Origin of the sequence: Streptomyces sp. NPDC021562 (assembly GCF_040640875.1) — a bacterium.
Taxonomy (GTDB): domain Bacteria; phylum Actinomycetota; class Actinomycetes; order Streptomycetales; family Streptomycetaceae; genus Streptomyces.
The window spans coordinates 1-46,804 of the sequence record NZ_JBFACN010000044.1 but is presented as its reverse complement, the minus strand read 5'-3'; the positions used below and the strand labels follow the sequence as shown (position 1 = coordinate 46,804).

Annotated in this window: 39 protein-coding genes and 3 pseudogenes; 30 read left to right on the top strand and 12 right to left on the bottom strand. The window is 71.3% G+C overall.

Annotation, left to right across the window (positions count from 1 at the left end):
• Positions 1-42: 42 nt before the first annotated feature.
• A complete protein-coding gene (locus AB0G52_RS38865) occupies positions 43-957 on the bottom strand; it encodes an SDR family oxidoreductase (protein ID WP_361343669.1) in 915 nt (304 codons plus the stop codon).
• 85 nt (positions 958-1,042) lie between these two features.
• Between AB0G52_RS38865 and AB0G52_RS38860 the strand changes: the two genes are divergently transcribed.
• Positions 1,043-1,606: a helix-turn-helix domain-containing protein gene (locus AB0G52_RS38860; RefSeq protein ID WP_132892678.1), complete on the top strand. Its 564-nt coding sequence runs from the start codon at positions 1,043-1,045 to the stop codon at positions 1,604-1,606.
• Positions 1,607-1,734: 128 nt separating this feature from the next.
• On the opposite strand, the gene AB0G52_RS38855 is transcribed toward AB0G52_RS38860, so the two are convergent.
• Positions 1,735-2,931, bottom strand: a complete 1,197-nt coding sequence (locus AB0G52_RS38855; protein WP_361343666.1) for an MFS transporter — start codon at positions 2,929-2,931, stop codon at positions 1,735-1,737.
• Between the two features lie 104 nt (positions 2,932-3,035).
• Between AB0G52_RS38855 and AB0G52_RS38850 the strand changes: the two genes are divergently transcribed.
• A complete protein-coding gene (locus tag AB0G52_RS38850; protein ID WP_132892674.1) occupies positions 3,036-3,623 on the top strand; it encodes a TetR family transcriptional regulator in 588 nt (195 codons plus the stop codon).
• A gap of 111 nt (positions 3,624-3,734) precedes the next feature.
• Positions 3,735-5,765, top strand: a complete 2,031-nt coding sequence (locus tag AB0G52_RS38845; protein WP_361343662.1) for an NAD-binding lipoprotein — start codon at positions 3,735-3,737, stop codon at positions 5,763-5,765.
• 228 nt (positions 5,766-5,993) lie between these two features.
• Here the strand turns inward: AB0G52_RS38845 and AB0G52_RS38840 are convergent, their stop codons facing one another.
• Entirely contained in the window at positions 5,994-8,999 is a 3,006-nt protein-coding gene (locus AB0G52_RS38840; RefSeq protein WP_361343659.1) for a glycosyl hydrolase, read from the bottom strand.
• Positions 9,000-9,240: 241 nt separating this feature from the next.
• Here AB0G52_RS38840 and AB0G52_RS38835 point away from each other — a divergent pair.
• From AB0G52_RS38835 to AB0G52_RS38820, 4 genes and pseudogenes are all read left to right on the top strand, one after another.
• Positions 9,241-9,576: pseudogene (locus AB0G52_RS38835) on the top strand (amidohydrolase); the annotation flags it as partial.
• Positions 9,577-9,829: 253 nt separating this feature from the next.
• Positions 9,830-10,858, top strand: coding sequence for a tyrosine-type recombinase/integrase (locus AB0G52_RS38830; RefSeq protein ID WP_361343672.1), 1,029 nt, complete (start codon positions 9,830-9,832; stop codon positions 10,856-10,858).
• Positions 10,855-11,190, top strand: a complete 336-nt coding sequence (locus AB0G52_RS38825) for a helix-turn-helix transcriptional regulator (RefSeq protein ID WP_132893330.1) — start codon at positions 10,855-10,857, stop codon at positions 11,188-11,190. The genes AB0G52_RS38830 and AB0G52_RS38825 overlap by 4 nt, the downstream gene beginning before the upstream one ends.
• A gap of 1,148 nt (positions 11,191-12,338) precedes the next feature.
• Positions 12,339-13,499, top strand: coding sequence for a hypothetical protein (locus AB0G52_RS38820; RefSeq protein WP_132893331.1), 1,161 nt, complete (start codon positions 12,339-12,341; stop codon positions 13,497-13,499).
• Between the two features lie 565 nt (positions 13,500-14,064).
• Here AB0G52_RS38820 and AB0G52_RS38815 read toward each other — a convergent pair.
• From AB0G52_RS38815 to AB0G52_RS38805, 3 genes are all read right to left on the bottom strand, one after another.
• Positions 14,065-14,586, bottom strand: a complete 522-nt coding sequence (locus AB0G52_RS38815; protein ID WP_014668673.1) for a MarR family winged helix-turn-helix transcriptional regulator — start codon at positions 14,584-14,586, stop codon at positions 14,065-14,067.
• Between the two features lie 168 nt (positions 14,587-14,754).
• Positions 14,755-15,840, bottom strand: coding sequence for an alkene reductase (locus tag AB0G52_RS38810; protein WP_207921903.1), 1,086 nt, complete (start codon positions 15,838-15,840; stop codon positions 14,755-14,757).
• Between the two features lie 264 nt (positions 15,841-16,104).
• A complete protein-coding gene (locus AB0G52_RS38805) occupies positions 16,105-16,671 on the bottom strand; it encodes a TetR/AcrR family transcriptional regulator (protein ID WP_132893335.1) in 567 nt (188 codons plus the stop codon).
• Positions 16,672-16,768: 97 nt separating this feature from the next.
• Here AB0G52_RS38805 and AB0G52_RS38800 point away from each other — a divergent pair, with 97 nt between their 5' ends.
• The 13 genes and pseudogenes from AB0G52_RS38800 to AB0G52_RS38740 form a co-directional block, all read left to right on the top strand.
• Positions 16,769-17,665 carry an alpha/beta hydrolase gene (locus AB0G52_RS38800; RefSeq protein WP_132893337.1) on the top strand — a complete coding sequence of 299 codons (897 nt, stop codon included), beginning with the start codon at positions 16,769-16,771 and terminating at the stop codon, positions 17,663-17,665.
• Between the two features lie 312 nt (positions 17,666-17,977).
• Complete coding sequence (locus AB0G52_RS38795; protein WP_132893338.1) at positions 17,978-19,453, top strand: FAD-dependent monooxygenase; 1,476 nt, start codon at positions 17,978-17,980, stop codon at positions 19,451-19,453.
• Between the two features lie 346 nt (positions 19,454-19,799).
• Complete coding sequence (locus AB0G52_RS38790) at positions 19,800-20,678, top strand: helix-turn-helix domain-containing protein (protein ID WP_132893340.1); 879 nt, start codon at positions 19,800-19,802, stop codon at positions 20,676-20,678.
• A gap of 373 nt (positions 20,679-21,051) precedes the next feature.
• Positions 21,052-22,305 (top strand): MFS transporter, encoded by a 1,254-nt coding sequence (locus tag AB0G52_RS38785; RefSeq protein WP_132893342.1) that lies wholly within the window; start codon positions 21,052-21,054, stop codon positions 22,303-22,305.
• A gap of 30 nt (positions 22,306-22,335) precedes the next feature.
• Positions 22,336-22,464, top strand: a pseudogene (locus tag AB0G52_RS38780) (IMP dehydrogenase); the annotation flags it as partial.
• Between the two features lie 32 nt (positions 22,465-22,496).
• Positions 22,497-23,180: an NAD(P)-binding domain-containing protein gene (locus AB0G52_RS38775; RefSeq protein ID WP_132893344.1), complete on the top strand. Its 684-nt coding sequence runs from the start codon at positions 22,497-22,499 to the stop codon at positions 23,178-23,180.
• Positions 23,181-23,357: 177 nt separating this feature from the next.
• Entirely contained in the window at positions 23,358-24,578 is a 1,221-nt protein-coding gene (locus tag AB0G52_RS38770) for an MFS transporter (RefSeq protein ID WP_132893345.1), read from the top strand.
• A 350-nt stretch (positions 24,579-24,928) separates the two neighbouring features.
• Complete coding sequence (locus AB0G52_RS38765; RefSeq protein WP_132893347.1) at positions 24,929-25,897, top strand: aldo/keto reductase; 969 nt, start codon at positions 24,929-24,931, stop codon at positions 25,895-25,897.
• A 36-nt stretch (positions 25,898-25,933) separates the two neighbouring features.
• On the top strand, positions 25,934-26,713 hold the full coding sequence (locus AB0G52_RS38760) for an alpha/beta fold hydrolase (RefSeq protein WP_132893349.1): 780 nt from the start codon (positions 25,934-25,936) through the stop codon (positions 26,711-26,713).
• 119 nt (positions 26,714-26,832) lie between these two features.
• Positions 26,833-27,681, top strand: coding sequence for an aldo/keto reductase (locus tag AB0G52_RS38755; RefSeq protein WP_132893470.1), 849 nt, complete (start codon positions 26,833-26,835; stop codon positions 27,679-27,681).
• 140 nt (positions 27,682-27,821) lie between these two features.
• Positions 27,822-28,817 carry a hypothetical protein gene (locus AB0G52_RS38750; RefSeq protein ID WP_132893351.1) on the top strand — a complete coding sequence of 332 codons (996 nt, stop codon included), beginning with the start codon at positions 27,822-27,824 and terminating at the stop codon, positions 28,815-28,817.
• A gap of 149 nt (positions 28,818-28,966) precedes the next feature.
• A complete protein-coding gene (locus tag AB0G52_RS38745; RefSeq protein ID WP_132893353.1) occupies positions 28,967-30,052 on the top strand; it encodes an aldo/keto reductase in 1,086 nt (361 codons plus the stop codon).
• Between the two features lie 66 nt (positions 30,053-30,118).
• Positions 30,119-30,730 (top strand): annotated as a pseudogene (locus AB0G52_RS38740) (amidohydrolase family protein); the annotation flags it as partial.
• A gap of 65 nt (positions 30,731-30,795) precedes the next feature.
• Here AB0G52_RS38740 and AB0G52_RS38735 read toward each other — a convergent pair.
• Positions 30,796-31,461 (bottom strand): nitroreductase, encoded by a 666-nt coding sequence (locus tag AB0G52_RS38735; protein ID WP_361343648.1) that lies wholly within the window; start codon positions 31,459-31,461, stop codon positions 30,796-30,798.
• 49 nt (positions 31,462-31,510) lie between these two features.
• On the bottom strand, positions 31,511-32,140 hold the full coding sequence (locus AB0G52_RS38730) for a TetR/AcrR family transcriptional regulator (protein ID WP_132892669.1): 630 nt from the start codon (positions 32,138-32,140) through the stop codon (positions 31,511-31,513).
• Between the two features lie 82 nt (positions 32,141-32,222).
• Between AB0G52_RS38730 and AB0G52_RS38725 the strand changes: the two genes are divergently transcribed.
• From AB0G52_RS38725 to AB0G52_RS38710, 4 genes are read left to right on the top strand one after another with little or no spacing between them, the layout of a single operon-like run.
• Positions 32,223-33,020, top strand: a complete 798-nt coding sequence (locus AB0G52_RS38725) for a TIM barrel protein (RefSeq protein ID WP_132892667.1) — start codon at positions 32,223-32,225, stop codon at positions 33,018-33,020.
• Positions 33,020-34,138 (top strand): Gfo/Idh/MocA family oxidoreductase, encoded by a 1,119-nt coding sequence (locus AB0G52_RS38720; protein WP_361343644.1) that lies wholly within the window; start codon positions 33,020-33,022, stop codon positions 34,136-34,138. The genes AB0G52_RS38725 and AB0G52_RS38720 overlap by 1 nt, the downstream gene beginning before the upstream one ends.
• Complete coding sequence (locus AB0G52_RS38715; RefSeq protein ID WP_361343641.1) at positions 34,135-35,310, top strand: Gfo/Idh/MocA family oxidoreductase; 1,176 nt, start codon at positions 34,135-34,137, stop codon at positions 35,308-35,310. The genes AB0G52_RS38720 and AB0G52_RS38715 overlap by 4 nt, the downstream gene beginning before the upstream one ends.
• Complete coding sequence (locus AB0G52_RS38710) at positions 35,307-36,320, top strand: sugar phosphate isomerase/epimerase (protein ID WP_361343638.1); 1,014 nt, start codon at positions 35,307-35,309, stop codon at positions 36,318-36,320. Before AB0G52_RS38715 ends, AB0G52_RS38710 begins: the two co-directional genes overlap by 4 nt.
• Positions 36,321-36,333: 13 nt before the next feature.
• Here AB0G52_RS38710 and AB0G52_RS38705 read toward each other — a convergent pair whose 3' ends face one another.
• Together AB0G52_RS38705 and AB0G52_RS38700 are read right to left on the bottom strand one after the other, a co-directional pair.
• Complete coding sequence (locus tag AB0G52_RS38705) at positions 36,334-37,947, bottom strand: cation acetate symporter (RefSeq protein WP_132892661.1); 1,614 nt, start codon at positions 37,945-37,947, stop codon at positions 36,334-36,336.
• Positions 37,944-38,363, bottom strand: a complete 420-nt coding sequence (locus tag AB0G52_RS38700) for a DUF485 domain-containing protein (RefSeq protein ID WP_132892659.1) — start codon at positions 38,361-38,363, stop codon at positions 37,944-37,946. Before AB0G52_RS38700 ends, AB0G52_RS38705 begins: the two co-directional genes overlap by 4 nt.
• A gap of 497 nt (positions 38,364-38,860) precedes the next feature.
• On the opposite strand from AB0G52_RS38700, the gene AB0G52_RS38695 reads away from it, so the two are divergent.
• A complete protein-coding gene (locus AB0G52_RS38695) occupies positions 38,861-39,799 on the top strand; it encodes a L,D-transpeptidase (protein WP_132892857.1) in 939 nt (312 codons plus the stop codon).
• A 334-nt stretch (positions 39,800-40,133) separates the two neighbouring features.
• The gene (locus tag AB0G52_RS38690) at positions 40,134-41,387 is read left to right on the top strand and encodes a glycoside hydrolase family 3 N-terminal domain-containing protein (RefSeq protein ID WP_361343635.1); all 1,254 of its coding nucleotides are present in this window, start codon (positions 40,134-40,136) and stop codon (positions 41,385-41,387) included.
• Between the two features lie 19 nt (positions 41,388-41,406).
• Here AB0G52_RS38690 and AB0G52_RS38685 read toward each other — a convergent pair whose 3' ends face one another.
• Complete coding sequence (locus AB0G52_RS38685; protein WP_165939525.1) at positions 41,407-41,580, bottom strand: hypothetical protein; 174 nt, start codon at positions 41,578-41,580, stop codon at positions 41,407-41,409.
• 166 nt (positions 41,581-41,746) lie between these two features.
• On the opposite strand from AB0G52_RS38685, the gene AB0G52_RS38680 reads away from it, so the two are divergent.
• Together AB0G52_RS38680 and AB0G52_RS38675 are read left to right on the top strand one after the other, a co-directional pair.
• Entirely contained in the window at positions 41,747-42,568 is an 822-nt protein-coding gene (locus AB0G52_RS38680) for an oxygenase MpaB family protein (RefSeq protein WP_132892855.1), read from the top strand.
• Positions 42,569-42,776: 208 nt separating this feature from the next.
• Entirely contained in the window at positions 42,777-45,416 is a 2,640-nt protein-coding gene (locus AB0G52_RS38675; protein WP_361343632.1) for a glycosyl hydrolase, read from the top strand.
• 39 nt (positions 45,417-45,455) lie between these two features.
• Here AB0G52_RS38675 and AB0G52_RS38670 read toward each other — a convergent pair whose 3' ends face one another.
• Entirely contained in the window at positions 45,456-45,662 is a 207-nt protein-coding gene (locus AB0G52_RS38670) for an acetyl-CoA synthetase (protein ID WP_361343629.1), read from the bottom strand.
• A 518-nt stretch (positions 45,663-46,180) separates the two neighbouring features.
• Between AB0G52_RS38670 and AB0G52_RS38665 the strand changes: the two genes are divergently transcribed.
• Both AB0G52_RS38665 and AB0G52_RS38660 read left to right on the top strand, forming a co-directional pair.
• Entirely contained in the window at positions 46,181-46,387 is a 207-nt protein-coding gene (locus AB0G52_RS38665) for a hypothetical protein (RefSeq protein ID WP_132892652.1), read from the top strand.
• Positions 46,388-46,491: 104 nt separating this feature from the next.
• Positions 46,492-46,707, top strand: a complete 216-nt coding sequence (locus tag AB0G52_RS38660) for a DUF4177 domain-containing protein (RefSeq protein ID WP_132892651.1) — start codon at positions 46,492-46,494, stop codon at positions 46,705-46,707.
• Positions 46,708-46,804 lie beyond the last annotated feature (97 nt).

Genomic DNA, 46,804 nt, shown 5'->3' with positions numbered 1-46,804 from the left:
CGACGGCCGTCGCGCGGTCCGCCGAGGTCCCCGCGCGTCGGATCAGGCGGCCGGGGTGAAGTAGTGGCCCTTGTCCAGGTCCTCCAGCAGCCCCGGGTGCGACGGGCGCCACTCCAGCAGTGTCTGGGTGGCCGTGCTGGAGGCGGGGCTGTCCAGGCCGATGAAGCCGCCGAGCCAGGTGAAGTGCTCGGCCGCGTCGGCGGGCGCCACGGAGGTGACCGGTACTCCGAGATGGCGGCCGATCACCTCGGCGACGTCACGGATCGCGACGCCCTCCTCGCCCGCTCCGTGCAGCACCGAACCCGCCGGCGCCTTCTCCACGGCCAGCCGGAACAACCGCCCGATGTCGAGCCGGTGCGCGGCGGGCCACCGGTTGGCGCCGTCGCCGACGTATCCGGACACACCACGCTGCCGGGCGATGTCGATCAGCGACGCCATGAACCCCTGGTCGCCCTCGCCGTGGCAGGTGGGGGCGAGCCGCACCACCGAGGAACGCACGCCCCGCGAGGCCAGGTCCAGGGCCGCCAGGCCGGTGGCCTGCCGCACCGAGAACCCCGAGTCGTCGACCGCGGGCATGTCCTGTTCGGTGACCGTCCGGCCGGGAGCGATGCCGAGCAGGCCGGAGGCGAGCACGAAGGGCCGGTCGGAGCCGGCCAGTACCTCGCCGAACACGTCCACGGCCCGGCGGTCCGCCTCGGCGGCCCCGCGGAAGTCACCGCTGAAAGCGATGTCGTGCTTGAAGGCGAGGTGGATCACACCGTCCGACGCGGCGGCGGCCTCGCGCAGCACGTCCAGGTCGTCGACGGTGCCGCGCACGACGTCCGCCCCCGCCTCGGTGAGCGCGGCGGCGGAGGCGTCCGAGCGGGCCAGTCCGGCGACCTGGTGGCCCGCGTCTAGAAGTTCGGGCACGACGGCCGAGCCGAGCCAGCCGGACGCACCGGTCACGAAAACACGCATGGGAGAACTCCTGACTGTTGATGGCAGTGACTGACATCGACAGTAGCACTCGATGTCAGTCACTGCCATCACGTAGGATTCGGCCATGGGAAGATGGGAGCCGAACGCGCGCGAGCGCCTGGCGGCAGCGGCGTTGCAGCTCTACAGCGAGCAGGGGTACGAGCAGACGACCGTGGCGCAGATCGCCCGGCAGGCCGGTCTGACCGAACGCACCTTCTTCCGGCACTACGCCGACAAGCGCGAGGTGCTCTTCGCCGGCTCCCCGCTCCAGGAGCTGTTCGTGGCCGCCGTGGCACAGGCCCCGGCGTCCGCGCCGCTGCCCGACGTGCTCGGCGCCGGGCTCGACGCGGCCTCGGACATGTTCAGGGGGCGCCATCAGTTCGCGCTGCAGCGGCAGGCCGTGGTCGCCGCCCACCCGGAGCTCCGGGAGCGCGAGCTGATCAAGCTCGCCTCACTGGCGGCCGCTCTCGCCGACGCCCTGCGGGACCGCGGCGTGCCCGAGCCGACCGCGGCCCTGGCCGCGGAGACCTGCGTCGCCGTCTTCAAGGTCGGCTTCGAGCAATGGATCACAGCCGCCGAGGAGACCGACATGGCCGCACTGATGCGCGACCTGCTGGGCGAGCTCGGCAAGGTGACCGCACGGAACTGACCGCACCCGGCCGGCTGACGCCGAAGCGTGCGAAGGCGGTCCCGGCACCGGCGGCACCGTCATCGCCGCCTTCCGCCGGACTTCGGCCCCGCCCCGGGCGCCCGTCCCGTGGGCCGGCGGCACCGCTCTCAGGTGCGCGCCGGTTCCCGTTCGGCCGCCTTCCGGGGCTGGCGGGCGGCCGGTGTGGCGAACGCGGCCGCCACGACCAGGACGAGCACCAGGATCAGCGCGTTGCGCAGCCCGAAGTGCTCGCCGAGGTAACCGAGGGACGGCGGGCCGACCAGGAAGGCGACGTAGCCGACGGTCGCGGCGAGCGCGACGCGAGCGGCGGGGTCGGCGCCGGAGTCACCCGCCGCGGAGAGCGCGACGGGGAATCCGAGCGAGGCCCCGAGTCCCCACAGGACCGCGGCGGCGGCCGCGACCGCCTGGTCGTCGACGAAGATCACGAGGGCCAGTCCGGCCGCCCCCACGAGCGCGCTCCCGCACAGTGCCGCCGCCCGCCCGAACCGGTCGACGAACCGGCCGCCGACGAAGCGCCCCACGGTCATCGCGGCGGCGAACACCGCGTACACGGCCGAGCCCAGCGCGGCGTCGAAGCCGTGACCGTCCACCATGACCAGCGGCAGCCAGTCGTTGGCGGTGCCCTCGGCCATGGCGAGCGCGAGGATGACACAGCCGATGAGCAGCAGCGCGGGATCCCGCCACACCGCGGCACGCGGCGTGCCCGGTGCCCGGCGTCCGGTGGGGGCCTGCCGGCCCACGTCGGTGGGCACGCGCCGGATGACCAGGGCGAGCGCGACCAGCACCACCGCGGTGACGACGAGCAGGTGGACGAGGACCGGGAAGCCGACCGCGGTCAGGACCATGCCGGCGACCGCGCCGAGCACGGTGCCCAGACTGAAGAAGCCGTGCATGGCGGGCAGCGTCGAGCGGCCGAGCAGCCGCTCGACCTCGGCGCCCTCGACGTTGAGGGCCACTTCACCACCGCCCATGCCGAGGCCGAACAGCCCGAGGCCCACCGCGACGCACGCCCCCGAACCGACGGCTGCCCCCACCCCGACCACCGCGGCACCGGCGGCGACGGCCGAGGTGCCGGCCAGGATGACCAGCCGGGCTCCCCAGCGGGCCACGACCGTGCCCGAGCACAGGATGCCCAGCATCGAGCCGACCGAGAGCCCGAACAGGATCAGGCCCATCTGCGCCGTGGAGGCGCCGAGCAGGTCGCGCACGTCCGGGGTGCGGGTGACCCAGGAGGAGATGGTCAGCCCGGGCGCGAAGAACAGCACGAAGACGGCGGTGCGCCGCCGGGCGAGGTCAGGAGGCATGAGCGGGGGCTCCAGCGGGATCCGTACGAGTCTGTACGAGCGTACACAGTCGTTTGTACGTCTGTACACACTCGGCGGTGGGCAAGCCATGGCACATTGAGGGCGTGAGCGGCACACGACGCGAGATCCCGAACGACCCCGGACGCAAGGAGCGGATCCTCGACGCAGCCCTGGACGTGATCGCCGAGTGCGGCGTGCACAGCACCACCCACCGCAAGATCGCGGCACGGGCGGACGTCCCGCTGGGCTCGCTCACCTACTACTTCGACGGCATGGCGGACCTGCTCGCCCAGGCCTTCGCCCGGCTGTCGGACACCATGTCCCGGCTCTACCGGCAGACCCTGCGGTCGGCCGCCTCCACCGCCGAGGCCGAGGCGGCCGTCGTCGAGCTGATCTGTGGTCCGGCCTACGCCACGGAACGCGACATGACCCTCATCTTCGAGATGTACGCCTACGCCAACCACAGCGAGGCGGTGTCGGCGACGCTGCGCACCTGGCTCGAACGCAGCAGGGACAGCCTCGCCCTGCACTTCACGCCCGGGGTGTCCCGCGCCCTCGACGTCCTCATCGAGGGCTGGCCGATGCACCGTGCCTTCTCCGACGGCCCCCTGGACCGCAGGCTGGTCACCGAGACCGTCCACGCGATCGTCGCCGCCGGACCGCGCCTGTCCACCGACACCGCCGGGCCGTGACCGCCACACGCTGCCCGAAAGGATGAACGTCCCGGTCGGACGGCGTGTCGCGCCCCGGGCGCCCGGCACCCTTCAAGTCGCCGAGGCATATGCGCGAACCAGGGGGCGGACGTGGCACAAGGGCAGGAGCGGACTTCGTTACGGCACCGGGCGCGGTACCTGTTCGACAGGACGCTCGCCCGCAGCACGGGAACACTGCTCGGCTGGCTCGCCCTGTGCTGTCTGGCGGTCGTCCTGCCCGTCAGCACCCTCCTGGTGTGGACGGACCCCGCCGCGCCGCGTTCCGTCACCGGCCGTCTCACCCAGGTGTGGCGCACCAGCGCGGAGACGCTCCGGCTCGGAGCGGTGGCGGGCACCCCGGCGCGGATGCTGCTGTCCGTCCTGCTCGGGCTCATCGCCCTGTTGTGCGTGTCGACGGTCGTCGGAGTGGTCACCACCGGACTCGGCGACCGGCTCACCGAACTCCGGCGCGGCCGCTCGCGCGTGCTGGAGCGCGACCACGACGTGGTGCTCGGCTGGACCGACCAGATCTTCACGGTGGTCTCCGAACTGATCGCCGGCCGGGCCGGAGCCAAGTCCCGGCGTGGGGGCTCCGCCCGCGGACGGCATGTCATCACCGTGCTGGCCGACCGGGACCCCGCCCACATGCACTCCGCGCTCACGGCCGCCCTCGACGTCACCGACCGCGTCCGGCTCGTCTGCCGCACCGGCGTGCCCACCGACCCCGACGCCCTGACCCTGGTCACCCCCGGCGCGGCCCGAGCGGTGGTGGTGCTGCCCGCCGACGACTCCGACGGCGATCTCACGGTCGTACGGACCCTGCTGGCGCTGCGTACCCTGCTCGGCACCGACGACGGAGGGAGTGCTCCGCGGATCGTCGCCGCCGTGCACGACGGGCGCTACGTGCCCGCCGCACGGCTCGCCGCCGGACCGCGCGGAACCGTCCTGGAGACGGACCTCACCGCGGCACGGCTCCTCGTCCAGGCGGCGCGGCGCCCCGGGATGCCCACGGCACTGCGCGATCTGCTCGACTTCTCCGGAGCCGAGTTCCATGTGACCGACGTGCCGGAAGCGGTGGGACTCTCCTTCGAGGAGGTGGCACTGCGCCTGGAGGGAGCCTGTGCCGTCGGGCTGCTGCGCCCGGACGGCCGCCCGCTGCTCACCCCCGCGCCGGGCACCGTCCTGGAACCGGGGGACCGCCTGGTCACCGTCGCCCACGACGACCGGACCACCCCGCTCACGGACCGCTGGGCACGGGTCGACACCACGGCGCTCGCACCGTCCGCACCCGTCCCGGAGCCTCCCGCACGGCTGTTGCTGCTCGGGTGGAACCGCCGCGCCCCGATGGTCGTGGACGCCCTGTGCAGGACCGCACGGCCGGGCTCGGTCCTCGACGTGGTCACCGACCCGGCGTCCGGTGCCGCCGGACCCGGATCCCCGTGCTCACGGAAGCGTCCCGGGGACGAGCCGCTCACCGTCACGCACCACACCCGCGACCTGGCCGCCCCCGACGCCCTGGACGGCTTCGACCTGTCCGCCTACGACAGCGTCATGGCGCTGGGCTCGGACACGGACACGGGCACCGAACGACCCGACGAGCGCACCTTGCTGGCGCTGCTGACCCTGCGCTCCTGGGAGGAGCGGACGGGCCGGGTGCTGCCCGTGGTGGCCGAGCTGCGCGACCACCGCAGCCGGACCGTCGCTCCGCTCGGCCCCGCCTCGCACGCCCTCGTCCACGGCGAACTCACCGCCCTGCTCATGGCGCAGATCGTGCACAACCCCGAACTGGCCGCCGTCTTCGAGGAGATCTTCGCCCGGCGGGGTGGAGCACTCGTGCTGCGCTCCGCCGCCCACTACGTACTGCCCGGCCACGAGGCGGCGTTCGCCACGGTGGTCGCGGCCGCGCTGGACCGCGGCGAGAGCGCGATCGGCTACCACGCGCACGATCCGCACCGGGCCCGTCCTCACGACGGCGTCCTGCTCTGCCCCGGCTCGTCGCGACGCCGCGTGTGGCATGCCGGGGACCAGGTCCTGGTGCTGACGGCGGGACCGGGCCGCCACGGCGGCGCGGACGGTGACACCGACGACCCGCCCCCCGCCCTGCCCGCCCAGAGACCGGAACGGGTCGAGGAGTCGGACTGAGGGTTCGGACCGGGGGGTCGGAACGGAGGGTCCGGCGGATGCGGTACTATTGATCACGAGCTGGTCGCCGTGAACTCCCGGCGTCCGGTGTCGCGTTGGTGGTCCAAGGAAAGACGCCCCGCTTCCTGCGGGGAAATGCAGGTGCAAGGCCTGCCCGGCGCTCGGTGGAAGGGCCCGTCCGCAAGCGGACGGGCCCTTCGCGTTGCCGAGGGGCCGCCCTCTGCCGGGTCAGGCCACCGTGCGCTGGGCGTACGGGACGAGCCGGACCGGTCCGACGAGACCGTACGCCTGGCGGGCCGCCGCCCCGAACACCGTCGGGTTGCTGATCCGCAGCCGGTTGAACAGCGGGGTGGCGACCTCCACTTCGACGGTGTTGGCGCCCGGGTGGAGCAGGCCGCCGAGGTCCACCTCGGGGTTGAGCCGGTCGACGGGACCGACGTGGGTGCCGTTGACGGTGACCCGGCAGGTGTCGCCGACGCTGCCGAGCCGCAGCACGGCGCCCGTCGAGGAGGTCCAGGCCGCCGGCAGCGTGACGGTCGTCCGGTAGCGGCCGATGCCGCCGACGTCGGCCAGCTCCGGGATCTGCGACCAGGGCAGCAGCGAGTCCAGGGCGACGGTGTGCCCCACGATCTCGGTGCTGGTGGCATCGGCGCCGGGCCGCCAGTCGTCCACCGTGAGGGTCCACTGGTCGAGGGTGACGGGCGCGGGCACCTCGGGGATCCTCGTGGTGACCGTCCGGCCGTCGGACAGGGTGGTCGCGTAGGTGCCGGCCGTCGCGGCGCGCACCGCAAGCGAACCGCCCGCGAAGAGCACGCTGTCGGCCTCGGTCGCCACCGCGTGCGGACGGCCCCCGGTACGGTCCCCGAACGCGGCGGGCCGGGCCAGCGCGACGACGAGCGTCTCGCCGGGCTGGAGCGCCACCCGGAACGTGAAGGCGTCCCCGTCCTGGGTGTACGCGGCGAGCCGGGTCACCTGCCCGGTCCAGGGATCCAGCAGGTAGGGGACCGTCCCGGGCCCCGAGCGCCGGGTGCTGCGCACCGTGACGAAGTGGTCGACGGCGGCCACCGCCGGCTTGACGGTCTCGGCGTGCTTGCCGTTGCAGAAGTAGTAGAAGTCGGCGTCCTCGGTCGCGCGGTGCGCGTTGAGGAGGGTCGAGGAGGTCGCGTAGGACACGTCGGGCGTCACCCCGAGGTCGGCGAAGGCCGCGCCGATCCGAGTCTTGTCGGTGACCTGGCGGACGTTCGGCAGGGCCAGCAACAAAGCCGTGAGAGAACGCAGTTCGCCGGTCTCGCCGTCGCCGGGCAGACCCGGGGTGACGGCCTGGTCGAAGGCGCCGAACAGCACGGTGGGCAGTCCGGCACGGGCGAACGCGAGCAGGCGCCGGGCGTCGGCGACGGCGAGCGTCGGGGTGGCACCGTAGAAGAAGTCGCCTTCGAGGAACAGCGCCTTGTAGGCCGGTCCGTCCGGGGCGAGCCGCTTGCCCGACACCCTGGCCGAGGGCAGGTCGAGCAGCGGCCCGCTGACGAACTGGTGGGTCCAGCCGAGCGGGACCCCGGTGGAGGTCAGCCAGGACGCGCCGATTCCGGTGGCGCTGTAGCCGGTCTGCCGGAAGACGGCGACGTCGGCGCGGGCGGTGCCCGACTGGAGCACCTGGTGGACACGGCCGAGGTAGCCGGCGATGTCCGGGACGTGCCGCCAGGTGGGCTGGCGGGGGCCCCACGACTCGCCGTACCCCACGGCGCCGTTGTACGGGCTGAACGCCGCGAAGCCGGGCCAGGCGACTCCCGGCGCGGTGGCGTAGGAGAAGCCGTGGATCACGGTCTGGTTGACGCCCGCCGCGTACGCGCCGCCCATGGTGCGCAGGAACTTGTCCCAGGTGGTGTTGTAGGCGCCGCCCGCGTACGCGCCCGCCTCGCAGGACAGGACGCGGTGGCCGGCCATGTCCCGGCCGCCGGCGAGACAGCGGTGGTCGTCGAGGTTCTTGAAGCCGAGCGACTCGCCCTCGGGGATGTCCAGGACGGCCGCGGAGGCGATGGCGTCGGTCCCCAGGCCGTACGGCTGCGAGCGCAGTGTCATGCCGTGGCCGTGCGCCCAGTCGCGCAGCGCCCCGAGATGGTGCTCGTTGAACAGGTTCGACACGGTCTCCCAGAAGTCGTGCCGGATCTCCTGGGTGAGCCGGGCCTCGAAGGCGAAGACCTGGTTGCCGTTGTCGAGGACGACGGCGGGCAGGTACGGCAGCAGGTCCCGTCCGGTGCCCCGGCGGAACGCGGCGGGCAGTCCGGGCGTCCACTGCAGCCCCTTGGTCTCCAGCTCGACGGAGTCCTCGAAGAAGGCGCCGCCCGCCGCGCCGAGCAGTCTCCGCAGACCGGCGTCCAGGATCTCGCGGTCCCAGTGGCCGGTGACGGCGGCGGTGCCGGCCGCGCTGAAGTGGTCCACGACGTACGCGGCGGGGGAGGAGTGCGGTCCCGCCTCGGGCTGCTGCCCCGAACCCCGCTGCCAGTACGACAAAATCACCCAGGTCGCCGAGTCCGGCGGGGTCCAGGTGAGCCGGCCGCCGGACACCAGGGCGGTCAGGTCGGTGACGCTGTCGGCGTCCAGGCCGGTCGCCTTGCCGCTGGAGTAGGCGGTGTCGACCCTGGCGGCCTGTACTGCGAGCAGTTGCTGCACGGTCACTGTGGGGGCGGCGGCGTGGACCGCGGCCGGCACCGGGCCGTCGTACCCGGCACCGGCCGTCAACGTCGCCTTGCCGTAGGCGAGTTCCTTGGCGGCCGCGTCGTCGTCGGGGGCGACACCCGGGACGGCGACCGGCCAGCTCGGGCCGAGGGTGAGGTCGACGGTCAGTCCGCGCCGGGCCGCCTGGCGCAGCGCGGCCTTCACGCCGTCGCGCCACGGGGCGCTGCCCCAGCCGTGGTGGGCGGTGTCCAGCACGGAGGTGTCGGTGGCGCTGTGGTGCACGGCCGCGATCTCCGCGCCGCCGAAGCCCGCGTCCGCCATCTGGTCGACCTCCCGCGCGATCTCGGCGGGATCGACCAGTCCGTCCGGCCACCACCAGCGGAACTTCGGCCGAACGGCCTTGGCGGGACGGGCGAACCAGTCGGCGGCGGGTGGGGCCCCGCCGGGTGCCGCGAAGGCGCCGGCGGCCGGCCCGAGGGCGACGAGGGCACCGGCCGACAGACCGGCCGCGAGCACCGACCGGCGGGTGGCCCCACCGCGCTGTGCGGAGGAATCGGGCATGGTTCAACCCCAAGTGGTTCCAAGGGCGGGCACGGACGAGCCATGGACTGAATCGTTTCAATCACGGTAGGCCCGGGAACGGTAATCCGGCCTTCGAAGTGAGGTCAAGGTGTGTGACAACGATTCAACGGGACGGAGTCCGCCGCGCGTTGCGCCGGCGCTTCGCAGGCCGCCTGTCCTGAGGACCGGGTTCGGCCGGAGGGGCTGGACTCGCGGCGTTCCGGCACCGATCGTGGGCGGTATGAACGATCACCGCACGGCTTCGGCCGACACCGCCCGGCAGACCCCCTTGGACGACGGGGCCTCGGCGGCGGAGGCCGCCGAGATCCGCCGCTTCCGGGAGCGGCTCGGCCTTCCGGCACTGATCGACGTCCACACGCACTTCATGCCCGAGCGCGTCCTGCACAAGGTCTGGAACTACTTCGACACCAACGGCCCACTGGTCGGCGGCCTTCAGTGGCCGATCACCTACCGCAAGGCGGAGGAGGAACGGGCCGCGCTGCTCAGGGAGTTCGGCGTCCGTGCCTTCACCTCGATGCTCTACCCGCACAAGCCCGGCATGGCGACCTGGCTGAACGCCTGAAATAGGAGGAATTGCATCAGCTGCAACACGCTACGGCCTGGCTCGTGTGCCAACCACGCTGGTCAACGCTCTGGCAGTACGACAGTCACGGAATCGCTCATAGGGGTGACCTGCACACAAGGATCAGATGCATCGATGTTGTGTCAGATACAACAGAAGGGTGATCACTGAGGCTCCTGGTGCGGCACCGCTCGCGCTGGCATCCAACGTCGTCCACCTCGATCCGGAACCGGCGATGTTCTCGGCGATGCGTGAGGGGTGGGCGAGGCAGCAGGCTGCTCGGGTCCTGCAGAAGGAAACGATCGGCTCGCGTCTGCGGTTGGTCGAGAGGATGGGCGAATTCACGGGTCTGTACCCGTGGCAGTGGACGCCGGCGGACGGTGAGGCGTTCATCGCCGGCCTGCGAAGCGGGCCGAAGCCGATCCAGCTCTCCACGGCTCGCACCTACGAGGTGATGATCGCCTTGTTCGTCGAGTACCTGCTGGATACGCGGTACGGCTGGGTGGAGTTGTGTCTGGACCGGTTCGGTGAGGCGCCCCAGGAGGTCTTCCATGAGGGCAACTCCGTCCTGCACACGGTGGAGTACGAGGGCGATCCGCGCAGGCGCCCGCTGGACTACGACGAGGTACAGGCGCTGTTCGACGCGGCGGACGCTCGGGTGAAAAGGATCCGTGGCCAGGGCAGGAAGGGGGCGCTGACCGCGCTGCGGGACGCCGCCGTTCTCAAAACCATCTACGCCTACGGCACCCGGCGTACGGAGTCGTCGCGGGTCGATCTGGTCGACCTGCGACGCAGTCGCACGGCGCCGGAGTTCGACCGCTTCGGAAGCATGACAGTCCGGTACGGCAAGTCGTCCAAGGGGGCTCCGCCCAAGCGCCGGTCGGTGCTGCTGGTGCCGGAGATGGACTGGGCGGTGGACGTCCTGAACGAGTGGATCGAGGAGATCCGGCCCGCCTTCTCACCGGGCCGGCATCCGGCGCTGTGGGTGACCGAGCGGGTGGGGCGCCTTTCGCCTCGTTCGATCAATGAGGCATTCGTCTCGGCCCGGACCGACGGCGGTCTGGACGAGGACCTGGACCTGCACTGCCTGCGGCACAGCTACATCACGCATCTGACGGAGTTCGGCTACCCGGCACGGTTCGTGCAGGAGCAGGTCGGGCACTCCCATGCATCGACCACGGCCGTGTACATGGGGGTGTCGAACGAGTACCGCAACCAGCTGCTGGAGGCTTCGTTGAAGAGGCGTCTGGGCGACGACTGGGATGTGACCTCGTGATCAAAAAGATGGGCTACGAGTGGCATCTGCGAAAGCTGATGGCGGCGCGGGAGTTGTTCCAGACGTCCGACCTGGTGCCGCTGCTTGCCGAGCGCGGCATCCGTCTGTCGCGGGAACAGATCTACCGGCTGGTGACCCAGCCGCCGCAGCGCCTGAGCATGGACACACTCGTCGCGCTGTGCGACATCCTTCAGTGCACGCCGAACGACCTGATCACACCGGTGGTCGTCAACGCGCAGGTGAAGAAGACGGCCGACGGCGATAGCTCCCCTTCTTCGCCCGTGCCGCTTGAGCCGCGGCGTGCGGTGGTGCGCCGGCCGGGGCGGCGGTGAGGCCGCCGACCCCGGATCAGCTGCGGCTGCGGGCCGAACTCGCCCGCGTGCGTGCCCGGCTGCTGTCCCACCTGTCGTCTGCGGTCGGGCCCGCGCTGACCGAGGGCGCCGCGCAGTCGGCGCTTGAGGAGGCGAATGCGTGGAAGGGGCCCAACGCTTTCAGGCTCGCCGCGTATCTCGACGCCTGTCCCACTGCGCTGGCCGCTCCCTCGCCCGACTCCCCGCGCGCGCTGGTCCGGCTCGCGCACCTGCTGGTGGAGACGGGCCACGGGGACGTGGTGGCGAAGGTGCCGTGTGCCGGCTGCCGCCGCACGGACCCGCTCCCGTCCCAGGGCACACCGGAGGGCAGGGTGTGCTCGGCCTGTTACCACCGGCGCCTACGGCGGGCTTGTGCCCGGTGCGGGCTGGTCCGGCCCGTCTACGCGCGGCGGCCCGAGGGAGCGATCTGCAAACCGTGTCACCGCAGGGAGACGAGCGTGAAGCTGTCGTGTCCCGGGTGCGGCCGCCTGGCCCTGCTCGAACACCGCGCGGCGGACGGTGAGAAGGTCTGCTGGACCTGCGCACCCACACCCACCCGCCCCTGTACGGGGTGCGGACGCAAGCGTCGCGTCAACGCCATCACTCCGGAGGGACCAGTCTGCGGCAGCTGCTACACCAGTCCGCCCCGGACGTGCGGCATCTGCGGCATCGTCGGCCCGATCTCGGTGAAGGCCGCCGACGGCCGGCCGGACATCTGCCATCGCTGCTACCAGCATCCGCGCAAGGAATGCAGTGTGTGCGGCCGCATCCGTGCCGGAAACCACATCGACGGCGGCCGGGGTGCCTTCCACTGCGACACCTGCATTCCCCGGCCTCTTCACGACTGCGGAATCTGCGGGCGGCTACGGCCGGTCAAGATCTTCTGGCCGCTGGGGCCCGTGTGCTCCGCCTGCTACCGCCGCAGGCGGGCTTCCCCCGCGCCCTGCGCCGGGTGCTCCGCCACACGGATTCTGGTTGGGATCACGGACGACGGCGAGTCGGGGCTGTGCGCGACCTGCTGCGCCGAGGGCGGTGCCCCCGGTGGTGTCGTCGGGGCATGCGCGTCATGCCACGTCAGCGCAGACCTGCGGCCGGACGGACGGTGCCCGGGATGCTCGCTGAAACACAAGGTGCATGACCTCCTCGCCGATGCCAGCGGCAACGTTCCCGCCGGCCTTGCGCCGCTGGAGGCCGTGCTCACCGACGTCACCAACCACTACCCGGTTCTGGAGTGGATCCGCCGCAGCCCCGCCGCGCGGCTGCTGGCCCGCCTGGCCCAATCCTCAGGCAGCCTCACACACCAGGCCCTGGACACGCTGTCGCCGGATGCGAACACTGCCTACGTCCGCGGACTGCTGGTGACGGCCGGCGTTCTGCCCCCGCGGCAGGAGAACCTCGCCCGGCTGGAGACCTGGCTCGCCGCCAAACTCGCCCAACTCCCGCCGCACCACGTCACGCTGGTGCGGCCCTTCGCCGAGTGGGGCGTCGTCAAGGACGCCCGGCGCCGGGCCGCCCGCGGACGCTACAGCCTGGCGGCCTACAAGGGCGACTGCACCGATATCCGCGTCACCATCCGCTTCCTCGCCTGGCTCGACGACCAGCACCTGCACATTCGTGACGTCACCCAAGCGCATCTGGACGCCTGGGCGAGCACGCATCCGACCCAGCGCACCCGCCTCATCCCGTTCGTCCGCTGGGTGCACGCCCGCCGCATCGTCCGCGACCTGGAAATCCACCACCGGCCGAGGCAGCTCCCCGGCACCTTCCAGGACGAGGCAACCCACCAGGCCGAACTGCGGCGCTGCCTGACCGACATCGGACTTCCCCTGCCCGTACGCATCATCGGCGCCCTGGTCCGCCTCTACGCCCTGCCCCTGACCCGGATCGTCGAACTCACCACCGACCAGTTCCACCGCAACACTGAAGCCGCCTACCTCACCCTCGACCGCCACCCGGTACTGCTCCCACCGGCGCTGGCCTGCCTGATCGACGAGCAGATCGCCCAACTCCCCGGTCCACAGTCCTTGCAGAGCCACCCGCATCTCCTCCTGCCGGGCGCCGTGCCCGGCCGCCCCCGCAACCCCGCCGGACTGGCAGACCAGATGAAGCACCATGGCCTTCCCATACGCGCCGCACGCAACACGGCGCTGATGGAGGCCATCACCGACCTGCCGCCCACCGTCGTCGCCGACCTTTTCGGCATCAGTCCCGCAACCGCCCACCGCTGGTCCCAGCTCGCTGGCAACAGCTGGGCGCCCTACCTCGCCGCCCGGCAGGGATCACAGCCGTAACGACCGACCGGCACGGCTGTCATCAGCGAATTCGGCAGCCGCAGGGTGATGGCCATCCATCGGCAGGATGGGCCTGCGACATCCGGGCTGAGGCCATGATCTTGGTGGTCTCGGCAAGACGGTCAGGGCGGCTGCCCGGGCACAGCGGCTGGACGACATTCACGCCGGAGCCGGTCCAGCGCCGGTGCGTCAGCCGCTGGCCGTCCTCGCCCCGTCCCTCCTCCGACGTCAGACGATGCCCCGGGATATGCGTCGTAGCACGCCCGGATGTTGAGCACGCTGGTTGGCCAACAGTGCCAATCAGCATGCTTACGCTCGCGTTGGCCGCTCGTGCTCGACAGCAGGTGTGCTCCGCCGTCGAGAGGCGCGCTTCCTGGTCAGATGAGGTGTTTTTGGGGGCTCTGTTCCGGCTGGTCCGGGTGGCGGTCAGGCGGACAAAAGTGGACGGCCTGCATCCGCCACGAACGGGGGTCCCGCCCGTTCCCGTAGATCCATACAGCGAGGGAGGCCGGCGGCGCTTTCTAGCGCTGTCCGGCGGGGGTGTGCCTGTCCACCGATCGTCGGGTCAAGCGTCGGGGGCGCCTGGGCGCAAGGGGGGTTCGGCATCGTTGACGTGGGCAGCGAGGTCGGTCTCGAGGCGTTCGAGGACGGCGAGGGCTTCCGCGAGTTCGGCGTCGGTGAGGTCGCCGACGGCGTAGTCCTCGAGGCGGGCCCAGAGGTCTTCGACCTGTCGGCGAAGGGCCTGGCTGGCGGCGGTGGGTTCGACCAGGACGGAGCGTTTGTCGCTGGTGGAGCGCACGCGGCGCACGAAGCCGGCCTTCTCCAGGCGCTGGATGGTGCGGGTCATGGTGGCGGCGTCGGCGCCGACGTGCCGGGCCAGGTCGGTCTGGCGCATCCGGCCGTGGTCCCACAGGTGCATCATGACCAGCTCCTGGGCCGGGTGCAGGCCAACCTCGCGCAGCAGCTGGCCGGCGAGCATGCGGTGCAGGCGGGCCACCCGGAAGATCGCATGGCTAATCGGTCCGCGGCGTGCGGCCTCGGGAAGTTCCCCGGTCGCGGGGACCTGGGGCGTTGCCTCGGATTCCATGGTCCTGCCTTCTGCTTTCTCCCGTGCGGCCGTCCTTGCTGGGGCCGCGCGCGGCAGCCGGCGCTGGGTCGGCTGCCGCGGGCGGGCTCTCGGGTCCGCATCCTGAGGGCAGGGTATGTGCTGCTCAGGTGTGGCGTGCCCGGCGGGCTCGGGTCTGTCGCCGGACCGTCAGGCGTGGGCTTCCTCCAGCGTGGGGTAGTCGGTGAAGCCCTTCTCGTCGCCGCCGTAGAAGGTGGTGGGGTCGGGGGTGTTGAACGGGCCGCCCTGAGCCAGGCGGGCGGGCAGGTCGGGGTTGGCGAGGAAGAGGGCGCCGTAGGCGAGCAGGTCGGCGGTGCCGTTCTCGATGAGTTCCAGCTCGGCCGGTCCGGTGGGCTCCTGGCCAGTGAAGGGGTTGATGATGAAGGCGGTCGGCCATGCCTTGCGCAGCCGAAGCGTCAAGTCACGTACGCCGGGGGCCTCGAGCTGGTGCAGGTAGGCGAGGTTCAGCGGGGCGAGGGCCTCGACCAGGGCGGTGTAGGTGGCCTCCATGTCGGCGGTGCCGGACTCGTCGATGTCGTTGTAGGGGTTGCCCGGGGAGAGGCGGAAGCCGACCTTGTCCGCGCCGATGGCTTCGGCGACGGCTTTGGTGGTCTCCACGGCGAAGCGGATGCGCCTGTCGGGGCTGCCGCCCCAGGCGTCGGTGCGCTGGTTGCTGTTCGGGGCGAGGAACTGGTGGATGAGGTAGCCGTTGGCACCATGCAGCTCGACGCCGTCGAAGCCGGCCTCGACGGCGTTGCGGGCGGCGGTGGCGAAGTCGGCGATGGTGGCACGGACTTCCGCGTCGGTCAGTGCGTGCGGGGTGACGAAGTCCTGGGGGCCTTCGTGGGTGTACACCTGTCCGACGGCCGCGACGGCGGAGGGGCCGACGGGCTGCAGGCCCATCAGCGCGGGGTGTCCGACCCGTCCGGTGTGCATGATCTGCAGGTAGATCACGCCGCCCTGGGCATGCACCGTGTCGGTCACGTGGCGCCAGGCAGCGACCTGTTCGGCGGTGTGGATGCCGGGGGTGTCGGGGTAGCCCTGGCCGACCCTGGAGGGCTGGACGCCCTCGGTGACGATCAGCCCGGCGGAGGCGCGCTGCGCGTAGTAGTCGGCCATCAGCGGCGTGGGGCTCTGGCCGGAGCCGTAGGCGCGGCTGCGGGTCATCGGCGCCATAACCAGGCGGTTGGCCAGGCGCTTGCCGCCCAGCTCGTAGGGCTCGAAGGCCTTCGACATCGTCATCTCTTTTCGGGAAGGGAGCGAGTGTTCAACGGACGCGCGGGTCCTCGCGCCGGTTACCTGTTCGAACAACTAATCCCGGGACAACCTTCCCTCACGTGTGCGTGAGCTACACCACACGGCCACGTGTCGCAGTTCAAGGTGGGTCTGAAGCGCACTGACGGACCTTAGAGTCGGCCAAGTCATTACCTGTCCAGACAATATCTGGCGCCCGCAATAGGCTCACCCCCGACATGGGTCCTGCGCGGGTCTGGCGGAGGCTCAGCTGTGCAGCCCCTGGAGCATCACTTCCAGGTAGCGTCGGCCGGACGCCAGGCGTGTCTGCTGGTCGTCGGCGTGGACGTTGGCGGCGAAGGCGATCCCGCACATGAGTGGCAGCAGGTCGTCCCAGGTGACCATGTCGCGTACCGCGCCAGCCGCCGAAGTTCGGTCGAGCAATTGGCCGGCGAGTGAGTCCAGCATGGCGGTCAGTTCCTCAGTGCGGGGCAGGACGCGTTGCGGCGCTGCGCGCACGGCGGTGAGCGAGTGGTCGGTCAGCTGCGATTCCAAGGTGACATCGAGGAATCCGGCCAGGGCCTTCCAGGGGTCTTCTTCGGTCAGTGCCCGTTGCGCGTGGGCGACCAGCGCTTCCAGGCCCGGAGTCGCCACGGTCTCCATCAGTGCCTCCGGTGTCGGGAAGTGCCGGTAGACGGTGGCCACCCCCACGCCTGCGAGACGCGCGACGTCGTTGAGCTGCAGCGGGATGTCGTCGTCGACGAGTTGCCGGGCCACGTCGACGATGCGCTGCCGGTTGCGGGCGGCGTCCCTACGCATCGGTGCACTGGTCATGCGCACAGCTTAAACGGATGAGTCATCCGATTGTGTTAGCGTGAAGTGGATACATCATCCGGTTTGATGTGGTCCCGTGCCACGAGGAGGAAGCACCGTGTCGTTCACCGTCACCGACGTGCCGGACCTGCCCGTTGGGTTCACCGATACGTTCACCAGCCGCACCGTCAAGACCACCGAGCTGACCCTGCACGCCGTGGTCGGCGGCGACGGGCCGCCGCTGCTGCTCCTGCCCGGCTGGCCCCAGTTCTGGTACAGCTGGCGTCTGGTCATGCCAGCTTTGGCCGAGCACTTCACCGTCATCGCCCCCGACCTGCGCGGCATGGGCGCCAGCGACAAGCCCGTCACCGGATACGACGCCGCCACCCTTGCCGACGACATGGCCGCGCTGATGACCGCCCTGGGCCACGACCGCTTCGCCGTCGTCGGCTACGACCTCGGCATGCTGGTCGGCTACGCACTCGCCGCGAGCCACCGCGACCGCGTCACCCGCCTCGTCGTCAGCGAGGCCATCCTCCCCGGTCTCTCTCCGTCCCCGCCGCTGCTGTCGGACCCGGCGACCAACGAGATGCTGTGGCACTTCGCCTTCAACCGCCTCGCGGACATCAACGAGCGCATGGTCGCCGGCCGCGAGGAGATCTACTTCGGCCACACCTTCACATCCAAGACCGCCACCCCCGGCGCCATCCCGCAGCACGCCATCGACGTCTACGTCGACTCGCTGCGCGACCCGGCCGCACTGCGCGCCAGCTTCGAGTACTACCGGACCCTCGACACATCCGCCGAGCACGTCCTGCACTGGCGCGACGAGGGGCCGCTGACCATCCCGGTCCTGGCTATAGGCGGCCAGTACAGCACCGGCACCATCCCGGAGGAGACCATGCGGCTGGTGGCCCCGGACGTCACCGGGCTGGTCATCCCCGGTGCCGGACACTTCCTGCCCGAAGAGGCGCCCAAGGAATTCAGCCAAGCGCTCCTGGACTTCCTGCGCTGACCGGCAGGCCCGCCGCCACGACGAGAGGCCGCCGCACCTCGGCCACGCACCAAGCGACGGAGATGCCGCACGCAGAAGGGGCCGCGATGACGTCCGCGTCATCGGCAGTGGGACAGGAGCCGGGCCGCGGACCGTTGCCGCGGCCTCGGGCGTCGCGGTACGGGAGTCGCTCGCAGCCACCAACTCAACCCTGAGGAGTGAGATGCAGACGGCAACACCAAAAGTGCGATGCATGAGCCCAGCCGGACGGATACCGAGTCCGTGGCCGGCCGCCCCGGCGGCTGTCCCCGCGATCGAGAACGGGGGGCAGGCATGAGTGCCGACGTCATCGTGTCGGGCGCGGGACCCGTCGGGCTGCTGACCGCCGCGCTCCTTGACTCGGCCGGGGTGAAGGTGAAGGTCCTCGAGCGGCTCACCGAGCGCAGCGGGAACTCCCGTGCCGCGGTCCTGCATCCCCGCACGCTGGAGGTTCTGACGACGGTGCGGGCCGAGGACGGCCGCACGCTCACCGACGTTCTGCTGTCACACGGCCGCGCGGTGCCCCGGACGCACTTCGGCATGCTGTCGCAGCTGCTGGACTACTCCGAGCTGGACACCCCTTACCCCTACATCCTGCAGATCACCCAGGCCACCACCGAGCGGGTCCTCGCCTCGCTCGTTGCAGCGCGTGGCATTCCGGTGCACTACGGCCAAGAGGTCACCGGATTGGAGCAGGACGACACCGGCGTGCGCGTGCAGGCAGGCGGCACCGTCCACACGGCCCGGTACCTGGTCGGAGCCGACGGCGCGTGGAGCCGGGTCCGGCAGCAGGCCGGCATCGAGTTTCCCGGCACGCCCGGCAACACGGTCTCCTACCTTGCGGACGTCCACCTGGACGCGGCGCCACAGAACGCGACCCACGGCTGGGATCCCGAGGACGGCTGGGTCGCTGTCGTACCGCTCTTCAACGGCATCCACCGCGTGTTCGGCGTTCTGCCCGAGGACACCGGCCTGACGCCCGAGCAGGTCACCGCCAGGCGGAAGGAGCAGCTCACCCTCGAAGACCTGCGCGGCATTCTCAACCGTGTCACCGGCACCGATTACGGGCTGCGCAACGCGGTGTGGATCTCCACTGCCGGCAACACCACCCGCCACGCCACCCAGTACCGGGCCGGCCATGTCTTCGTCGCCGGTGACGCCGCGCACGTGCACTTCCCGGCGGGCGGTCAAGGAGTCAACGTCGGCATGCAGGACGCCGTCAACCTCGCCTGGAAGCTCGCGGCCGAGGTCAAGGGCCGGGCCACACCGCTGATCACCGGCGGCGCAGCTTCCTACGACCATGAACGCCGCCCGGTGGCCGAGTCTCTCGCGCAGAACACGCAGGCCCAGACCGCGCTGATGACCACGTTCACCCCCCAAGGCGCGGCCCTGCGCGAGTTGATGAGCACGCTGCTCACCCGCCCGGAGACCAACGCACATCTGGCCGGACTGCTGTCAGGGCTCAGCGTGTCCTACGACGCCCCCGATGGAGGTCACCCGCTGGACGGGCATCGCACGCCGGACCTGAACCTGCCAGACGGGGACACCTTGCTGCGCCGGCTGCGCGTCGACCGCTTCCTGCTGCTGGACTTCACCCCGGCCGGGGAGCTGGCTGCACTGGGCTCACCGCTGGTGGAGGTGATCCCGGCCGCGCCCTGGTCCGGATTGGCGGCCGCGCTGGTACGGCCCGACGGATACATCGCCCGCGCGTGGACAGGGGCGGACCCCGAACGGGTCAGAGCGGCACTTACCGACTGGGGGGCATTCTGACCGCAGCCTCAGGCCTACGGTGCCGGACGCGAAGTGGCCTCGCGCCGGTCACCTGGCCGGGGGGTCCTCCGTCCTGCTGAAGCCGTCATAGGCGAAGGCGGTTTGGTCACCGCAGTCGTCATCGGCCGCCAGGCCGTGTCGCGGTCGATGACCGGACCGGGTCTCCGGCGAGGTTCGTCCCCGAAATCCACCGCACGGCAGGTCCGTCCCCGAGCTCCACCGCACGGCGTTGTGCTTGACCGTCGATCGGTGGGTCGACGGGCTGAGCCCGAAGTGCGGGAGGCTCTGCCGTGAGGGGTACTGACAGAGACCCCCACCGGCGGTGCCGTCTTTCTACGCTGGATCCATGGACAACCGGGCCGAAGTCAGCGCATTTCTCAAGTCCCGCCGTGACAGGATCACGCCCGACCAGGTGGGTCTGCCGGTGTACGGGCAGCGCCGGGTGCCCGGGCTGCGCCGCGGCGAGGTCGCGATGCTCGCCGGGGTGAGCGTCGAGTACTACACACGTATGGAGCGCGGCGATCTCCGCGGGGTGTCCGACAGCATCCTGGACGCACTCGCCCAGACCCTGCGGCTGGACGACACCGAGCGGGACCACCTCCACGCCCTGGCCCATGCGGCCAACACCCATCCCGCCCGCGTCCGGCGCCGCCCGAAGAAAGCCACGGTGCGACCCAGCGTGCTGCGCATCCTCGATGGCCTGCACGACCAGCCGGCCTACCTGCGCAACAACCGCATGGACATCCTGGCGGCCAACGCGCTCGCCCGAGCCCTGCACAGCGACGTTTTCACGATGGAGCAGCCGAACACCTGCCGGTTCTGCTTCCTCGACCCCCGTGCCCCCCGGCTCTACGTCGACTGGGAACGGGTGGCGCACGACGCGGTCGGGGTGCTGCGGGTCGAGGTCGCCAAGAACCCCTACGACCGCGAGCTGTCGAACCTGATCGGTGAGCTGTCCACCCGCAGCGACGCCTTCCGCAGGATGTGGGGCGCGCATGACGTGCACGTCTTCACCAAGGGCACCAAGCGGTTCCACCATCCGGTAGTGGGCGAGATGGAACTGGTCCACGAGAGCCTTGACCTGCCCGGTGACGAGGGATTGTCCATCACCGTCTACAGCGCCGATCCCGGCACCCCGGCGGCGGACGCCCTGAAACTGCTGGCCAGCTGGGCGGCCACAGGGGACCAGGACACGGCCACGACGCAGGACCACACCAAGAACTGACGCCAGGCACCGTCCGTCCGTTCCTCGGCCTGCACGGCGGGGCACAAGCCCCTGCACGGCCTCAAGACGCGGGGGTACTTGCCGGCCTCGCAGGCATGCCGACCCGCCTGGATGTCGTCACTGTCCGTGCATCAGATAGCTGGGGACGGTGATGGCTCAGAGTTCACCGGTGTGCCGGTGCGACGCGCGGCACAAGGGGGTCACTGCTGTTACCCCTCAGGAGCGTGACTGTCTGCCCGGCTCAGCTCCTGGTTACGTGGATTGCGGCGGACCTGAAGGGCTCCGCCCCGCACACCCCTCGGCGCGTAGGAAGCTTGCCGGCCCGCATTCGGATGACCGGGATCCCGCGCCACTTCTCTCGGAAGGATCATCAGTGAGTTCCCCCTCGTCCACGAAGCCGGACACCTCGGCAGCCGCACCGCTCACGGCCGACGGCGGCGGCACGGTGTCTGCCGGGAAGGTCAAGCTGCCGCCCGTGGTGTGGCTGATGGGCGGCATCACCTTCATCATGGGCACCAGCGAGTTCATCGTCTCCGGCCTGCTGCCGCAGATCTCCGACGCCCTGAACGTCAGCCTCTCCAGCGCGGGGATGCTGATCACCGTCTTCGCCATCGGCATGACGATCGGCGCTCCCCTGATGGCGATAGCGACCCAGCGCCTGCCGCGCCGCTCGGCCCTGATCGCCGCGCTGCTGGTCTTCGCCGCCGGGCACGTCCTCAGCGCGCTCAGCCCCAACCTGACCCTCGCGCTCGTCGGCCGGATCGCCGCCGCACTGGGCCACGGCACCTTCTGGGCCGTAGGCGCCGTGATCGCCACCGCCGCGGCCGGCCCCGCCGCCAGCACCCGCGCCACGGGCGTGATGGTCGGCGGCATCACGCTCGCCAACATCATCGGCGTCCCCCTCGGTACGGCAGCCGGCCAGCTGGGCGGCTGGCAGACCCCCTACTGGGTGCTCGCCGCGCTCTCTGTGGCCGCCGCCGCCGTGATCGCCCGCCGCATCCCAACCGACACCACACGGACCGACACCTCCCTGCGCGCCGAGGTGGCCGCGCTCAAGCGGCCCCGGCTGTGGCTGGTCTACCTGTCCATCGCCCTGCTCCAGGCGGGCATCATGGGCGCCTACAGCTACGTCGCCCCCCTGCTGACCGACCGTGCCCACCTGGCGAGCTCGGCGGTGCCGCTGGCGATGCTCGGCTTCGGCATCGGCGCCCTGTCCGGCACCACGGTCGGTGGCCGCCTGGGCGACCGGCGGCCTTACGGGACGCTCATTCCGACCGCCGTCCTGACCACCGCGGCTCTGGGCGCGATCACCCTGTGGGCGACCAACAGCGTCGTGGCCGTCGTTCTGATCCTTCTGCTCGGCGGCGCCGGCTTCGCAGGCAACCCCATCGTGGTCAGCCAGGTCGTCAAGATCGCCGGCGAGGGCCGGTCCCTGCCCGTAGCCGTGGCCACCTCCGCTTTCCAGATCGGTATCGCCACCGGCTCCTGGCTCGGTGGTGTCGCCCTGACCTCCGGCTTGGGCCTGAAGGGCCCGTCCCTGACGGGCTTCGCCTTCGCCCTGGCGGCCCTGCTGCCGCTGGGCCTGCTGGCCGCCTCCCAGCGCAAGGCGCAAGCAGAGCAGAGCTGACAGCCGAGGGGCTGGGTCCGCTGCCGAGATCAGCTCATCTGGGGCCGCACGATCGACCTGGGCAAGGTATTCAGCCTCACCCTGCCCCTCGACCAGGCCGTCAGGGGCTACCAGCCCATGGCCGAGCGCCGCGCCACCAAGGTCTTCCTCACCCTCTGACCACTCGCGACACACTGACACAAAGGATGATCATGAAGATTGCAGTTCTGGGAACGGGCATGGTCGGCCGTGCCATCGCGGGCCGGCTGAGCACCCTGGGCCACGACGTGGTGATGGGCACTCGCGACGTGGAGCGGACCCTGGCGCACACCGAGGACCGGCCGGACAGCGTCTCCTTCGCGCAGTGGCAGCAGGCGCACCCCGCGGTGCAGCTGACGACGTTGGCCGATGCCGCAGCGCAGGGAGAAGTCGTCGTCAACGCCACCCACGGCGCTGCGTCGCTGAACGCGCTGGAGGCGACGGGCGCCGCCAACCTCGCCGGGAAGGTCCTCCTCGATATCGGGAACCCGCTGGACGTCTCCCAGGGGATGCCGCCGAGGCTGACGGTGGCGAACACCGACAGCCTCGGCGAGCAGATCCAGCGTGCCTATCCGGAGGCCCGCGTCGTGAAGTCGCTGAACACGATGAACGCCGAGATCATGATCGACCCGAGCCGGCTCCCCGGGCACCACAACGTCTTCGTCTCCGGTGAGGACGCCGGAGCCAAGGAAACGGTCAAGAGCCTGCTGCGCGAGTTCGGCTGGCCCGACGAGGCGATCATCGACCTCGGCGGGATCAAAACCGCGCGAGCGGTGGAGATGTACGGGGAGCTGCTCTTCGCGGTGGCGGCCGCGACGGGGACGTTCCACTTCAACATCGGGATCGTGCGCCCGTAGCGGCACGCGCTCGGTCGAATCGGCTGCCCAGGACGCGCCGATCGCGGCCGAAGCCTGCCCCTTGCCGCTCGCGGGGTGGGCGGCAAGGTCTGTACTCCTCCCGCCCTCCGCACACCTCAGTGCAGCACCACCCCACAGGTGAAAGGACCCGTCGTGCCCTCCGCTTCCGCTCGTCGGATGACCCCGGCGCGCACCCTTGCCTTTGCGGTCGCCGCCAGCCTGGCCGTCGGCAATCTCTACTGGGCCCAGCCCTTGATCGAGACCATCGCCGCGTCCCTCGGCGTCTCGTCGTCCAGCGCCGCGACCCTGGTGACCGTCACCCAGGTCGGATACGCACTCGGCATCTTTCTCCTCGTCCCGCTCGGCGATGTCCTCAACCGGCGCCGCCTGGTCCCCCTCGTCCTGGCCTTGTCCGCCGTGATGCTCCTCGGCGCCGCCCTGGCCCCGACGTTCGCGGTGCTCCTCGCGGCACTCGGCGGCGTCGGCCTGACGACCGTCGGTGCACAGCTGCTGACCCCGCTGGCCAGCGAACTCGCCGAACCCGAACGGCGCGGGCAGGTCGTCGGTGCCGTGGCATCCGGCTCCCTGATCGGCATCCTGCTCTCGCGCACGATCAGCGGCGTCGTCGCCGACCTCCTCGGCTGGAGGGCCATCTACGGCATCGCCGCCGCGGCGGCGATCACCCTCGCCGCCGTGCTCCGCGCGGCTATCCCGCCCCTCGAACCCCGCGAACCCGTCCCCTACCCGCGCCTGCTGGGATCGGTCTTCACCACCCTGGCCCGCCATCGCGCAGCGCCACCGACCCTGCTGCTGTCCGCCGTGACCTTCGCGGTGTTCTCGCTGTTCTGGACGTCGACGACCTACCTGCTGACGGCCGCGCCGTTCTCCTACTCGACCAGCCAGATCGGCCTGCTGGGCCTGGCCGGCCTGGCCGGCGCCCTCGCCGCACGTCGGGCGGGCGCACTGCACGACCGCGGCTGGTCCGTACCCGCCACCGGCGCCGCACTGGCTCTGCTGGGGTTGTCCCTGGTAGCCGCCTGGGCCGCACGTGGTTCGATCGTCGGGCTGATCCTTGCTGTCATCGCGCTCGACGTCGCCACTCAAAGCGTGCTCGTACTGAGTCAGACCCGGCTGTTCGCCCTGCCCGGTTCCGCGCACAGCCGCCTGAACACAAGTCTGGTCGTCAGCAACTTCCTCGGCGGCGCCGTTGGATCGGCCGCCGCCGGCCCCCTCTGGGCGCTCGGCCGCTGGACGGCGACCATGACTGTCGCTCTGACGGTCACCCTCGCCGGCCTCACCATCTGGGCCACCGGCCGCAGCCGCCTCGCCGACAGGAGTTCCCTGGCGGCCACGCGGGACCAGGACGCGGCCCGAGCACAGGCTGACACCAAGAGCTGACACCAGACACCGTCCGTCCAGCCTCCCGCTCCGCCGCCATAACCCTCCGTACACTGCCGGGCGGCCACCCGGCACGCCGATGCTCCGGCACGAGGGGGTTACTGCTGTTACCCCTAAAGAGCGTGCCTGTCAGCGGGACGCGGGAGCTGATTTCGTGGATACCGGCGGCTCTGAGACCTCTCCGCTCGCACATTGTCTGCCGTTGCCGCCCGGCGGTCCTGCTGCCTCTCCGCCGGCCGGCCGCCTCACGTAACAGGGCGGAACGAGTGCGGAGTTGCTTCCTCACGGGAAGGCCGGTCCTTCCCGCCCGGCATCCGGCACCTCGATCCCTGAAATTTGAAAGGAATGGCATGCGTACGACGACACTGGGCCCTGGCGGTCCCGAGGTGGGCGTGATCGGCCTGGGCTGCATGGGCATGAGCTACGCCTACGACATGTCGGCGGCCCGAGACGAGGACACGTACGTCTCGGTGATCCGCGAGGCGCTGGATGTCGGCATGACCCTGATCGACACCGCGGATGTGTACGGACCGTTCACCAACGAGGAACTGGTCGGCCGGGCCTTGTCCGGGGGCCACCGCGACAGTGCGGTCCTGGCCACGAAGGTCGGCGCCCTGTCCCGCGACGAGCAGGGCAAGCCGATCCGTGCCGAGAACGGCCGCCCGGAGCACATCCGCCGCTCCATCGACGAGAGCCTGCAGCGCCTGGGCACTGACCACGTCGACCTCTACCAGCTGCACCGGGTCGACGCCCAGGTGCCGATCGAGGAAAGCGTCGGCGCCCTGGCCGAGACGGTCGCCGCCGGCAAGGCCCGCGCGATCGGCCTGTCCGAGGTGGACGTCGACCAGATCAAACGCGCCCAGACGGTGCACCCGATCGCCACCGTGCAGAACGAGCTGTCGCTGTGGACGAGGGACTGGATGCAGGACGTGCTGCCCTACTGCCAGGAACAGAACATCGCCTTCCTGCCCTACTCACCCCTGGGCAGGGGCTTCCTCACCGGCCGCTTCACCTCGGTGGACGACCTGCCCCCAGACGACGTACGCCGCCGCATGCCGCGCTTCCAGGACTACGCCCTCCAGCAGAACCTCGCCCTCGTCGGCCGGGTGCGCGAGATCGCCGAACGCATCGACGCCACCCCAGCCCAGGTCGCCCTCGCCTGGGTCCTAGCCCAGGGCCGGTACGTCATCCCGATCCCCGGCACCAAGACCCCGAAGTACCTGCTCGACAACGCCGGCGCCGCCGACATCCAGCTCAGCGAAGCCGACCTGGCCGCACTGAACGCCCTGCCCGCTCCGGAAGGCGGCCGGGGCAACTGATCCCCCACACCCCACCCCGATCGAAAAGGAATGACCATGAAGATTGAAAACACGACGGTCAAGGGCGTGTTCATCGAGTACGCCCGCTCCGAAAGCAGCCCATCGGCTGAGCCGATCGTCTTCGTGCACGGCGGCGGCCAGGGCAGCTGGGTATGGGAGAACTACCTCCCCTTCTTCGCCGCCACCGGCCGCGACTGCTACGCCTTCAGCTGGTACAACCACCACCGCTCCCATGAGCTGCCGGACGAGCAGTTCGCTGCCCGCTCCATGGCCGAGACCGTGGAAGAACTCGAGATCGTGGTCGACCACATCGGCCAGGTCCCCGTCCTGGTGACGCACAGCATGGGCGCGCTCGTCGGCCAGAAGTACGCCGAGAAGCACCCCGTCGTCGCCGAGGTGCACATCACGCCCGCCATCTGCGCCGAAGTCGGTCTCCACCCGGAGCGGGAGCTCGATCTGTCGAAGCCGATCGAAGTCGGCTCTTTCGAGGACGAGTGGCCTCGTGTGCTCGCGGGGTGTTCGGAAGAGGATGCCCGCCGCTACTACGCCCTGCTGTCCAGGGAATCAGCCCTCGCCATCCAGGAGACCATCTCCACCTCCTTTAGCGTGGACCGCACCCGCATCGGCGGCCCGTCCCTGGTCATCGCGGCAGAAAACGACATCGTCGTCCCCGCCGAAGCAATCCGCCGCAGCGCCGCCTACTTCGGCTCCGACTACCTCTTCCTTCCCGGCCGCACCCACAACGTGCTCCTCGAACCCGGCTGGCGGGAAACGGCCCAGCGCATCCACACCTGGCTGGAACGCCAGACCTGGTAGAAGCCGGACGGCCTGCCTTCTGTGCCAGGCCGGCACCAGCTTCGCTGCCCCACCGGCTGCGGCCCGGCCGACATCCCCCCACCGTCAAAAAAGCGAAGGCTTCACCCATGACGATCAAGATGCCTCAGGTGGCCCTCAACAACGGCGTGCAGATGCCGATCCTCGGCTTCGGCGTCTACCAGATCCCCGAGGAGCAGACCCAGCAGGCGGTGGAGGCCGCGCTCGAAGCCGGCTACCGCCTCATCGACACCGCCGCCGGTTACGAGAACGAGCGCGCCGTAGGCCGGGCCATCGCCGCCAGCGGCGTCCCGCGCGACGAACTGTTCATCACCACCAAGCTGTGGGTCCAGGACTACGGCCAGGACAGCGCCAAGCGCGCCTTCGATCGCTCGCTCGACCGCCTCGGTCTCGACCACCTCGACCTCTATCTGATCCACCAGCCCTTCGGCGACTACTACGGATCGTGGCGGGCCATGGAGGACCTCAACCGGGACGGCCGCACCCGGGCGATCGGGGTCAGCAACTTCTACCCCGACCGGCTCGCCGACCTGATCAGCCACAACGAGATCGTCCCCGCGGTCAACCAGATCGAGACGCACGTCTTCTTCCAGCGCACCGACGACCAGGACTTGATGCGCAAGTACGGCGTCCAGCACGAGTCCTGGGGACCGCTCGCCCAGGGCGGCCAGGGCTTCTTCGACAACCCCGTGCTCGTCGACATCGCCCGCGCTCACGACAAGTCCGTCGCACAGATCGCACTGCGCTGGCTCGTCCAGCGCGAGATCGTCGTGATCCCGAAGTCCGTGCGGCCCGCACGCATGGCCGAAAACCTGGACGTCTTCGACTTCGAGCTGACCGCCGACGAGCTGGCCCGCATCGCCGGCCTGGACACCGGCCGGAGCCCCATCTTCGACCACCACGACCCGGAGAAGGTCGCGTGGCTCGGCGGGGTGCGGTTCGACACCTGATGCCGAACCGCGCCTCACTCACCCGATCACACATCCGCAGTCAGTTCCCCGGCCACCAGGCCGGCCGGGGCACCGCACGGCCCGAAGACACAGGGCATTGCCTTCTCGTCTTCCAGCCGCTTCCACAGAAAGCACCACCCATGCGCATTCGCTTCGCTCATGCAGCGGCAGTCCCCGCTCTGGCGGCTGTTCTCGTCACGGCCCCGTCCGCCTCCGCCGCCACCGGACAGGCCGCTACTCAGCCGGTCGTCACCCAAGTGAAGACGGCGGTCGCGTTCGACTTCGCCTCCGGCGACTCGCCTGAGAACATCAACGTCAACCCGGACCGGTCCCTGACGGTGTCCCTGCTGGGCGTGCCCGCGAACAAGCCGCCCAAGCTGGTGCGGATCACGCCCTCCGGGCAGCGCATTACCCTCGTCAACGGACATCTGGGTGATCAGATCACCGGCAATACCCGTGGCAGCGACGGAACCGTCTACTACAACGTGGACTCCGACGACACCGCCCGCAACGGCGTCTGGAAGCTGCCCCCGCACGGCCGTCCCGAGCGTCTGGCCGCCCTGCCTGACGGCCTGCCCAACGGCCTTGCCATCGACCCGGCCGGCCGTACCCTCTACGCCGCCGACAGCTACAACAGCACGGTGTGGGCCGTGCCCACCTCCGGCGGGCAGGCGAAGATCTGGCTGAACGGCCCGGCACTCGCAGCCGACCCCCACGGCTCCCTGCCCCTCGGCGTCAACGGCGTCCGCTTCCACAAGGGCGCCGTCTGGCTGAGCAACTACAGCCAGGGCAAGCTGCTCAGGATCCCGGTCACCGCCCACAGAACCCCCGGCCCCATCCACACCGTCGCCGACAACATCCCCGACTTCGACGACTTCGCCTTCCTCAACAACCACTCCGACATCGTCTTCGCCGCGCAGAACGACCCGACCGACCGGGTCACCGTCGTGCGCCCGAACGGGACCACCCAGGTCGCCCTCACCACCGGCGACGGCCTAGCCTCACCCACCACCACCGCCGTAAGCGGCGACAAGCTGTACATCGCCGATGCCGGGTTCAAGGCACCCCACGACGCGAAGCTGCAGAGCGCAACCATCAACCTCCACGCCCTCACCGGGCACCCCCGGCACCACTAAGCGGCCCGCAGAGGCTTCGGGGGCGGTGCCTCCGCCCCAGCCCAAGCCACCCACCTTCCGACCGGCACCGCGAACCGTCCAGGTCGTCCCGAGCCCGCCACGGACCTATCCCTCTCCGCGGCGCGAGCCGCACCACGACAAGGAGCACCATGGAGTACCGCAAGCTCGGCAACACCGGAACCGCCGTCTCCCGCATCGCGTTCGGAACCATGTACTTCGGCGTCCAAACGCCCGAGGACGAGGCGTTCGCGCTGCTGGACGCATTCGTGGACGCCGGCGGCAACCTGGTCGACACCTCCAACGTCTACGGCGGCGGAAGCAGCGAAGAAATCATCGGCCGCTGGTTCGCCAGCCGCCCCAGCGACGTCACCGACCGCGTCGTGCTGGCCACCAAGGGCCGCTACGGCACCGGCACCGACGTCAACAGCCTCGGCTCCACCCGCCGACAGCTGCGCCGCTCACTGGACGCCTCCCTGCGTCGCCTCGGACGCGATCACGTCGACCTGTACCAGATCCACGCCTGGGACCCCCTGACACCGATCGAGGAGACACTGTCGTTCCTCGACGATGCCGTACACTCCGGGAAGATCAACTACGTTGGCCTGTCCAACTTCACCGGCTGGCAGCTCCAGCTCGCCCTCTCCACGGCACAGCAAATGAGTACCCACGCCCCCGTGTCTCTCCAGCAGCAGTACAGCCTGCTGTCCCGGGAGAGCGAGTACGAGGTCATCCCCGCCGCCCTGCACAACCAGGTCTCCCTGCTGCCCTGGTCCCCCCTCGCCGGCGGCTTCCTCACCGGCAAGTACCAGCGCGGCACCACCCCCGATCCCGACACTCGCGCCGGCTCCAACGACGAGCTGTACCAGTGGGTCTCTGCTGAGTACGCCGCTTCGGACCGTAACTGGCACACCATCGACACGGTCGTCCACATCGCCCGCGAGATCGGCGCCACGCCGGGTCAGGTCGCTCTTGCCTGGGCAGCCGACCAGCCTGCCGTCGCCGCCCCTATCGTCGGCGCCCGCACCCTCACCCATCTGACCGACAACCTCGGCGCGGCCGAACTGCACCTCGACGCCGACACCACCGCGGCTCTCAACACGGTCAGCACACCCCAGCACGGCGGCTACCCCTACGGCGGCTTCGGTACCGCGCAACGCTCCCGCGACTTCCACGGCAGCAAGGCCCAGGCGAACCTCGTCGACGGCGGAAGCGACGCACCCCTCGGTCACGCATAGCTGAGGCAAAAACCGCCCCTCGCCTGCCTGCCGTATGGGGAATACCGCACCTTTCGAATAACAGCTCTTCACCAGTGGGCCGCCGACTTCGCCGGCCGCACCCCGGACTGCCTGCACACGGCGACGCTCTTCCCCGAGCCCGGTGTGGAGGCCTACGTGCGCGAGGCCGTCGAAGCGGGTGCCCGGGTGTTCAAGGCCCACGTCCAGGTCGGCGCGTACGACCCGGACGACGAACTCCTCGACGCGGCCTGGGCGCTGCTGGCCGACGCCGGGATCCCCGTGGTGATCCACTGCGGCTCGGGCCCCGCACCCGGCAAGCACACCGGCCCCGCGCCGATCGCACGGGTACTGGCGAGGCATCCGCGGCTGCGGCTGATCGTCGCGCACATGGGGATGCCCGAGTACGAGGAGTTCCTCGGCCTCGCCGAAAAGTACGAGGAGGTGCGCCTGGACACCACGATGGCGTTCACCGACTTCACCGAGCGGTTCATGCCCTTCCCGTCCCGCGCCCTGCCCAGGATCGCCGCCTTGGGCGACCGCGTCCTGCTCGGCTCCGACTTCCCCAACATCCCCTATCCCTACGTGCACCAGCTGCACGCGCTGGAGCGTCTGGACCTGGGGCCGCAGTGGCTGCGCGCGGTGTGCCACGGCAACGCGGCGCGCCTGTTCGGAGTGTGAGCGGGCGTCAGGTGCCCGGTCCGGCGGCACGCGGAACAGCCCTCGCGGAGCCCACGGGTCCGCCGTCACGACCCGACGAAGGTCACCGTCTCGGTCATGTCCGCCCGGTCCGTGCGCACCTGGGGCGCGCCTGCCCGCTCGAAGCCCACCGCGACCCCGCAGAGCAGCACGAGGCCGTCCGCGGCGCCGGTGAGTCGGCGGACCGTCCTGTGGTACATGGTCCACATCACCTGCGGGCAACTGTGCAACCCCTCCGCCCGCAACAGGAGCATGACCGTCTGCAGGTACATCCCGGCGTCCGCCCACTGCCCCGGACCCATCGTCCGGTCGAGGTAGCAGAACAGCACCACCGGCGCCCCGAACGCCCCCGAGTTCATCGCGGCGATCTTCACCGGCCGGTCGGGGTCGTGGCGTTCGATGCCGAGCGCCGCGTACCGCTGTGCGGCCGCGGCGGCGAAGCGGTCCCGGTACGGCGCGGCCAGGTCGGCGGGGTACATCGGGTACTCCCGCTCGTCACCCGGGTCACCCGCCAGCGCCCTGGCCGTGGCCCGCCGCTTCAGCTCGGCCAGCGGCTCGCCGGACACCACGTACACCCGCCAGGGCTGGAGGTTCCCGCTCGACGGTGCCCGCGCCGCCCCCGCCAGCACCCGTTCGAGCACCTCCCGGGGCACCGGCCGGTCACTGAACGCCCGTACCGCCCGACGGCTGTCCACCGCCTCGTACACATCCACGCCGATCAGACCTTCCGGAGATGTAGCGGGCATCGACGGGACAAGGACCTCAAGGGAGTTCCGCGTCGATGAAGCTGCGCAGCACCGTGCGCAGGTGGTCCGGCATGTCGATCAGGTCGGGGCTGAGCAGCCATTGGACCTGGAGGCCGTCGATGAACGCGACCAGATCCGCCGCCAGCCGCGACGCGTCCACGTGCGGCCGCAGCAGCCCGCGCCGTGCCAGGTCGTCGACGGCCGACTGCATCTCGGCGCGGGTCCGTGCGTAGCGCTCGACGAAGTACGGGCGCGCCGGGTGGTCCGTCGCGGTGGCCTCGCTCGACAGCACCGCGAACAGGCTCACGATGAGGGGGTTGGCCTGGTTGTGCGCGACGAGCCTGAGCATGCCGGCGAAGTACGCCAGGCCGTCCTGGCTGAGCGCCCCCGACTCCAGGAAGTGCTCCCCGTCCTGGCGGTCGCGTTCCTCCAGCACCGCCGCCAGGAGCGACTCCTTGGTCGGGAAGTGGTGCAGCAGCCCCGCGCGCGAGACACCGCAGGCGGCGGCGAGCTGGACCATGCTCGCGTTGCGGTAGCCCACCTGCCCGAAGGCGGCGAGCGCGGCCTCGATGATCTGGGCGCGCCGGCGCTCCCCCTTGGGGTAGTTCCGTGGGGCCGCCCCCGGCCGCGTCGTCTCCCTTGCCATGGACGAGATGCTAACGACCCCTAGAAACCGTCAGCCCTGTCGGTATTCTGTTCCCGGCGGTCCGCCATGAGAGGAGTTCCCCTTGTCGACACCACAGTTGTCGGTTCAGCTCTACTCCGTACGCCAGGCCCTGGAAGCCGACGAAGACGCCACCCTCGGCCGTCTGGCCGCCCTGGGACTGACCACCGTCGAGGCCTTCGGCTTCGTGCACCGCGCCGGCGAACTCGCCGACGCACTCGCCCGGCACGGCCTGACCGCGCGGACCGGACACGCCGGTTTCCTGTCGCCCGACGGCGCCTCCGAGTCCGCCCTCGACGACACGTTCCGGGCCGCCCGGCGCCTGGGCGTGGAAATCCTCTTCGACCCGTTCGTGCCCGCCTCCCGGTGGGCCGACGAGGAGGAGATCGCCCGCACCGCAGCCCTGCTGAACGAGGCAGCGGAACGCGCCGCCGAGCACGGGCTGCGGGTCGGCTACCACAACCACTCCCAGGAGTTCGTGCACACCGTGGGCGGCGTCAACGCCTTCGACCGCTTCGCGGACCTCCTGAACCCCGAAGTCGCCCTGGAGATCGACCTGTTCTGGGCCGCGGCCGGCGGCAACGACGTCGTCGCCCTGCTCGGCCGACTGGGCTCCCGGGTGCGTGCCCTGCACATCAAGGACGGCCCCGTCATCGACGACCCGTTCACCTCGGGTGCACCCTTCGACCCCGCGGACACCCGCCAGGTGGCGGCGGGCCGGGGGCAGATCCCGCTGGCCGCCGCTTTGGACGCGGCTCCCCACGCCGAGTACGCCGTCATCGAGTTCGACCACTACGACGGCGACATCTTCGAGGGCATCGCGACGGGTGTCTCCTTCCTGAACGGAAAGGGCATCGCCTGATGACGGCACACCGTCCGGTCGGCGTCGGGATCATCGGCGCCGGCAACATCAGCGACCAGTACCTGACCAGCCTCACCCGCTTCCCCGACCTGCACGTGGCGGTCGTCGGCGACCTCGACACCACCCGCGCCGAGAGCCAGGCCCGCAAGTACGGCGTCGCGGAGTGGGGAACGGCGGCGGACGTCCTCGCACACCCGGACACGGAGATCATCGTCAACCTGACCGTGCCCGCAGCGCACGCCCAGGTGAGCTCGGCGATCCTCGCCGCCGGCCGGCACGTCTGGTCCGAGAAACCCATCGCGGTGGACCGGGCCGACGCCCGCGCCCTGCTCGACCAGGCGGCCGCCGCCGGCCTGCGGGTCGGAGTCGCCCCCGACACGATCCTCGGGCCCGGCCTCCAGACCGCCCTGCGGGCCGTCGCCCGCGGCGACATCGGCACCCCGCTGTCCGCGCAGACCGTCATGCAGTACGCGGGCCCCGACCACTGGCACCCGAACCCCGAGTTCCTGTTCGCCAAGGGCGCCGGCCCCCTCTTCGACATGGGGCCCTACTACCTCACCGCCCTCGTCTGCCTGTTCGGCTCGGTCTCCCGGGTCGCCGCGCTCGGCTCGACCGCCCGCACGGTCCGTACGGTGCGCAGCGGGGAGCGCGCGGGCACCGAGTTCACCGTCGACGTACCCACCCATGTCGCCGCGCTCACCCAGTTCCAGGACGGCGGCGTCGGCCAGAGCGTGTTCAGCTTCGACTCCCCGCTCACCCGCACCGGGTTCGTCGAGATCACCGGCTCCGAGGGCACACTGCTGCTGCCCGACCCCAACACCTTCGGCGGCGAGGTCAGGATCACGCGTGTGCCGCAGGGGGGCCGGGACCCGGAGTGGTCGACCGTCCCGCTCGTCGGGGTCGAGGGCGGCCGTGGCCTCGGTGTCCTGGACATGGCACGGGCGATCCGTGGGGGAGGGCCGCACATCGCCAGCGGGGACCTCGGGTACCACGTCCTCGACACCATGATGTCCATCGACGACGCCGTCACGTCCGGCGAGACGGTCCACCTCGACAGCGCGGCCCCCGAGATACCGCTCGTCCCCGAGGACCGCGACCCCTACGGAGCCACCCTGTGACCGAACCCGGGCCCACCGGCACCCCGTACCGCGCGGCCCCCTCCGATGCGGTTCGGCCGCGTCCGCTCCCCACCGCCCCCCTGCGCGCCGGATTCATCGGCGGTGGCTTCATGGCGGCCGTGCACACCCGGGCGAGCCGGGCCGCCGGCGCCCGGCCGGTCGCCCTCGCGAGTTCCACGCCGGAACGTGGAGAGCGGGCCGCGCGGGACCTCGGTGTGGAGCGCCCCGAGCCCGACGCCCGCAGCCTCACCGCGGCCGGCGACCTCGACATCGTGCACGTGTGCAGCCCCAACACCCTGCACACCGAGCACGCCCTGGCGGCGCTGGCCGCGGGCGCCCACGTCATCTGTGAGAAACCCCTGGCGACCACGGTGGCGGACGCCGAAGCACTGGTCCGCGCCGCCCGCGAGGCCGGCCGGGTCGCCGCGGTTCCCTTCGTGTACCGCTACCACCCGATGGCACGCCAGGCCCGCGCCCTCGTCGCGGACGGACGGCTCGGCACCGTCCTCACCCTGGACGCCGCCTACCTCCAGGACTGGCTCCTGGACCCCGGCGACACCAACTGGCGCGCCGACCCGCAGGCCGGCGGCGCCTCCCGGGCGTTCGCCGACATCGGCTCCCACCTGTGCGACCTGGTTGAGTTCGTCTCCGGACAACGCATCCACCGCCTCGCCGCCCGCACCCGCACCGTCTTCGGCAGGCGAGGCGGCACCGAGGTCACCAACGAGGACACCGCCGCGCTCCTCGTCGAACTGGCCGACGGAGCGCTCGGCACCCTGCTCGTCAGCCAACTCGCCCCCGGCCGTAAGAACAGCCTCACCCTCGAACTCCACGGCACCCGCCGCAGCGTGCGCTTCGAACAGGAACGCCCCGAGGAACTGTGGATCGGCAGCCGCGAAGGATCACAGCTCCTCCTGCGCGACCCCGCCACCGCGGCCCCCGACTCCGCCCGCCTGTCGGTGCTGCCGCCCGGACACGCCCTGGGCTACCAGGACGCCTTCACGGCGTTCGTCACCGACGTGCACAGCGCCGTACGGGGCGAACACCCCGATGGGCTGCCGACGTTCGCCGACGGACTGCGGGCCGCCCGCCTCACCGAGGCCGTACTGGCCTCCGCCGCCCGGCGCGGCGCCTGGATCGAGACCGCCCCCGAGACGGAGGACCCCGCATGACCGCAGCCACCCACCCCGTCACCCTCTTCACCGGACAGTGGGCCGACCTCCCCTTCGAGGACGTCGCCCGGCTCGCCGCCCAGTGGGGCTACGACGGACTGGAGATCGCCGCCTCGGGAGACCACCTGGACCTCCGGCGCGCCGACGAGGACGACGCCTACGCGGCCTCCCGCCTGGAGATCCTCGACCGGCACGGCCTCACGGTCCACGCCATCTCCAACCACCTCGCGGGCCAGGCGGTCTGCGACGCCCCCATCGACTTCAGGCACCAGGCCATCCTGCGCCCCTACGTATGGGGCGACGGCGACGCGGAAGGCGTCAGGCAGCGCGCCGCCGAGGACATGAAGCGGGCGGCGCGGGTGGCCCGCAAACTCGGCGCCGACACCGTCGTCGGCTTCACCGGCTCCGCCATCTGGCCCTACGTCGCCATGTTCCCGCCGGTCCCCGCCGCCGTCATCGACGCGGGCTACGAGGACTTCGCCACCCGCTGGAACCCGATCCTCGACGTGTTCGACGCGGAGGGGGTGCGCTTCGCCCACGAGGTCCACCCCGGCGAGATCGCCTACGACTACTGGACCAGCGTCCGCGCCCTGGAGGCGATCGGCCACCGCGAGGCCTTCGGCTTCAACTGGGACCCCAGCCACATGATGTGGCAGAACATCGACCCGGTCGGGTTCATCACCGACTTCAAGGACCGCATCTACCACGTCGACTGCAAGGACACCCGGCTGCGCCCGCGCAACGGCCGCGCCGGGGTCCTCGGCTCGCACCAGCCGTGGGGCGATCCCCGCCGGGGCTGGGACTTCGTCTCCACCGGCCACGGCGACGTCCCCTGGGAGGACGCCTTCCGCGCCCTGGAGTCCATCGGTTACACCGGTCCCGTCTCGATCGAATGGGAGGACGCCGGCATGGACCGCCTGCACGGCGCCGCCGAGGCGGTGACCTTCGTACGGTCGCTGCTGTGGCCCACCCCGAAGGCGTCCTTCGACGCGGCCTTCAGCAACCAGTGACGGCGCGGCGGACCTAGGACGAGGGCCCCGGGGGAGCGCCGGTGAGCAGGTGGTGTTCGTGGGCCTCGTAGCGGCTGCGTTCGCGGTCGGTGGCCCGCCGGCCGGACAGCACGGTGGTGAGCCAGCCGGCGAGGAAGCCCGCGGGTACGGAGACGAGGGCCGGTGTGTTGTACGGGAACCAGGCGAAGTCCGCCTCGGGGAAGGCGGACAGCGGTGTCCCGGAGACCAGGGTGGTGCCCGGGGTCAGCGCCAGGACGCTCAGGGAACCCACCACGAGGGTGGCGAGCAGCGCCCTGCGGGTGTAGCGGCGCCAGAAGAGGCTGTAGAGGAGCGCCGGGGCGATCGCGGACGCCCCGAGGGTGAAGGAGACCGTTGCCAGCGGCTGGAGGCTGCGGTGCTGGGCGAGGACGGCCAGCACGACGGTGGGGACCCCCACGAGCAGGGCGCTGCCCCGGGCGATGGCGAGTTCCCTGGGCGGTGCCGGGGGAGTGGCCCGGGACGCGGTCAGGTCGTGGGCGAGGGTGTTGGCGCAGGCGAGGGTCATGCTCGCGACCGAGGCGAGCAGGGTGAGGAAGACGGCGGTGGTGACGGTGGCGAACAGCAGGCTCTCCGGCCGTGACAGCGTCGTCCCGAACGCGGCGCGGGCGCCCAGCAGGTAGGCGGTCGTGCCGTGCGCGTCGGCCGCGGCGATGCGGTCGTGACCGACGAGTGCGGTCGCTCCGGTGCAGATCAGCGTGAGCATCAGGATGAACAGGGTCACCGAGGAGACCGCCCAGGACATCGCCCGGCGGACCTGGCGCGGGGTGCCCGCGGTGTACATCCGCATGGTGACATGGGGCAGGCAGGCACCGCCCAGCACCACGGCGCACTGGGTGCTGGCCATGTCGAGCGCGGGATGCGGACTGCTGGAGTACTGCAGGCCCCAGGTCAGATAGGCGGGCCCGGCCCCGCTGTTGCGGGCCGCCGCGTGGAACAGGGCCTGCGGCTGCCAGTGGAACATCCGCAGCAGCAGGAAGCTCACGACCAGCCCGGAGCCGAGCAGGGCCACGGTCTTGAAGATCTGGACCAGCGCGGTGCCGGGCATCCCGCCCAGCGCCGCGTAACTGATCATGAGGACGCCTGCCCCGGCCACGCACGCCTCCTTCATAGCCGGGTCGCCGAACCCGAGGACGTACGCCAGTAGTTCACCGACCCCGGCGAGCTGGACGACCATCATCGGCACGAGCGCGGCGAGCGTGACCAGACAGGCCGTCACGCGTACCGAGCGCGCCGGATGGCGGTGGGCCAGCGCGTCGCCCATGGTGTAACGGCCGGTGTTGTGCAGGGGTTCGGCCAGCAGGAACATCAGCAACAGCAGGGACAGCAGGGCGCTGAGGGCCAGGACGATCCCGTCGTAGCCGCACAGGGCGATGATCCCTCCGATGGTGAGGACGGTGGCGGCGGAGATGTAGTCACCGGCGACGGCCAGCCCGTTGCGCAGCGGCGACAGGGACCGGTAACCGGTGTAGAACTCGGCGAGGTCGTCCGCCTCCGGGCCGGTGAGCACGCACAGCAGCAGGGTGAGCGCGACGACCGAGCAGAACGCGACGAGGGACCAGGACTGGGCGGGACCGCTGAACCCGGTCACGGCGCCTGCTCCGGGTCCGGTGCGGGCACCTGTGCCTGGCGGCGGGCCCGGCGCGCGAGGGGATCGACGAACCTGCGGGCCGCCGCTTCGTAGAGGAGGACGGCCAGCCAGGTGACGGGGATCTGCGCCAGGGCCAGGAGCAGTCCGGTCGGCAGGTCGCCGGGGCCGGGACGGGCCATCAGGGACGGGGCCTTGACGGTCAGGGTGAGGAAGACGACGAAGTATCCCAGTGCGGTGAGGGTCGCCACCCGCCGGTGCCACCGGTACGCACGCCGCAGCAGGCGCAGGGTGCGGTGGGCGCCGGAGCGCGGACTGCGCGCGAGGACGCCGACCGGATCCCGACCGTTCGACCAACTGGGGAGCGGGCGGTCGTACGAGGACTGGGCCGCGGGTAACTCGGGTACGTCGTGAGACATTCAGGCACCTCCTGCTGGGGGCCGGGGTCCGGTGTGCGACGGACCGCGTGCGGGGGACAGGGTGGCGCCGGTCGTCCGGGACGCGGCATCGCGCGCGTCGACGTGGGGTGAGCAGGGCGCCATGGTCCCCGGCGCGGGCCCGGTCCGCCAGAGGTACGACCCGGCTCGCGGCGGGCGATCCACAGCACGCGGACCTGACCGTGGGATCTTCGGCACGAGGTGATGAAGCATTACGGGAGCGCGGGGTGGCGCGAATCATTCGGAAAGTGCGCCGTCGCACACCTGGGGAACCCGGGCATCCGGGCACCCACCGGTCCGCGTCCGCAGGGCGATTCTTGATCCATGCTTTACGCGCCACGCGGAACCCGGACCGGGGCTGACGGAGTCCCACAGACAGTGGGGGCCTTCGGGACCGTAGAGCGAAAAGAGCGTGAAGAGTGAGGCAGGGCGTGGGACGGCGCACGGGCAGCATAGGAATCGCACTCGGCACAGTCGCGATGCTGGTGGGCGTGAGCGCCTGCGGCGGGGGCAGCAGCGACAAGGCGGGCGGACAGGACGCGAAGGCGTCGCAGAAGCCGAGCGCGAGCGCGTCGCCCTCACCCACGAAGCCGGCGGGACCGCCGATGCTGCTGGAGACGATCACTCCGCAGACCGGCACCACGGTCGGCGTGGCCATGCCGATCTCGGTGATCTTCACGAACCCGGTGGCGGAGAAGGCGCGGGCGACCGTCGAGAAGCACATGAAGGTGAGCGCCTCGCAGGCGGTGGAGGGCGCCTGGCACTGGATGGGCGACCGGCGTGCCGACTGGCGGCCGAAGACCTACTGGCCGTCCGGCACGAAGGTGCGCATCGACGCCGACATGACGGGCGTCAGCAACGGCAACGGGCGCTACGGCGTGCACAGCTACACGCACACCTTCACGATCGGCGACGACGTCCGTGCCGACGTCTCGGTGACCGGCCACACCATGAAGGTGACCCGCAACGGCCGCACGCTGCGCACCCTGTCGATCAATGCGGGCAGCGCCCAGTACCCGACGTGGGACGGCACGATGGCCGTCATCGACAAGCAGGAGAAGGTCCACATGACCTCCTGCAGCGTCGGCATCAGCTGTGACAAGGGCAGCCCCAACTACTACGACCTGACGCTGCCCTGGGACGTCCACCTGACGCAGTCCGGCACCTACGTGCACTACTCGACCGGCGACCCCTACCCGGGCAGCGGCAGCGCACGCGGCTCGCACGGCTGCGTCCACCTGTCCATGTCGGACGCCAAGTGGTTCTACAGCCAGGTCAAGCAGGGCGACCCCGTCACGATCACCGGCTCCCCCCGCGGCAAGGCCCCCGCCGACAACGGCTACGCCGACTTCAACGTGGACTGGTCCCAGTGGCTCGCGGGCAGCGCCTCCGGCGCCGGGACCACCGCGACCCTGTGACGCGCCGAGCAGGCGCCGGCACCGCCCGGCCGCCCCGCTGACACACCGGAACACCGCCGGGGCGGACCCGCCACCACACACGGCCCCGCCCCGTCCGCCTGCGCCCCGCCGCCCCACACCGTCGCGCTGCCCGGCTCGCGCTGCTGGGCCGGCGGGGCCGCGTCGTGCCCGTCGGGTGCCGTCGGCCGGTGTGCGGGTCGTGGTGCACGGCGCGCACCCGGCACCCGTTCGGCGTAGCGTGTGGGGGCGTGGCGGTTCGCCGGGCGCGCGCGGTCGCGGACGCGTGCCGGGTCGCCGGCCCGTGTCCTGCACCCCGAGGAGTCAGGAGCGCACCATGGCTACACCTGTCCGTCGGCGCGCGGGCGGCCGCTCCGCCGCCCGGCTGCGGCGTACCGCCGTCGGTCTCGCCACCACCCTGCTCGCCACCGGCGCGTGCACCGTGCCGGCCGCGGGCGAGGCCGCCCACCGCGTGCCCGACGCGGGTCACGGGGCCCCGGCCGGGGCGGTCGCGTCGCAGGCGACGGCCACGGCGGCCACCAGTTGCGTCGACAAGGTCTACGCGGGCATGACCGACGCGCAGCGGGTCGGCCAGCTCTTCATGGGCGGCGTCGCCGCCAACGCCCCGAGCGCCACGGACCTGCGCACCCTGCGCACCTACCACGTGGGCTCGGTCATGCTGACCGGCCGCAGCTCCGCCGGCACCGCGGCCACGAAGAAGATCGTCGACGGCATCCGCAAGCAGGCGGACACGGTCGGCGGCCACCAGGTCGGGATGATCGTGTCGACCGATCAGGAGGGCGGCCAGGTCCAGGTGCTCAACGGCCCCGGCTTCTCCGTCATCCCCAGCGCCCTGACCCAGGGCACGTGGAGCACCACGACGCTGCGCGCCCGCGCCACCACCTGGGCCAAGCAGCTCAAGGCGGCGGGGCTCGATCTGGTCCTCGCGCCGGTCGCCGACGTGGTGCCGGCCTCCCTCGGGACGCGCAACGCCCCCATCGGCCGCTATCACCGCGAATTCGGTCACACCCCCGCCGTCGTCACCTCGCACAGCGGCGCCTTCGCCACGGGCTTCCGGGACGCCGGCGTCATGACCACCTTCAAGCACTTCCCCGGGCTGGGCCAGGTCATCGGCAACACCGACACCACGGCGAACGTCGTCGACTCGGTCACCACGACCTCCAGCGCGAGCCTCGCGCCGTTCCGCAGCGGGATCGCGGCCGGTGCGCCGTTCGTGATGATCTCCTCGGCGAAGTACACCAAGATCGATCCGGCGCACCTGGCCGTCTTCTCCCCGACCGTCATCGACAAGCTCCTGCGCAGCCAGTTCGGCTTCAAGGGCGTCGTCATCTCCGACGACATCGGCCAGGCCGTCGCGGTACGCGCGTACCCCGCAGGGCAGCGCGCGGTGGACTTCGTCTCCGCGGGCGGCGACATGGTCCTCACCGTGAAGCCGTCGACCGTCCCGGCGATGGCGCAGGCGGTGCAGTCCCGGATGGCGACGGACGCCGCCTTCCGCGCCAAGGTCGCCGCCTCGGTGCACCGCATCCTGACGGCCAAGGCGAACGCGGGACGGCTCAGCTGCGGCTGAGCACCGGGAACGTCCCCGGTCAGCGCCGGCCGCCGTACCTCCAGCCCGTGCCGATGCCCGCGACGTGCAGGGCCAGGGCCGTCAGTCCCAGCAGCATCACGTTGGTGGACGTGAACACGTCGTTGGTGCCGATGTTCGCCGCGTTGATCAGGAAGGCGATGAAGAACAGGGCCGCCCCCACCAGACCGAGCATGATCAGTCTCCTCTCAGTAGCCTGCACCCCGTCTGCCCGCACATCACCTTCACAAGCCAGGCACCCCCGGACCGGGGTGACAGGTCCGGGGGACCGGTGAAACCATGCAGGAGCCGAGGAAGGGTGGCGAGCCGTGGTGCCGGATGTCCGCGCGTCCCTGGGCGCGATGCTCTTCCGCCGGGTGGCGGGCCCCGACGGACCCGCGGTCCGCGCCCGCATCCACGAGACCCCCGGCCCGCGCTGGTTCACTCCCGGCCGTCCGATCCGTGTCGTGCACGGTGACGCGTCGATGTTCGTCGGCGGACTCGGCGCCCTCCTCCTGCAGTCCCTGCACCCCCTCGCGATGGCCGCCGTCGCCGCGCACTCCGGTTACCGCGGGGACCCCTGGGGCCGGCTGCAACGCACCAGCGCGTTCCTCGCGGTGACCACCTACGGCGTGGCCGACGACGCCCAGGCCGCGGTCGACCAGGTCCGCGGCATCCACGAGAAGGTCCGCGGGAGCACGCCGCAGGGGGAGCCGTACCACGCGGCCGACCCCCGGCTGCTCGGCTGGGTGCACGCGGCCGAGACGGAGTGCTTCCTGCGCGCGCACGAGCGCTACGGCTCCGCCCCGCTGGACCCGGCCGGGTACGACGCCTACGTCGCCGACACCGCGCGGGTGGCGGAGGCACTCGGTGTGAACGATCCCCCGCGCGACCGCCACGCCCTGGCCGCGCGGCTGGCCGCCTACCGGCCCGAGCTCAGGGCCACCCCGGAGGCCCGTGCCGCGGCACGCTTCCTGCTCCTGGAACCGCCGCTGCCGCTGCCGGTCCGTCCGCTGTACGGCGTCCTGGCCGCCAACGCCGTGACGCTGCTGCCCTCGTGGGCGCGGACGCTGCTGCGGCTGCCGCGGCTCGCGGTCCTGGAGGACATCACGGTCCGCCCGGCCGGCCACCTGCTCACCCGCACCATCCGCTGGGCCATGACACCGCCCCCGGGCGCCGCCTGACGGAGCGCCACGGGCGGCATCCGGCCACACACCAGTCCACTCCCACCCCTTCGGCGCGGCGCGTCCGCCCGGACGGCCGACTGCCGCTGGCCGGATCGGCCGTCGTGTCAGGTTCCGTTCAAAGAGTTGTCCAAATGACGTACGGTGTTGGCCGGTTGTGATCAGGTCTCCCACGAAGGCTGAATCAAGGCCCTTTCGGGAGGTTCCGGTGTCAGCACCAACCCGCAAGAGACGATGGCTCACGATCTGTGCCATCACCGCTTCCGCCGCACTCGTCACGTCACCCGCGGGTGCCGCGTCCGGCGGCGGCAAGGCTCCTTTCGGAGCACGCGCCCTCGCCCGGCTCGCCGCCGAGCGCGCGCAGTCGGTCGGTACCGTCAGCCCCAAGGTCAAGGCCGAGGACGACGACGGCGGCAACGAAGCGGACGAGATCGCCGAGGGCGCCGACCAGTACGCCGAGGCCCGCACCTCACCCGGCATCGTCGCACCCGGCGCGTACGGCGCCGCGTGGAACGCCCTGACCGACCTGCCGAGCACCGGCGGCAGTTGGCGCAACATCACCGACCTGCCGTACAACTCCGACGACTCCCGCTACCGGGACATCGACTCCAACTCCAGTGGCGGCTCCGGCAACGTCACCGGCCGCATGGCCGCGATGGCCGCGGACGACGACGGTTACGTCTACGCGGGCAGCGCCGGCGGCGGCGTATGGCGGTCCGGGCGGGGCGGCGGCCACTGGAAGCCCATCAGCGACGACCTCCCGTCGCAGTCCACCGGCGCCCTCGCGCTCGACGGCGCGGGGCGGCTGTGGCTGGGCACCGGCGAGGCGACCACCAACGCGGACGCCTACCTCGGCAGCGGCGTCTACGTCCTGTCCGACCCGCACCACGGCACCTTCTCCACCCGCGGCCGGGTCGGCGGCGACGAACTGGAGTCCACCACCATCCACGAGCTCCGCTTCGGCGGCGGCAAGGTGTGGGCGGCCACCAGCGAGGGGGTGTGGAGTCACTCCACGAAGACCCTCAAGGGCGCGTGGAAACTCGAGTTCGCCCCCAACCCGGACTACCTCCCGGGCGGTTCGCTGGCGAGCGACCCCTCGGCCGCGTACAAGAACATCGCCAACGACATCGCGATCGACCCCAAGGACCCCTCGAAGGTGATCCTCGCGGTCGGCTGGCGCAGCGGCGACGACTACAACGGCTTCTACACCAAGGGCGCCGACGGCACCTGGACCCGCATCAGCAGCGGCTTCGGAGACCTGCCGACCGACGCGGACAACGTCGGCAACGTCACCTTCGCCCGGTCCGCCGACGGCTCCCGCTACTACGCCATCGACGAGTCGCCGGAGCAGCTGAACACCAACCCGGACAGTGGTCTGGAGGGCATCTACAGCGCCGCCTCGCCGTTCGGTCCCTGGACGAGGATCGCCGACTACAAGGGCCTGGCCGCCGACGGCTCCGCGCTGACCTCCAGCGGCTACATGCCGGGCGTCCAGGCCTGGTACAACCAGTTCCTGGCCGTCGACCCGAGCGACCCGAAGCACGTGTACGCGGGGCTCGAGGAGGTCTACGAGACCAAGGACGGCGCCGCCACCTGGTCGACCGTCGGCCCCTACTGGAACTTCGGCTTCTCCTGCTGGTCCATCGACCCGTCCAAGCAGACCGGCGACTGCAACCAGACCACCCACTCCGACCAGCACGGCGTCGCCATCGGCCGCTACCACGGCAAGAGTTTCGTCTACGTCGGCAACGACGGCGGCGCCTACCGGCGCCCCCTCGACGGCACCCAGGACGCCTCCGGCCACGCCACCGACTGGACCTCCCTCAACGACGGCACCATCGACACCCTCCAGTACTACTCGGTCGGCATCGGCAAGGACCTGACCTACGGCGGCGTCTCCGTCACCGGCGGCCTCCAGGACAACGGCCAGTCCATCCTGCGCGGCCACGACACGGTGATGGGCTCCGACTTCGGCGGCGACGGCGGCGACACCCTCACCGACCCGGCCAACGGCTGCAACCTGGCGGAGGAGTACGTCTACCTCGCCATCCAGATCACCCAGAACTGCGCCGTGAACGACGGCAGCTGGACCACGGACGCCACCAGAGCCACGTCGTACAACGTCGCCCCGGCCGACAACGCCACCAGCGAGGCCCGCTTCATCGCCCCGCTCGCCGCGGACCTGAAGAACGCGTCGACGTGGATCGCCGGCGGCCGGCACATCTGGGTGCAGACCCACGGCTACGCCATCCGCAGCGGATCCGAGTGGAAGAGCGTGTACGACCTCGGCGCCGGGCGCACCGCGACCGCCGTCGCCGCCTCGGGCGGCAAGGTCTACGCGGCCTGGTGCGGCCCCTGCAACAACCAGGGCTTCGCCCGCGGCATCTCCGTCGGCAACGCGGACGGCACCGGCTGGCACGACATCACCCTGCCGGTGGACGGCACCGTACCGAACCGCTACCTCAGCGGCTTCGCCGTCGACCCGAAGGACGCCGACCACGTCTTCCTCGCCGTCAACGGCTTCTCCCGGCACTGGACGGAGGGTCCCGGCGCGGGCGTCGGCCACGTCTTCGAGTCCACCGACGGCGGCACCACCTGGAAGGACGTCTCCGCGAACCTCTCCGACGTGCCGACCAACTCGGCGATCGTCCTGCCGAACGGCGGCCTGGCCGTCGCCACCGACCTCGGCGTCGTCTACCGCGCCCCGGGCCGCACCCGGTGGCAGCGCGTCGGCAGCCTTCCGGCCGTCGCCGTGCTCCAGCTCAAGCTGAGCCCCGACGGGGGCACGCTGTACGCGGCCACGCACGGCCGCGGCATCTACACCGTCAAGGTGCGCGACTGTCGCTGACACCGGCCGTGAACGAGGGGTGGCCCCGGTCTTCCGGGGTCACCCCTCCCGCGCGTACGGGACGACGGTCACGTCGAGCGTGAACGCGACCCCTGCCGCACCCGCCACGTCCGGTGCCTTCGCCGACGCGATGACGGCGGCGCCGCCGCCGCGGGTGCCGGCGGACCGCAGCGAGGCACGGGCGGTGCCATCCGCGTCCACCCGCCATCCCGACACCACGACGAGGGCCGGCGCGGTACTGTGCACGCCCGTCCAGCGCCGGTCGTCCGTGCGGGGCCGCAGGACCAGGGAGACGACGGTGCCCGGCCGGACGCACAGCTGCCGCCGGACCGGGCCGCCCGCGGCGACCGAGACCTCTACTTGCCCCGCGACACACCCGGTGGCCGAAGGGCCCGCCGAACCGGAGGGAGCCGCCCGGGTCGGACTCGCGGACGGACTCGCGGACGGGGCCGGGGACGAGGACCTCGTCGGGAGACCTCCCGACGGCCTCGCGGAAGGGCTCCCGGACGGCCTCGCGGGGGGAGTTCCGGACGGACCGCTCCCCGCGCCCCCGCCACCGCCCGACGTGCTGCACGCGGCCAGGACGAGCACCGCGAACACCGCACTCCCTCCGGCCCACCACCGCATCCCGCACCTCCCTGTCGCTGCCCGTGCGCCCACGAGCATGCTCCGCGCCACGCCCCGTCCCGGGCAAGCCTCACAAGGCGCCGGAGTCCGTGGTCCGCCGGTCGTGTCCCGAGCCGGGGAGAGTCGTTCCTCAGAGCATGAAGAGGATCATCACTGCCGCCGCGCTCGCCCTGACCGGCGTGGCTCTCGCCGCCCCCGCCCACGCGGACGGTACCGCTCCCGGCCCGTCCCGCGACCTGGCCACCAAGGTCGCGGACGCGTTGCCCAAGGCCGCGGTGGCCGGTCTCGACGCGGCCGCCAGGTCCATGGCCGGCGGCCTGCGGGACACACCCCGTAGCAAATGAGCCCGAAACCGGGGCCGTCGGTACGCGGCGGCACCCGGGATGATTGTCTAGCCCTGGCCACTTCCACCCCGACCCGGCTCGGCCGCCAGGAGGACCCCGTCGTCATGAGCAGCGCCCACACCTACGAATACAAGGTCGTCACCTTCCGGGAGTCGCTGATCGGCGACGCGCTGGACAGCGACAAGCTGGAGAAGGTCCTCAACAAGCACGCCGAGGACGGCTGGGCGCTCAAGGCGATCACGTCCGCCGACGTGAAGGGCCGGATCGGCCCCGGCGCCGTGGAGGGCCTGCTGCTGACCTTCGAGCGTCCGCGCGCCTGACCGCCGTGGAGGTGCCGGCCCGGTCCGGGCCGGGGCGGGACGAGGCCGCGGCGGGGGCGGCGGCACGGGCGGCCGCGGCCCAGCCCGGCAGTGCGGC

Excerpts from the sequence above, each read along its gene's own strand:
- AB0G52_RS38865 (WP_361343669.1), bottom strand. The coding sequence starts at position 957 with ATGCGTGTTTTCGTGACCGGTGCGTCCGGCTGGCTCGGCTCGGCCGTC.
- AB0G52_RS38860 (WP_132892678.1), top strand. The coding sequence starts at position 1,043 with ATGGGAAGATGGGAGCCGAACGCGCGCGAGCGCCTGGCGGCAGCGGCG.
- AB0G52_RS38855 (WP_361343666.1), bottom strand. The coding sequence starts at position 2,931 with ATGCCTCCTGACCTCGCCCGGCGGCGCACCGCCGTCTTCGTGCTGTTC.
- AB0G52_RS38840 (WP_361343659.1), bottom strand. The coding sequence starts at position 8,999 with ATGCCCGATTCCTCCGCACAGCGCGGTGGGGCCACCCGCCGGTCGGTG.
- AB0G52_RS38830 (WP_361343672.1), top strand. The coding sequence starts at position 9,830 with ATGCGTGAGGGGTGGGCGAGGCAGCAGGCTGCTCGGGTCCTGCAGAAG.
- AB0G52_RS38815 (WP_014668673.1), bottom strand. The coding sequence starts at position 14,586 with ATGGAATCCGAGGCAACGCCCCAGGTCCCCGCGACCGGGGAACTTCCC.
- AB0G52_RS38810 (WP_207921903.1), bottom strand. The coding sequence starts at position 15,840 with ATGTCGAAGGCCTTCGAGCCCTACGAGCTGGGCGGCAAGCGCCTGGCC.
- AB0G52_RS38805 (WP_132893335.1), bottom strand. The coding sequence starts at position 16,671 with ATGACCAGTGCACCGATGCGTAGGGACGCCGCCCGCAACCGGCAGCGC.
- AB0G52_RS38795 (WP_132893338.1), top strand. The coding sequence starts at position 17,978 with ATGAGTGCCGACGTCATCGTGTCGGGCGCGGGACCCGTCGGGCTGCTG.
- AB0G52_RS38790 (WP_132893340.1), top strand. The coding sequence starts at position 19,800 with ATGGACAACCGGGCCGAAGTCAGCGCATTTCTCAAGTCCCGCCGTGAC.
- AB0G52_RS38775 (WP_132893344.1), top strand. The coding sequence starts at position 22,497 with ATGAAGATTGCAGTTCTGGGAACGGGCATGGTCGGCCGTGCCATCGCG.
- AB0G52_RS38770 (WP_132893345.1), top strand. The coding sequence starts at position 23,358 with ATGACCCCGGCGCGCACCCTTGCCTTTGCGGTCGCCGCCAGCCTGGCC.
- AB0G52_RS38765 (WP_132893347.1), top strand. The coding sequence starts at position 24,929 with ATGCGTACGACGACACTGGGCCCTGGCGGTCCCGAGGTGGGCGTGATC.
- AB0G52_RS38760 (WP_132893349.1), top strand. The coding sequence starts at position 25,934 with ATGAAGATTGAAAACACGACGGTCAAGGGCGTGTTCATCGAGTACGCC.
- AB0G52_RS38755 (WP_132893470.1), top strand. The coding sequence starts at position 26,833 with ATGCCTCAGGTGGCCCTCAACAACGGCGTGCAGATGCCGATCCTCGGC.
- AB0G52_RS38750 (WP_132893351.1), top strand. The coding sequence starts at position 27,822 with ATGCGCATTCGCTTCGCTCATGCAGCGGCAGTCCCCGCTCTGGCGGCT.
- AB0G52_RS38745 (WP_132893353.1), top strand. The coding sequence starts at position 28,967 with ATGGAGTACCGCAAGCTCGGCAACACCGGAACCGCCGTCTCCCGCATC.
- AB0G52_RS38730 (WP_132892669.1), bottom strand. The coding sequence starts at position 32,140 with ATGGCAAGGGAGACGACGCGGCCGGGGGCGGCCCCACGGAACTACCCC.
- AB0G52_RS38720 (WP_361343644.1), top strand. The coding sequence starts at position 33,020 with ATGACGGCACACCGTCCGGTCGGCGTCGGGATCATCGGCGCCGGCAAC.
- AB0G52_RS38710 (WP_361343638.1), top strand. The coding sequence starts at position 35,307 with ATGACCGCAGCCACCCACCCCGTCACCCTCTTCACCGGACAGTGGGCC.
- AB0G52_RS38700 (WP_132892659.1), bottom strand. The coding sequence starts at position 38,363 with ATGTCTCACGACGTACCCGAGTTACCCGCGGCCCAGTCCTCGTACGAC.
- AB0G52_RS38695 (WP_132892857.1), top strand. The coding sequence starts at position 38,861 with ATGCTGGTGGGCGTGAGCGCCTGCGGCGGGGGCAGCAGCGACAAGGCG.
- AB0G52_RS38690 (WP_361343635.1), top strand. The coding sequence starts at position 40,134 with ATGGCTACACCTGTCCGTCGGCGCGCGGGCGGCCGCTCCGCCGCCCGG.
- AB0G52_RS38685 (WP_165939525.1), bottom strand. The coding sequence starts at position 41,580 with ATGCTCGGTCTGGTGGGGGCGGCCCTGTTCTTCATCGCCTTCCTGATC.
- AB0G52_RS38680 (WP_132892855.1), top strand. The coding sequence starts at position 41,747 with ATGCTCTTCCGCCGGGTGGCGGGCCCCGACGGACCCGCGGTCCGCGCC.
- AB0G52_RS38665 (WP_132892652.1), top strand. The coding sequence starts at position 46,181 with ATGAAGAGGATCATCACTGCCGCCGCGCTCGCCCTGACCGGCGTGGCT.
- AB0G52_RS38660 (WP_132892651.1), top strand. The coding sequence starts at position 46,492 with ATGAGCAGCGCCCACACCTACGAATACAAGGTCGTCACCTTCCGGGAG.